Origin of the sequence: Sulfitobacter maritimus, from assembly GCF_013346665.1 — a bacterium.
In the GTDB taxonomy this organism is placed as follows: domain Bacteria; phylum Pseudomonadota; class Alphaproteobacteria; order Rhodobacterales; family Rhodobacteraceae; genus Sulfitobacter; species Sulfitobacter maritimus.
Window position 1 is genome coordinate 1 of the sequence record NZ_JABVBB010000016.1, and the last position, 57671, is coordinate 57671.

The window sequence follows — 57671 nt, forward strand, 5'->3', positions numbered from 1 at the left end:
CCGGGCCCGCCATCGCCAGCGTCAGCCGGATGCGCATGGTACGCAGCATCTCCATCGCCGCCTTGGCCGCCCGTGCCGCCCGGTGAACCGCCATTATAGATCACATCCGGATTGCTCACGCTATCGTTGTCGGTCAGATTGTTTGTCTGATCGAGCGAGAACGCCATATCGTTGCCAGAGCCATTCAGGGCATCGGCCAACAAGCTATCGATGTCGAACTCGCCCAGATCATCGAAATCGACTAGGTCGTTATCTTGGTCATTGTCGTCGTTACTATCTGTGTTTCCGACATTCCGCTGGCTGTTGTCAGTATTGTCGGTATCGCGTCGGTTGCCGTCGTTGTCGTCGTTGCTATCTACGTTTCCGACATTTTGCTGGCTGTTGTCAGTATTGTCGGTATCGCGTCGGTTGCCGTCGTTGCTGTCGTTACTATCTACGTTTCCGACATTCTGCTGGCTGTTGTCGGTGTTGTCAGTATCGCGCCGGTTGCCGTCATTGCTGTCGTTGCTATCTACGTTCCCGACATTTTGTTGGCTATTGTCGGTATTGTCGGTATCGCGCCGGTTGCCATCGTCATCCGACTGGTTCACACGGGACCTGACCGCATTGGCCTGATTGTCACCACTATTGCCCTGATCGGCATCGATTGCGTCATCGTCGCGAACCGCGGTGGCAGCCCCCGCAAGTGCTAGGGCGATGGCATTGTCATCATCAATGAGAGACATTTTTTTACTCCGTTTATGGTCGGAGACGGTGATCACGGCCTCGCAGCGGCTATCTCATCTGCGACAGACCTAGCTCTCCGTTTCCCTGTTCACCGCGGCTAGCTTGCCGGCCCCCTCATGGGGTCGAGCTCCGCAGTAGGAGAAGCATGCGTCACCTCTGTCCAATTTAACGACACGCCAATTAGGGTCTTAACCGCTGTCATATGGGGTTAACCCTAATAGGTGAGGGCTGCTGGGAATTTGGAAAAACGCTAAGACTGCCTACACTTTTGCTTTGGCAAGAATGAAAGATCTCTAGTCTGCGGGGTTTGCGTGCTGTTCCAGCCGCGGCAGCAGAGCCCAAAGTCGCTGATTGATGCGGCCCAGTTCGTCGACCACTTCCGTGATCTTGGCCAGCCGAGCCGCATCGATAGGGCGGGTTCGGCCGAAGCTCAACCGCTTGCGGCTCTGTTCGACCCGCATTGAGCGGGTGGAAATCGGACGCCCTGCAGCGTCGAACTCGTAGGAAGCATGTTGCAGGTCGTTGCGCACCCTGCCGCATTTTTCGAGCGCGGTCAGAATATCATCCATTTCGCGCCGCAGATCCACGTCCGAAACCCGTACGCGGGTTAGCCGCGACACAAGGTCAGAACGCGCGCGCGCTGTGTTCAATGTGCCATACACCAGCGCTGCGGACACATCATCAGTCCGCAAAAGCACCATCATTAGATAGATCAAGACGCTCTCATTGTTCGACCATGACATGCTTAGCGCGCCAATCAGGGTCATGAGATGCTCGCGTTCGACAGCGCCGACCTCCGCCCTCGCGTTCATCTCGGTGAAATTGGGCGGTTGCGGAAGATCCCGTCTGGGCATGCTACGCTCCTGTCAGCGCGAGTTCGTCCTGTATGCTACACTGGTTTTGCCCATTCACAAAATCCGAGATTCGCAAGAAGGGGATCACCTTGCTGATAGGTGCGATGAATACCGCTGCAGCGCGTAGGCGCGCGACGCGCCTTCTCAGGCCGTATGTCGAACGCGCGGCCTGGGCAGGCGGCCCCTTGAGTGAAGCCGATTGGCTGACGTCGCGGTGTATCGGCTTCCTTGTCGGCGCGATCAACAGGATCGTCGCACAGGACAATCTTGAGGAGGAGGGGGTCTTCGCTGTTCAGCTTGGTGTCTGGGAAGATCTGACCTGTGCCGCACCTAGTCTGTTCGCCACACGTCTTTATCTGCTGTCCTCGGAAGGCGACATCGACATCCGCGAAGGTCACATCGCGGGCGCATTTTTTGCGGATGCGCTGTTGTCAGGCGACGAAGAGGTTGCTCGCACAGCGTGGGACGCGTCCCTCGGCGATCTAGGCTCCGCCAGATAGGCGAACTCGACAATTACTGTATGTTTAGCTCGCCGATCCGCTCAAGACCCGCTTGCCAGAATGTTGAAGTAGCAAGCGTAATCTGCTCAAGGCCATCGCCCAATTCCGGCATGTGTTCGGCGGCAAAAATGCCTATCCCGAAGGCGCAGAGAGTCAACAAAGTGACCAGTAGCTTGCCCGGTGCGCGTTTCGACAGTTTCGTGGAACCTTTTGCTCCCGCCCCCAACCGATCTTCGACCCGTTCAAGCATCTGAGCGATACGCGCCACCTCCCCGGTGGTAGATCCTTCAACAATCCGTCCTTCAAGCGTCGCCATGCGGCGGCGCAGGTCTTCGAACGCCTCTGTGAGGATCCGGGCGGGACTGGGCTCCCCCGCTGAGCCCGCCGATGCGGCAGGGTTGCGAGAGACCGGCTCAACAGCCGGGCGTTTGGGCGGAACGGGAGGCGCTTTGGCAGACGTATCGTGAACGACTTGGGCTTGCATGGATGCCTCCTTTAAAATGCCTTAGGCGAAATCGTAAAGATGTGAACAGAGCGTCTTTCGGCCAACAGGCCGCGACTCCACCTCTATGCTCTAAAGTGACCGCAACTGCCCCTGCGCGGCAATTGATACGATCGGGCTACTCCCTATAGGTAGGGGGCAACGACACCCCAAGACGCAGGTCGTAAGGCCGGCATCGGCTACGTGGCCCCCGACACTGTATTGCTGTCATCAAATCCACCGTTCCGGTGGCTATACTGCGGTCTTGTCTGCGAAGCCGAAAAACGAGCTGATCATCTTCAGCCCGAAGTTTCGCATGAGACTGGGCGCTTTACGACAATCCGCACTCCTAAAGCATTGCGCCTTAAACGATGCCCCGGGCGAGAAGGGAGGGGGTAGTCAGGTGTTGCAGCCCTGTGCTTAACATTGCAAACGCACCCCATAACAGCCCGCCCTGCGGCGCATTGCGCTGAATTTTCGAAAGTAAGGTGAAAACGTGAAAGTCCTGAGATCCGGAAAAATCCTTGTCATATGCGCCTTGCTAGCTGGTCTCCCGGCTTGTGGCTTCACGCCGGTTTACGGCACAAATTCTGAAACAGGAGCAATCCTTTCCGACATTGAGGTGGCCGCTCCAAACACCCGTGAAGAATATTTCCTGGTGCGCGACCTCGAAGAACAGCTCGGCCGAAACCTGAGTGCCAAGCATATCCTTAATTACGATATTGAGCTGTCCGAGCAAGGTCTTGAGCTTGCCGGGGCCAGCCGATCTCACGTGTTGGGGCGCGTAAGCTACCAGTTGATCTCCAAGAGCACTGGACAAACCATTGCCTCTGGCGCGGTGGAGTCTTTTACGTCATTTCTCACCAGAGACAATCTGAGCGTAGCTGCTCAACGTGATGCAAGCGAACGGCTGATCAAAATTCTCGCAGACAAGCTCACCACGGATATTTCCCTCAAGCTACTCATGTAACCGGCGGTTGGTCCAAGCCTCTTTTCAGCCGTAAGACGAGCGCGGCAGAGCCGCTGATGCTCAGAAATGGTCTGCCCGTAGAAGGCTAATATGTTCGAAGGAGGATCTAATATGCGCTCTTATCCCTGCTTGCGACGCCCTATTCTCGCCCAGTTTTTTTGATCTAGCCTGATCAATCCGCCCGGACCCGGAGCCGGATTCATGTGCTATAGGAAAGAGACCGATGGGCCCGATCTACACTTTCGACGACGTCATCGACATGTTGCGCCGCCGGTCGCGGGCAATCATCATGGTCATTCTGTTGGGCAGCATTGCATCCGTCATCAGCGCCTTGTCAGCGCCCCACGTCTATCAATCATCCGAAGTCATCCAGATCAAACTGCCAAAAGTCTCTAATGATCTTGCCCCCTCGACGGTTGAAGGCTCTCCAATGCGCCGCCTGCTGTTGATCGAGCAGCAGTTGATGGCGCGAGGAAATATCATTGATGTCATCAAAAAACATGACCTGTATAATGATATGCCAGCTTTGCGCATGAGCGACAAAGTCGAGCTCCTGCGAGGCTCGATCACCATCACAGGGGCTGGGTCCACAGGTGAGGGCTATGAGAATGACGGGATCCTCTCTACCTTATCTTTCACTGCCCGGATGAATGATCCTGCCGATGCGCAGGCCGTGGCGCGAGACTTCGCTGACCGTACCCGCAGCCTGTCGATCGCGCAGCGCCGCGAGCAGACCCTTGGAACCTTAGAGTTTCTTCAACGCCAAGAAGAAAACCTGATCCGCGACATTGCCACCCTTGAGGCCGAGCGTGCCGATTTCCAAGCAGCCAACGATCTGGCGTTGGAAGGTAGTCTTCTGTTTCGTCAAAGTGAAATCGGCAACCTAAATGAAGCGATCCTCACATTGGATCGGGAGATTGTTGCCACCCGCCTGGCCCGCACAAGGGTTTCTCCGAACGCGCGGGAGGCCACCATCGCCCGCAGGCAAGCTGAACTCGATGCAACGCTGGAAAACCTCTCGACCCAGCGAGACCAACTGGTGGAGCGACGCGATGCTCTGAACAGCAGCCTGCAAACTTCTCCTGAAGTTGATCGAGAGCTGGCCCGGTTCGAGCGGCGCTTGGAGCAGTTGCAAAATCAGCTGGTGATCACAACCGGGCGCCGCAGTGCAGCAAACGTGGGGGCTTCGCTGGAAATCGATAAACGCAGTGAAGAATTGATTACACTCGAAGCCGCTGAACTGCCGGAATATCCGATTACATCCAGTCGTACGATCATCGCTGCTATCGGCGGGGTGGGAAGCGTAGCTCTGTCTCTTATCGTCGCTTTCGTTTTGGAAATCCGCCATCCAGTTTTGCGCACCGCTCAACAAATAACCCGTGAAACTGGGATCACACCCTTGATCTCTATTCCCGATATCAGCGCGCCTGAGAAAGCAAACGTTTGGAAACAAGCTTGGGAGAAGCGTTCGAAAGCCGGATTGAAGGGGCGTGCGTCTCGCCGAGCACACAAGAAGGCACGGCCTAGCTGATCTTTTGATTTGCGGCCAGGGCTCGCTTGTTAGCCGCTACCTTTACTCCGATAGATGATGCAAGAAAAGTGAATCGAAACGTTCGACCGAAGCGTGGCGAATAAGGCCCTGATACGCGACGTGCCCACCCGGACCTTAACGGTGCGACGTTTCAACTCCTGCCGCACGCTGCGCTCCATCGGGTTGGAGGTGCGCATGCGGCGTCGGTGGTTTTTTGGCAAGGTGAAGACGGTGAGACCCTCAGGGACATTCTCCTCCAGCCATGCAGCAAGTTTCGGCGCTGTATCGCGATACTCGGTGACCAATTCGGCCAAGCTGGTTTCGGCCTTGACGAGGGGGGCCGCGTTCCAGATCTCGCGGAGTTCGGCACCGATGCGTTTGCGACCGGCAAGGTTCGGCGCGTGATGGATGGCATTTTGGGCGAGGTGAATTGACAATCTCTTCATCAGGCTTCCTTCATGCCAAAAGGACGAAGGGTAGCCGGTTACAGATTGCCTCGCAGCAGCACGTCACAGGGGCGGGCGGATAAAATCGGAACGGATGGACGCATAAACCGGAAACGGTGGGCGGATCACCCCGGAATACGCAGTGTGACGATAAGACCGGACAACCGATCTTGCACGTAGTCGCGCAGGGCGGGTTGAGGGTGAGCTTACTCGCTTTTGGCCGCTTAGCTGCACGATCAGCATGCCATTGTGCATTGATCGCACGCACGATATTCGAAGTCTCCGCCACGGGTTGCCGAATTGCGCCTGATCTCTCGAGAGATCGTGCTGGGCGATCTCCTAAGCTTGCGCGCTATGGCGCGGTCACCTGTGCCCCTCGCGCACTCCAAAGCTATTTCCTCACGTTCTGCGAAGGAAAGGCTACGGTTCTTCGATAAGGGCGCCGATGGCGCAAGATGTGTGGGAGGCATTCCATCAGAGCTCCGAAACCATCAGGTTCCAACAGGGGCAGAGACACCGGCATCAACGGCGGCATCCTCACTGGATAGCCCCTCTGTAAAGGCCCGCCAGAACCGGCATAGATTCTCACGTTGCCAGACTGGCGGCCTTCCTGGAGAGTTTAATTTGTCCCGAGTCGAACGTTCGGACCTTCGTTTGCCTGTTTTTGTCATCTACACCTCCATCAAAGGGGTGTTGCGACGACCGGTTGAAACCGCCCAGTATGTGTCAATCCGCTATACCGAACGTCTGGCTGAAGCCGGGATCGAACCCTCGGTGGGCAGTGTAGGTGACAGCTATGACAACGGGCTGGCAGAGACGATCATCGGCCTCTTCAAAGCGGAGGCCATTCACCGGTTGGGGCCGGCCGTGGAAGACCGCAGAGGCGGTCGAGTGGGAAACTCTGAAATGGGTCGATTGGGGATATGTCACGCCGCATGAAGCAGAGGAGATGTTCTATGCAACCTTAAACTCAAATGAAAAAGCAGCCTAACATGCGAACCAAACGCTCTCCGGTAAACCCGGGGCGGTTCTACTTGCCGCTTTGATCTTATCGTGAAGCCCTTTCATTCTCCTTTGACCTCTTCAAAAACCAGCTCAGGCACAACGACCTCCCAGCTCGCGCGTTTAAGCAGGTGATGAAAACGCTCGCCTGCGTCTTCTTTGCGCCAATGTATAATGGCCGCGATCTCGCCGGTGACAAATTTCGTGCCGACCGGTGGCGCGAATGCTTTGGACATCCGCCCGAGGGGCCGCCCTTGAACATCCTCGATCTGCCAGCGATCTCCGATACTAGAGAGCCTGATTGGCGCGCCGACCTGTGCTTGGGCGATTGCACTATGAACAGCATGCCGATCACCTTGGCGCCCTGCGAATGAGAGGTCGACCATCTTCATTTCAGGCGATTGAAAGAAGCGGCGTGGGCCGGGTACTGACGCCAAGTCAGGCACGACCTGCCGCGTGATCACGGAAGGCGACACAGTGGGAAGATATTCATGATTGTCGTTGCTCATAACGATCAAATTACGCCGCGCACGGGTCATAGCGACATAAAACAAGCGCCTCGGCGCGTCTTGATCTTCGTTTCGTGAGGGTCGCTCCCAGCCGCCATCCATGATCACGACATCATCAAATTCGAGGCCTTTGGCGCGGTGCGCGGTCAACAACTTGAGTCCGCGTTGCTCGCCCCATGAATCCTTCGACCATTCGGCAAACCATTCAATAACATCAGGTGTCGGAAGCGCCTTACCGTCAATTTCACGCGCAAGTTGGCCGAGGCCCTCGCCAATTCGGTCGGTCCAACGACTTAAAGGTATTGCGTTCAGCGTTTCGGTGAGATCCCTTACGCCGGCCCTCGCCACACGCCTTTCGCGCAAACTGTCTATAAACATCCGCATCTCGCGGGTGCGCCACAGACCTGGCAGGTTCTCGTTCGCCATTTCGACGGGAATTCCATGCGCCTCCGCGAAGTCGCGGACCGGGAGAAGTCTGCGCCAATCACGCGAGATGATAGCCGCCCCCTTCCAACTCCAATCTGGAATCAGTTTTGAAAGACGGATCATCTCGCTGATTGCCGCAAGGGCCTGAAAATCGTTCCCAGCCGGACAGCCAAGAATTTGGACCCGCCCCTGCGCCACCGGGTCGAGGCTTTCCATGATACCCCCAGCCGGGTCCTTTTGCCGCGATTGATCGACGGCGATCTTATGCCCTGTTTTCATACGTTCCCGAGACCCGTCGATCACCGCATTTGCTGCGCTGATGATGTTTTTCGAAGATCGATAATTGTCCGTCAGAAAAACCGGCTTGGCCGAATAGTCTTGCTCAAATTGCCGAATGTGGCGCACCGAGGCACCGGCAAACGCATAGATATTCTGGTCGTCATCGCCGACAGCGAAGAGGCTGATCCGTTGATCAGGATCATCAATGCTGCGACCGGCCACTGCCGCGATCAAAGCGTATTCCTCGGGGCCTACGTCTTGATATTCATCGACGAGAATCCAGCGGAACCCCTGGATCAAGGTCTCCCGCAGGGCCTCGGCTTCGACCTTGTCCAACCCATCCCCACGCAAGAGACGTGTCGCGTCGGTCAGAAGCGTCCCAAAATCGGGATCATCCTGCCCGGCCCGTCCGACGAAACTTGCGCCCACCAGCCGCATGGCCAAGGCGTGAATGGTCAAGACTGTCACAAAGCGAGCATCGTCGCCGATCAGTCGACGCAAGCGTTCCCGTATCTCGGAGGCAGCGTGGCGATTGTAAGCAAGTATCAAAATGCCGTTTGGATCTTCACGCTTGATCCGAACCAGATAGGCGACGCGATGGACCAGCACACGTGTCTTACCTGAGCCCGGCCCCGCAAGCACAAGCACATTGGTCTGCTCGCGGTCATCACGCACGATCTGCTCTTGTGTCGAATTTCCCAACTCGCTCACGATCTCGGCATAGGACTGGGGCGTGGCCTGCCGCCTGAACTCCGACATCCGCCCCGGCATCCAGGCTTTCATAAAGTCGGCCTGATCGAGAGAGAAATAGTCATGGGCCAAACGCTGAGCGGTACCAATATCATCCATTCCCTTAGCCGCATACGCCGCCATCACGTGGGTCTGGACGGTTTGTTCGCTGTAATGGTCTTCAAGCGGCGCGAAATGTTGGGTGGTGAAGCCACCCCCCTTCGAATTGATGTGCAGCGTCATGGCCGAACGGAACACCGACAGCCCCTTGCCCAGTGTGACGACTTGCTGCTCGTGCAGCCACAACAGCGCCCGATCCATAAGCTTCGACGGATCATTGACAGACGCGCGCAACAGCGCGTCGCTGTTGATCGCCGCAAGGAAATCACCAAGCGTAGTCTCAACGGCGATATCTTTACCTTTTACGCCCGCCTGAACCTTGTCGATCAGGTATGAAACCAACCTTTCCGCGGCCTGTCGGCGAAGTTGGGCGGTCTGCTCGATCACGGACCACGACCGCTGCATTCGAACCAGAAGGCTGCCCTTGGATACCTTGCGCAACCCGATATTGCCCCTGCCGCCATCCATGTCGCGCCCATCCTGCGCAATCCCACGGAGTAGGCCCTCAACGATGTCGGGCCGAACAGAGGCGTGTCCCTCTTCTCGTAAAGCCTGCGCCACCGAGGCCAGATGGCAAGGCCAAGCCTCGTTGATCTCCGCGTCCGGGGCTTGCTCTCGCAGGATCGCAATCAGGTCGGCTTCTAGGCGGGACGCCGCTTCGAACCGTTTCGGTGACGCATTCTCAATACGAACATGGACGAAGATGGTGATGTTCGTATCATCCTTTGCGATCCCCAGAGCTTCAAGATCTGCCAAAGCCTTGCGCACGCCCGACACCGTGAGGCCACTCACGCCGCACAGCTCGTCCGTGGTGATGCCATCTTCCTGCGGCGCGTTGATGATGTGTTGCACAATGGCCGCCAGATCCGTGCGGCGCCGTTCGGTAAGTTCGGCGGCTGCAAGAATTTCGCGGACCTCCTTCATGCTTTTCACCCGCAGCGACGCGGGGAACACCTGCACCCGGTTTTCTTCGCGGTTCAGAAGGTGCGCTTCTTCCAACCAAGAGACCGCAGTCTTCACACGCGTATCGTCGGTATTGCTGTCCCGCTGGAAATCGCGATCTTTTTCTTCGTGAACAATTTCCCCAGGCGTCGCAACGATCTCACCGCCTTTGCCAGTCCGAGAATCAAGGCGTCGCAGCGCCTTTAGGATCGCGGCGATCTCATGCCGTGCAAGGCGCGACCGCGCACTTAAGCTAAACTGCCGATCAACGTCTTTGGTGTCGAACAAGAGAATGCAATTTGCCGGTTCACGATCCCGACCGGCGCGCCCCGCTTCTTGCAGATAATTTTCTAGCGATCCCGGCACGTCGCCGTGAACCACCAAACGGATGTCCGGCTTATCCACCCCCATGCCAAAAGCATTGGTGGCGGCAATCACGCGCAGATTGCCCACGCGAAAGTTCTCTTGAATTTCTTGTTTGTCCTCAGCGCTCAGGCCTGCATGATATCGCTCAGCTGCAATGCCCTGTTGCTTTAGAAACTCTGCCACACGCTCTGTGGCGCTTCGAGTCGCGCAATAGACCACTGCACCTGAGGCTCCCTCGCGCGGAAGTTTGGACTCGATCGTATCGAGGATATCCGCCATCTTGGTTGCCCGCTGGGTTGGCAGCACCGCGAAGCTCAGATTTGAACGAGAGGCGCCACCGTCTATCAACGTCAATTCAGCGCCCAATCGCTCCTCGAAATGACTGCAAATATCCTCTACCACGTCTGGTTTTGCTGTCGCAGTCAAACAAAGCACAGGAGCCGGTTCGTCGCCGGAGCTTTCCTTAATAAAGCGCGAAACGTAACGATAGTCAGGCCGGAAATCGTGCCCCCATTTAGACACGCAATGCGCCTCGTCCAGCACCCACAGGCCCACCTCGCGCTGCGACAGAACCGACCGAACCGTTGTGCTGCGCAATTGTTCGGGCGAAATGAGCAAGATGGCAGCGTCACCAAGCCGCACCTTATCGAGCGCAGCCTGACGCTCCGGCAACGACAAAAGGCCATTGATGGTGACCGCCGAAGAAATTCCTGCCCGTACCAAACCCTGGACCTGGTCTGCCATCAGGGCCACAAGCGGCGATATGACCACTGTCAAAGCCCCGGTCTTGTCGAACCGAGACAGCGCGGGGATCTGATAACAGATGGATTTGCCCGTGCCCGTCGGCAATATGCCCAACAGATGGTCGCCCTCCATAGCCGTGGCAACGATTTTTTCCTGAAGGGGACGTCCGTTTTCATCAGCTGGTTCAGGACGGAAACTTGCAAAGCCAAACCATCGTTCGAGGGCCCGGGTGGGATCATTATGCTCTGCGCAATAGGCACAGTGCGGATCACGACAATTCGTGTCTCTCAAGTCTCTGACGAGCCGTGCTGCGTCGCGGAATTGCGCCCGCACCCAAGGCGGCATAACAGAATCCCCACCCGCGACCGAAATCCAAGCAAGGGCATATGCCATCGGCCAGCCCAGCCCAGTGTCCGAGAGCCGGTCGAGCACAGCGTCCACCTGCGCACCGCATGCTGCCTCTTGCAACAACATCTGAATAGCTCTGTGCGCTTCCGCCTCAGTAGGGATGGATGCTCCGCGCAGATCGCTGAACAATCGATCGAACCCGCTGCTACCAGGACCCCGACAGCAAAGCCAATGATAGGCTATCATCGTCTCTGGCGACGACGCGTTCAGCGATACGAAGGCCTCAATTTGGTTGCGTAAGACCGCAAACACAAGACGCGCATCGAACTCAGGGTCGTTGACGTGTCCACTTTGAAGCCGCCCATCGTGGTAGTGTTTGACCAGCTTGTGATAAGGGTTGTTCGGGAAAGCCAAGGGGTTAAGCCATAGGGTATCGATCGGGCCTTCCGCGTACTTCGCAAAGCGCGGCGACACCGCCATAAGATGCGGCAGGTCGTGGCGCAGAATATTATGGCCAATGACACGCGCGAAACCCGCGCAGTATAAGTCAAGCTTTTTAAGCGCGGCCTTCAAATCACCTTTCCGATGGACAATCCCCTCTCCTCCACCTTCCGGCACGGCAGCGAAGGCGAATATTCGGGCTCCTTTAGGATCGACCTCCAAGTCAATCGACAAGCAGTGCGACAAGATCTCGAAAGGGTCCTGCGGCGTGTGAATACCGATATCGCCCCCCGCATCAGCCTTTGATGCCTCAGGCCGCTGTGGCCGAGCACGGGCAAAGGCTTTCGATATACCTCGTGAAATTAAATTTTTCATACTCGCAAGTTAGTGCTACTTTTAAGGAGCGGAACCATCGGAAGACATTTGACCAGAGATGTTCACACGATGCTATGTCATAATTCCTAGGTGTGGCCAGTTGCTCTTAACTTCGGACATGGTGTCATGAGAATTTCCAGACCACCGGTTGCACAATCGCTTTCCACTACTCACCTCAAAGAAAACCCTCATCGCTGAAGGTACTTTTAGCTACTGTTTTCCAGCTTTGAACGCCCTATGGAAAAAGGGCTGCTTCGATTTCTCGAAGCAGCCCTACCGATTGTCTACCGGTTTCTTCCATTGCCATTTTCGATGGCTATTTAGGTAAACTCTACCACCATTATTTCAATCCACGTGCCCGAAGGCACGAAAGTTCGTCGTTCAAGCGCATTTTAATCCACGTGCCCGAAGTCACGAATTTGACCTTCACAACCTGTTGCCGCTCCAGTCGATAAGAAACTACGTCTTAGGATCTCACGCTTCAAGAGCCGCCACGATTTTTTTTAGAAAACTGCTCTGAGCCGCTCGAAGATGCGCCCCGACGGTAGGTTAGTCTATCAGCTGGCGACCAGAGGTGTTTGGAACCAAGGCAGAGGCGTCGTTCTGATCATGGCGCACCACTCCCTTGACACCCGATGTGCCAAAAGTGGACTGCATGGCCTTGACGGGGCGCCTACCAAAAAGATGAGCGCCAAGGGAAATCGTCCCCGGTCTGACAATCCTCAGCCCCCCCCCCACCGACCCGCAACAGCACGCCCCTCAGCGTGCAATGCGCATTGCGTCCCGCTCTGTTCCCCTAGCGATCTGATCGCGATACCAGTTGGGCTGCCGCCCCTTACCGGTCCATGTCTGTCTGGTATTTTCCGGGTTGGCAAAAACCGGCTTTGAAGGCTTTCTTGCCGTCTTTTTCTTCTGTTTCGGTTTTGCACCTTCCGCTTCAGATATGTCGTCCAAAGAGAACCCATACTCAGCAACAGCTCGAGCAGCTGCTTTTTTCGCTTCTCGATGATCTCGCGCCGTAGCCGCGGCCAAAGCCTTTTTTACGTCTTTCAAGAGCTTTTCCAGCTCCTTGCGTGACATTGTTTTCAGTTCATCTTTTGCAAACATGTAAGTTTCCCCATTTTCGGTGTGCTGGCGCGATCAGTCAGAGCGCTTGTCAAACATTCTATCCAACCCAGCAACACCGTGTAATGATAAAGGCTTAGAGCGCCCATAACATCTTGTGGTTGTGAATTACCTAAACGCCAAAGAGATGACTAATATCAATATGTAGCTTGGGCGTATCTTAGAGGCGGTATTATTCTGCTCTATAAGGGCCATAGTAGATATATATTGACTTGGAAAATGAGACAGATGACTCTGATATTTACAGCTCACCTTGGTCGAAGGAGTCTTTTTTATGTTCCGCCAGAATGCATGGCTTGCTCGTATTTTCCTAGCCGCTTTGCCAGTCAGCGCTATGGCTGACCCTTTGCCGCCGGGCGCCAGAACCCCCGCGCCTCAGCAAATCATGGCCGCCTATATGGGAAAAACGGCGATATGGACGGAAAATTGCGAAGGGGGCATCTATTTTGGCCCCAATAATCAAGCGCGGGCTTGGTGCGCTCAAAACAACACAAGCTTAGGGGCGGGAAAGTGGAGCGTCGATGCCTATGGACGCATGTGTCACGAACTCACATGGTACTGGCCGAACAACGGGCGAGCGGGCCGCTCCGCCGGCGAAAGCAGCTGTATTCAGCATGTCGTAGACCGCTTTGACCGTGTTTGGCGCAACTATCCTGGGCAAACCGATTGGTGGCCTGTCAAAGGCGATCCGAACTTGGTCCGCGGCTATACGTTCAGAGACGAGATCAGTGCAACGCAGAGAAAGCTCGGCATATGAAGCTCTCTCGTATACTTCGGGTCAAATGCCAACTTGGATAAGATGACCCGGCAAAAAGCTGATGACCCTGCTGGCATCATGCAAGCTTCCATTCCTTCAAAGCGTCCATATCGAAAATTGGGCATGAGGCACGGATTTTCATCCGCCCTTATGCGCGTGGAAAACGCTTGGGGGGGGAAAGACCGCGCATTAGAATGATCTGATTGAAGCTAATATATGAACGGCTACAGCCGAAGCTGTAGCCGTTACTGGGACGGCCAAGGGCTGTAGGATCCAAGGCCGCGTTTCAAAATGTTCGGCGGCAGGGAACTTGTCAATGATTCTCCATCTTCCGCGAATCAACTTGGCTGGCGCCTCTCTCCTTCATCACCAGTCCACTCCAAAGTGAGCCAACGTTTTCCGAGAAGAAACAGTAGCACAATCTTAGATTGCAAATTGGGCCTAAATTGTGCAATTGGGTGACTTGTTCCTGCCTCAATTTATACTGGTAGCTGCATAGATGTTGCGGCTACGCGGGCCATTCGGTCCGGAACCCCCAGTCGCCTACCAGTGATATTTGAGTGATCCATCCAGGCCCGACGGCCCCATTCCAACAGGAGCGGGATCAGCTCCTTAGGCAGGTCGCTCCTCATTGGAAGGCTTCATTCGGTTCTTTGCCTCACGCGCTTCTATGCGGGGGAGCGGAAGATGCGAATGTTCAAATCAAGCCATTGGAAAGAACCAGCCAAGAAGAGCGCAAAGAGGCAGCGTGGATACCATGAGCCTCGCATCAACCGAGGTCTGGCTGACCGCGTTTTTCTGGATCCCAGCCGCAAGAGAAAATCTCGCGTTCTCCTATCCGCCAGCACAGTTGCGATTGGGGTAGTTGCTTGGCTGATGCTCTTTGCCATGACCGTGGGCTCGGATGGGGGGCTGGAAGCCGCTTTGCCCGAACCCATCGGCGCGTTGAAAGGACGCACCACGGCATCAGACCCCCGTGCCTTTTCCTTGCGCCAAACAGATCAGAACCCCAATCTTGCGCCGATCGATCTTCACGCTCAGCAGGAAGCGCAGAAGTACCAGTGCTCTACAACTGGTAAGGAAGAAGGGTCACCTTCAGCGCCCAATCAAACGCAGAAAGTATTTGCAGTTGTACCTGCCGACCTTCCTTGGGCAGCCAAGTCCCTCGACGAAAGCTGTGGTACTCTCCATGTGGTTCTGCCCACATGGTTTCATCTGACAACCACAAAGGGCAGGGTCGAAGTGCGCGGCGTCACTGAAGAAACCCGCGATTCTCTGTGGGAATATGCGGCTCAGAACCCGTCCCTGAAAGTGATGCCCATACTTCAGATCGATCCGGCGACTTCGCGGCTTCTGACCACTGAGGGTGGACCTGAGACGGTCACAACAGCGCTTGGGAATTTTTTCAGCCTACAGCCAGCAGAAAACCCTGTGGAGGGTTTCTGCCTAGATGCAAGGCCGCTTACCTCTCTGCGAGAGAATGTATTCAGCACGCTCAGCCGCCAAGTCACCACAGACTTGAACGAACGAGAGCTGGCATCCTGCGTGAAGCTGCCCAGTAGTGCGTCCGATAGCCTGCTGGTCATTGCCAACCGCTTTTTTGATACCGTGATCGTTAATGGCTATCAGGAGTATTGGCTCGGATCTGCGCCCCAGCCCCTTGCCGACAAACATTGGTTTGATCGCCATATCGCATCGCTTCAAAGACACGTCGCGCCCGGCAAGCTTGTTATTGAGCTTGGCACGCATGCTGTCGATTGGATCTCTGGGCGCCCGCGCCCAGAGATCCAATCCTTCGCCAAGATAATGACTGCGCTTGCTGATCAAGAGAAGCAGCCGGAGTTTGCCGCTGCAGTAGGTAATACGCGCGCGAGCTATGTAGACGGCCAAGGCCGCCAGCACCGGACGTGGATGCTGGAGGCCGCTTCTGCGCATAACCAAATTCTGAACTTGCAGGACCGTGGGGTAACCGCATTTGGTCTTAGCGGGCTAGGCTATGAAGATCCGGGAATATGGGCGGTCATCGACCAAACCACACGAGGGCGCGGCCTTGAGCGCGAGAGCCTCCAAAATATCGTTTTGTCGAACTACGTGGAGCTTCTGGGGGACGGGCCCTTTGTGGCACCGGTCTCGATGCCCCAAGTGGGAAAGCGCCTGATAGAATTCACCGATACCGGCAAGATTTCGGCGGTCTCCTATGAGGCGCTTCCGCGAGCCAGTATCGTTCAACTCTATGGGGGAGGGGCGCCCAACCAAGTTGTTCTGACTTTTGATGATGGGCCGCATCCAAAGCATACACCCGCCGCCCTGGACATTTTGAAAGAGACCCAGACGCCGGGATCTTTCTTCGTTCTGGGCAACAGCGCAGTAGCTGCGCCGGATTTGGTTACGCGCATTCTGACAGAGGGGCATGAACTGGGCTCTCACACTTACTCACACCCGAACATGGGAAAGGTCTCGGCAGCCCGCGCGAAGGTAGAGATCAACTCTACACAGCTGCTGCTCAACGGCATAACAGGCAAAAACATGCGGCTTTACCGTGAGCCTTACATGCGCAGCGGAGGGCCGATAACCTCCAAAGAAGTCGCTTCTCTCATGCCTTTGGAGAAAGCAGGATACATTATCGCGGGCATGGATATCGTCCCCCGCGATTGGATCACGCAAACTGCCGATGAGCTTGCCGATGAGATCATCCGACAGGTGGAGATCAATGCCGGCGGTGTTGTTCTGTTGCATGACGGAGGAGGGGACCAAAGCCAGACCGTGGCGGCCCTACCGCGGGTGATCTCCGAACTCCGCGAACAGGGATATACATTCACCACTTTGGGAGAGCTCTTGGGTGCGCCGCCGGACCTGCTCATGCCCGAAGGGAGTCGCGTAACATCGACCTTCGGCAACATGTCTTTTCTGGCGATCGGAAGCAGTTGGTCTCTTCTAAAAATCGCGTTCTGGTCTGTCTTCGCCATCGGGATTTTCCGCTCGGTGGGTCTTTTGCTGCTGGCCACAAAGCGCAAACGCCATGTTACGTCTCCGACAAAAGACACGCCTTCCGTCACGATTGTCATACCTGCATACAACGAAGGGAAGGTCATCGAAAAATGTATCCGGGAGGCCCTCTACTCCGACTACCCCGACTTCGACATTATCGTTGTAGATGATGGTTCGACCGACAACACTTACGAGAAGGCGATCAGTTTCGCGCATCATCCGCTCGTGACCGTTCTGAGACAGCCCAATCGGGGCAAAGCCGCCGCGCTCAACGCAGCACTCAATGAATCCCAATGCGAGGTTTTGATCTGCATTGACGCGGATTCACAGATCGCACCTGATGCCGTCGGGCTGTTGGCAACCCATTTCGATGACCCTCAAGTGGGCGCTGTGGCCGGACGGGTCGTGGTCGGCAACCGCGGCAATCTCCTCACGCGCCTGCAGGCACTGGAGTATATCACGGCGCAAGCTGTCGAGCGCCGCGCCAAGGAATATCTCAATGCCATCACGGTTGTGCCCGGAGCGATTGGTGCATGGCGCGCCACGGCACTTATGGAAGCTGGCATTTTTTCTACCGAAACGCTGACCGAAGATGCCGATATGACAATGGCAATGCTGCGATCAGATTATCAGGTCATTTATGAAGACCGCGCTGTGGCCCTTACGGAAGCCCCCACACCCCTCAGGGCTTTGATGACCCAACGTCTGCGTTGGTCCCTGGGCATGATGCAGGCGGGTTGGAAACACCTAGGTGCCATAGGAGAACGCCGCAGCTTGGGTCTCGTGGCGCTTCCGGATTTGGCGATCTTCGGCTACCTGATGCCCTTCATCGCACCTCTGGCAGACCTGTTTCTCATACTTCTCCTTGTAGAGTTTTTCATGACCTTTGGAGCCACAGAACAGGATTACGCAGATCTTCTGACCAACCCATTGCTGATTGCATATCTTGCTTTGCCAGCGCTGGAAATTTTGAGCGCCGTTATCGCGTTTCGGTTCGACCCCAAGGAAGACCGAAGCTTGCTGCTTTTGCTCCCCTTGCAACGCGTTTATTATCGTCAGGTTCTCTATATTTGCGTGATCCAAGCCGTCTGGCGGGCGGCAACAGGATCCTTGGCCTCTTGGGGCCGCATGACCCGTGTGGGATACAGATTTGAGCAGGCGAAGCTGACGTGATCGCGCGACGAACATTCCTCAAGTGGGGCACAGCCGCTCCCATCGCTTTGGCTTTCCCAACAACTGGAGTCGCATCCAGTACGACGGTTCAAAATACACTTGTCGTGCTAGATGACCTGTCCCCGGGCACTGATCTCGCCCGAACCGCCATTGTTCTCGACGCACTGATGCGCAAAGGCCTGCCAGTGACCTGTGTGGTCGATCCGACACTTTTGGGGCAGAGCGCGCTGGAGACCGCCAACAGCACGCTATCAGCCGCGCTTCGGGGGCACCTTGAACGCACTCCTGGTCTGATCGAAGTTGTACCGCTTGTCCCAAACCTTGGACGCATGACGCCGTATTTTCAGGCCCGTGCAGCCTATGAGGCGGGGCGCTCGTTGCAGGAGGCTCTAGGTGGTAGCCTAGCAGGGGAACCCTTTGGGGCGGCTAGTCAAACCATTGCCTGCAACCTGGTCGATAGCCCCCTTGCGCCATCGGGCGTGCGGGCGGCGGGCATCCGAAATGTCCTAATGCGCCCTCCCAGGAGCACGGAGGTCAGACCTGAGGCTTGGAAAGACGGCGTGGCCAGAATGGTGGGCGGCCAAAGAGTGCAGCTACAGCAGGCGTCTAACCTCTACAGTCTTTCTCAGCCTCAATCTGTGGAACGCGTATACTATTTGTCTGCACGGGACTTCTCGGCAATTCCCATGGCGGCCCTTGAGGCGGCCGCCACAGCATTCGCATCACAAGCGCTCAGCCAAACGGGAGATCACTGGGTCAGCCCAATCCTTGCCTCCGACATCCAGTTCCGCGACGCCTACGCCTACCGACGAAACGTCGGGCTGCATTTTGTCCTGCCCCAAAATATCCGCGACCCAGACCGCAAAGTCCTAGCGACCTTTCGACAAGAGCTCATGGCTGAAGGAAAGCCCTCGAGCTTTGGCTTTGAGACCTCTTCAAGTCCTGCCGCCGGCTACTGGATCACTTTGCAAGAAACCTCCTCTTCAAGCGACCCTATCGACATCTTCAGACATACGCAGAAAACACCACCCACTCCCCCAAGCTCCGCTCCTGAGGGGGGCTACGGGATTGGCATAAAACTTGGGACCGCTCGTGAAGCCGGATTGACTGCGCAGAACATCCTGAACTTACCAGCAATCCCCATCCAAGATGCCCGCGACCTAAGAACCCCCTTAGGAGCAGCGGCCGGTACAGGGGACTGCGTTCTCGTCATTTCAGCAGATCTTGTGCAAAACCGAGCCCATCGGATTGCGCTGAAAAATGCCCTTGGTGAGATTGAGACGGATGGGATCTCCAATTTTGTGGCGCTTCCGGCCTATGTCAGGCGTATCGTGCCAACCGGCCCTTACATCACCCATCACCGCAGAACCCAGTCCTTCAATCTGCAAGTCACTGAAGCTTCGGGACAGCGAAGTGAGGAAGCACGCGCACAATTGCTGGCGGATGCCAAGGTGGCCTGGTCTTATTTCGAGAAATGGACCAACCCCCAAACTGGTCTTTGCCCTGCCACAGCGAGTTTTGCCCCTGGTCAGCGCAGGCTCCATGAGGCGGTCACGATGTGGGATGTAGGAAGCCACATCTTCGCGTTGATGGCTGCCGTCGACTTGGGCCTGATCACGCCCAAGAAGTTCCAAAGATCTATCAGGCGTATCCTGCCCAATCTGGCGGGGCGCCGCTCCCAAGGCCGACTTTTACCCCAAGGCTGGATCGCCACAGATAAGATCAAATGGGGAAATCGCAACTTTGATGGCTGTGATGCAGGCCGTCTCTTATCCGCTTTGTACAACCTCGAGATCCATCCCCTAGTGAAGGATCGCGCAGCATCGACGGTGGAGAGATGGGACCTACGGGACATCGTAAAAGATGGCATTGTCTACTCCGTCGAAAACGGCCAATTGGAAACCACCTTCCGATCACATTGCGCGCATTATGCCGCTTGGGCGTTTCGAACCTGGGGCATCGAAGTAAAATCACCCTATGAGGTTTTTCAGGGCCGAAGCCCCTCCGATGGTCAGATGGCACTGCTCGAAGTTTGTGGGCATATTGGCCCCCTTGGCGCGGAGCCCCTTCTAACGGAAGCGCTTGAGTTCGGTATGTCGCCGGAGTCGGCTTATCTCGCGGATGTGCTCTTTGCCGCTCAGCTCGACGAGTATAGAGAAACCGGACGGATGATCGCTGTGTCTGAGACACCGATCAACAGTGACCCCTGGTTTGTCTATCAAGGTCTTCAATTCGATGTCGCCGAAAGGGTTTGGGCCACCGACACCGTAGCCGGTTTGGATGCACATCGAACCGAAGAATTTCGAGAAGAGCACCTTTCGATCAGCTCTAAAGCAGCCTATCTGTGGGCATCTTACAGGGACCACCCATTCTGCGACAAGTTGCTATCCTTGGTGCGCGATAAGTCCAAAACGCCTTATGGCTTTGCTTCCAGCATCAATCAAAGAACAGGGGCTGCCAGCAAGACATATAGCGATATCAACACCAATGCCATCATCCTTCAATCCATCGCAGCGATGCTGAAGGCCGAGGCCTGACCCGAACACCGAAACAAAACTGCTGCAAGCTGAACCATCAAAATTCGCATACTGTGTTCCTTCAGCGGCCTGCTGAACAGTGTCCGACTGTCCCGCACGGATCTCGCTTCGCTATGCGAAGGCTCCGCTTAGCCTGCGCCACCCGCGGAGTGACGCCAACTGTTGGGACACTGCTCACAATATTACGCCACACATTAAAGGTTGAGAGCAGGTCGACATCAAGACTATAGCCCGCAAAAGCAAAAATCGTTGGAAGGGCATGACGCCGAGCGCGCCTCTAGGCCATCTCAAGGCCAAACACGACGCCAGCGGGGCAGGCCATCCTGCCGCACCTGTTTGGAAGTTTCTGTCGAGGTCCTTCGGGAAAAAGGCCTAATACTGCTTATGGAGCCCCATCATGGATCGTCGTTTGGACATTCAAGGCCTACGTGGCATTGCCGTAATTGCGGTGATCTTGTTCCACTTCGATATTCCGCCCATCTCAGGTGGCTTCATTGGGGTTGATATTTTCTTTGTGATCAGCGGTTACCTGATGACCGGGATCATTTTAGGTCAAATACAAGACGGTAGATTCGCCTATAGGGATTTCTGCATTCGGCGCATCAAGCGGTTGTTTCCGGCGCTTTTTGCCACAGCTGTCGGAGTGTTCCTTGCCGGGCTTACTCTATTCGCAGCGTTTGATTTTGAGCGGCTTTCAGCGGTGAGCATCCTTGCCCCCTTGGGGCTTTCAAACTTCTATTTTTGGGCTGAAGCAGGATATTTTGACGCGGACGCCATTCGCAAGCCGTTGCTGCACACATGGTCTTTAGCTGTAGAGATCCAGTTTTACCTGATCTGGCCTGTCTTGATGGTGTTGGGGGCGCGCCTTGGCCGTCTGGGTCCCGTTCTTTTGATTGTCGCGGTTGCCATATTGTCGTGCTTTGCAAGTCTTTGGTTCATGGGTGTCTCCCCGGTATCGGCGTTCTTCCTGATGCCGCTGCGCGGGTATGAATTCTGCTTAGGGGGCATGGCCTTTCTGGGGCAACCCTATGTGCCCAGATCAGCTTTGCTCAAGCACAGCTTATACGCGCTAGCCTTGGCGGTGGTGGTGGTCTGCTTTGTTGCCTATAATAAGCTGACGCCTTTCCCTGGCGTTGCTGCCTTGCCCGTTGTGCTGGCAACAGGGGTATTGCTCTGGGTAGGTACCGCGTCTTTTCTGTCTAAGGCCGTTTCCAACCGGGTGCTCTGTGCCTTGGGCGATGTCAGTTATTCTGCATATCTGGTGCATTGGCCGATTGTTGTCTTTGGTTTTTACATTCTTCAACGCCCGCCTGAACCTGCGGAAACGGCAGGATTACTGGCACTGGTCGCTCTTGGGACCGCCGCGCTATTCTTCATCGTAGAACAACCTTTGCGACGCGGTACACATGTCTTTTTGACCGCATGGCGGGCTTCAATTGCGGTGGTTATGGTCGCCTTTGCTCTGCCTTTGCATGCCTGGGGCACCGGTGGGTGGCCCGGACGCGGGCCTGATGCACTCTATTCGTTGAATACACTGGACATGGAAGCTATGGAGAAATTCTTGTGGCCGTATTTCCTAAATTTACAACGCCAACAGGACTATGCGGATGATCCACAGAACATACGGCCTAACGTGTTGATAATCGGAGACTCCCAAGCCGCCGATTACGTAAATGTTCTGGCCGCGCTGGATGCTGAAAAGACCGTTGACCTGATTACACGTTCTGTTTGGACCACTTGCAACATCCCATATCTGGCAGGGGGTATGTTGAAGACCTTCCTGGAGGAGGATAATCCTTATTCAATCAAAGACCCCAATTTGCTAACAAAGTGCCCCGAGATGATGGATCTTGCCACGTCCGGCCCTGCATTTGAGAAGGCGGATGCGATTGTGTTGGCCTTTGCATGGCGTGATGTATCACTAGCGGTGATGTCTGCCTCGTTTCAACAGTTGGCCGCCCGCACCGATGCGCAGATTTACGCGGTCAGCAACAAGACGTTCAAGCGTAGCCCCGTGCAACTCGCAAACCAGTTGGGCACTACCCAAGGCTTGAGTGGTTATGCCTATAAGAATATCCGTTCGTGGACACCGCCAACCAATGCTGTGATCGCTGCAGAACCTGAAGTCGAGATGATTGATATTCTGTCTATGCTTTGCGCTCAAAATGCGTGTCATATGCTGAACGATAAGGGCCGCCCCTTGCTCTGGGACGAGACCCACTTCACACAATGGGGTGTAGAGTTTGTGGCCGACAAAGGCGGGCAGGCCGGATTGATGCCATTTGTGAAGTAAGGGTTCTATTCTTCTCATGTCCCGTGCATATCGGTGACGCCGCCTGTAATCCCCACCTCCACACCCGCCGGAAACGGAATCATCGCCAATCCACCACTACCCGAAACCGGGCAAGCTCTCCGGCATCAAATGTGGTTGGCGAGACGACGCACTGTCCGTTCGGAAGGGCCGCCTCAACCCGACAGTCCGGAAGCAGTCTGGCCTTGATCGGATTAGCCTGCGATGTGAAAGGTTCCTTCGTCACTTGCCGTTACTATACTGCCGCCAAGTAGTCAGTAGTGACCCGGAAACACCATGCCGCCGCGCCATGGCTATCACTTGACGGTGGGCATTAAGCTTTCCTTCACATTGCACAGTTTGCACCATCGGGCCAATGCCGGCGACGACCAGTATCGGCGGCAGAAGTGACTTCGCCTTGAGGGGGGCTTATGTAGTCGGACGGACCATCGAATCGAGGCTGAAGGCAATCGCCGGATGTTGGCGAGACACTCACTCTTTTGGCATTTGAAATTGAGCGCCCTCGAACGGGTCTTTGTCCGAAAGCACCCTCATAACGAGAGCCAGATCATCTTGAAGTGCCATGGATCAACCTACAGGTGCGCACCGCCTTATTTATGCCTCGAAATCACCAAGCTTCCAGCCGCTCTAGCCGTATTCAGGCCATAGACGGAAAGTATCAATAGCTTCAGACGGTCATAACGAAAGGAATAGGCCAATGAAGTTTGCTCTAAAACTAAAGCGGTTTGCCCGCGACGAAGACGGTGCGGTTACAGTTGATTGGGTTGTGCTGACAGCCGCAGTGGTCGGCCTGGCAGTTGCAGTATTTTCCTCCATCGACACCTCTGCTACAGCGTTGAAAGAACAAATCGTATCGGACCTCAATAGTGTGAAAAAAGATACTAAGTAGGTCTTGTACTACTCTCGTAAGGATCAGGGCATGTTTCTCTCATACTAGGACGCAATTCCCTCCAAGGAGCGTCCCGTGCCCTGAAAGGCTACGCTATTCGGTTAGCGTAGCCTTTTTACGTTTAGTACGGGGTGTAGCAGAGCAGATCGCGAGCGGGATGGCCTCATGCTGGCGGCCTAAAGCGTTGTGGGGAGCTATCTGCGTAAGTATTCGGCGTGGTCAGCGGCATGGCACCGGTACATTTCGATGGGTTCTCGCAAGTTTTCGATGCCGAGTAGAGTGAATACAATGTTATTTTCGTTGTCGGGACTTTGAGGCCATCCTTAAATCCATGTGGTCTGGGCGCGATGGGGCCTCCGCTTTGGATCTTGCTCTACCTCCAAGAGGTTCTTCCAGCATCCACGAAGATCCTTGAAAGTTGTCACTCAGCACGCAAGGGATCCAAGATGCTATTGGCAGTAGTTGTCAAAGCGGGAACAATTTTTGTGGCTATCTGGTCTGGCTGCCAATTGAGTCTCGAAACCGAACACTGGACCGCAGCTACTGCGTATCCAGCTTGGTTGCGTATCGGGGCCGCAATACTGATTTCATTTACCATAGCTTGATCATAGGTAATCGAATATCCATCGCGGGCAGCCGAAGCGACGTCTTCAGCGATCCGGGTACGATCCAGGATCGTGGCCGGAGTGGCTGCGCGTAAAGGCCAATCTTGCAGAGCGCTGTCACGAGCATCTTTCTCCCACGTAGCCAACATCGCTCGGCCAGACGCTGTCCCGAGCGCGGGCAGCTTACTTCCAGCAATAGTTGCAGGAAATCTGGACTTCGTCGTCGGCAGGCGAAATACGTAAATAACATGAGCCTGCGTTAGGCGAGCCAGATTGACCGTTTCGCCTAATTCTCTCGACAAATCGATAAGTTTAGGCATTGCCAGAGCGACAAGGGGATCAGACCAGTAATAGGCGTTTGCGAGCTCAAGCCAGGCGAGGGACGGTCTAAAGCGTCGGCTTAACTCATCCTTATACAAAAAGCCCTCAAGGTAGAGTGTGTTTGCCAATCGCTGGACAGAGTTCTTATCGAGACCAGTTTTACGGACAAGTTCACTAAGCGCCAATTCAGTTTCACTCGAATCGAACGCGCGCAAGATCTTGAGGCCCTTAGCGAGAGACCCAACGAAGAGTGAGCTTGGGGGGTTGGGCATGCGCATTCCTAACATTTACGAACCAAGCAGTCGAAAGACTGTTCTTGACAGAAAAGAACAAGCATGGTTGCTTAAAGTTAAATACATTGTATCGAAGTTTAATACGATCGACAAGGCATGAGATTGAGGCTCTGCAAATGGTGTTTGTCCGTTACCGCCAAATGAGCGCACCGCATCTTTGTCGATCTAAAGAGCTAAAACGAAGGAGTACAATAAATGAATAAGCTGTCTTGCTTTCCCTTGACGTTAGCGATGTGCGCCGGCTTCACCCATATGGCCTATGCCGAAAAAGCTACGGACACTCTGAATGTCTCAATTGCTAAGTCTTTGGAAAGCCTAGACAGTTACTACAGCAACTCTCGCGAAGGCATGGTCATGAGCCGCGCGATTTGGGACAATCTGTTGTACCGCGATCCAGTCACAAACGAGTATACAGGAAACCTTGCGACAGACTGGCGGTGGATCGATGAAAAAACACTAGAGATCGACCTCCGTGAGGGCGTTGTGTTCCACAATGGTGAGACATTCGACGCCGACGATGTCGTGTTTACGATCAATTACGTTACGAACCCTGAAAACGGTGTTTTGTCGCAAAGCAACGTGAACTGGATGGAGGGCGCGGAGAAACTTGATCAGTATACTGTACGTATCAATCTAAACAAAACCTTCCCCGCGGCCCTTGAGTATCTTTCCGGCGCAGTCGCCATCTACCCAAATGAGTATTATTCACGAGTTGGCTCTGAGGGGATGAATGCCGAGCCCGTAGGAACCGGGCCATACCGAGTAAAAATGTCGGACCCAGGAAAAAGGTTTGTACTGGAGGCCTTCGAAGAACGCTTTGAAAGTCCAAAAAGAAACGCTCAGATCCAGACAATAGACGTTAGGGTGATACCTGATGTGAACGGCCAGCTTGCCGAGTTGTTTACAGGAAAACTCGATCTTGCGTGGCAGATCCCCACCGATATGGCAGAGCAGATGTCTGGTCGAGATGGGTTCGTGGTGAAAAATGAAAGCACTATGAGAGTAGCCTATCTTCCCATGGATGCAGCTGGGAGAACAGGTGCTGATAACCCGTTTACAAAGCTCAAGGTGCGCCAGGCCGTAAATCACGCCATCGACAGGCAAGCAATTGTGGATAATTTACTTAAGGGCGAATCCAAAGTCATTTGGACAGCCTGCTTCCCGAGCCAGTTCGGCTGCACAGAGGATGTAAAAACCTACCCCTACGACCCAGACAAAGCCAAGGAGCTGCTGGCCGAAGCGGGCTATCCGGACGGTTTTACTACAGACTTCTACGCTTATCGCGACCGTGAATATGCTGAAGCGATAACCAGTTATTTGAATGCTGTGGGTATCAAGACGAATTTCCGAATGCTGCAGTACTCCGCCCTTAGGGATTTGAATAGTTCGGGAGAGGTTCCGATCGGCTCGCTTACGTGGGGTTCGTCATCAATCAATGACGCCTCTGCGATGGTGAGCCATTTCTTCAAGCATGGAGGGCAAGATGATGCACGAGATGGTGCTGTTCTAGCCGCTTTGGAAGTCGCAGACAGTTCAACAGACCCCGCAGAACGCGAAAAGAATTATACAGAAGCGCTCAAGATTATTGCGGAGAAAGCCTACTGGGCTCCGCTATTCTCGTACAATACGAACTATATCATGACAGAAGAAGTTTCATACACACCGACGCCTGACGAAGTCTTGCGCTTCAACGAGGTTAGCTGGAATTAATTCATCTTTGCGCCTTAAGGAGATACCTGTCTCCTTAAGGCATTAATATCACTGCATGACCAAGGTTTTCATGTTTGATCAACGGCCTGATACGCATGCGGCAATCTTATATGATCCCTGATCAAGAAATAAGAAAATAAACCGACTATTGAGGTATCGATGTCTTCTTCCCTTACTATAGATAGTGCAGAGATTCGACTGATTGAGCTACCACTGCTCAATCCGTTCACGATCTCAAGCGGAACAATGTATAATAAAGTTTTTCCGTTACTTACACTACGCAGTGGCCATCTCGAAGGCTACGGTGAAGGGGTCATGGACCTTCTTCCGAATTATTTGGAAGACACTATCCCCGGCGCTTTAGATTTGGCTGAGAAAGCAATTCTTCCGAAAGCTATGGGAAAGAGCTTCGACAATCCAGCAATGTTTGCGGAGATGCTAGAACCCTGGCGCGGGCATTGGATGACAAAAGCCATGTTCGAAACGGCTTTTTGGGATCTTTGGGCGAAATCCCTGCAGCTACCTTTGAGCACACTTCTAGGAGGGCTCAGGCGGTCTGTGCCAGTGGGAGTGTCTCTTGGGATTGATGAAATCAATGCGACTGTTGAAAAGGCGAAAGCGCATGTCGCTCAAGGGTATCAGCGTATCAAACTAAAAATTAAGCCGGGCCATGACTTGGGTCTCGTTCGTGCTGTAAGGAAAGCGCTACCCGATACCCCCCTGACGGTTGACGCAAATACTGCCTATTCTCTCTCCGACATGAACCTGATGTATGCCCTTGATGAACTGAACTTAGACTACATCGAGCAGCCGCTCGCATATGATGATCTGCACGATCATGCCGCCCTACAAGCCAGATTGAGAACCGCTATCTGCCTAGATGAAAGCATCCGATCGGCAAAGGATGCACGGAAGGCCCTCGAAACAGACGCAGCGAGGGTTATCAACATCAAGGTAGGACGTGTTGGAGGCTTCAGTGAGGCCCTACGGATACATGATATTGCCGCTGCGTTTGACGTACCGGTCTGGTGTGGCGGCATGTTAGAGGCGGGTGTGGGCCGCGCCCACAACATTCATTTGGCAAGCCTCCCAAATTTCTCTCTTCCTGGCGATACTTCCAGCTCGAGCCGCTATTTCAAGACGGACATCGTTAACGAGCCGTTAGAAACTGAAAATGGCGTGATGCCCGTGCCGTCAGGCCCTGGAATTGGTGTGACACTCAACCGAGAATTCCTGAGCGCTTCAACCTCTTGGTCTATAGAGCGCTGACTGGAAGCTGCGCACGCAGCGCGGTGATATCTGATAGACCGTTTTTGGTCATGGTTGCTCTCCTCGGACAAAAGTCGCACACCAAACCTTAGCGGAAGAACAACCATGGCCGCCAAGCGACTTGCACGGGCCTCGCTTCGCTATGCGAAGGCTCCGCTCAGCCCGCGCTACCAGCGGGAGTTACACCAACTGTCGGGGCACTGCTCAGACCACAGGTGTATCTGTCCAAACCTAACGCGTTACCGGCCAGCTCCCAAGGCTAACGCGAGCGCGAGGCAAAGGCAGGCCGCCACAGCCAGCACCAGCAAATAAGATCCAAAAAATGCGATCATGATCACACCTATCCTACAGCGCGCTCAAAGGCGCAGAACGTCTATGAGGCGCAATAGGACCAAAATACATCCCCAAGACATGTGGCACCAGATTTATGGCGAGGTCTCGCCCAAAGTGATTAACCGTTTATGCTCTCGTAGCCGGCGCCAAGCCTACCAGAAGGCCGCATTTGCAAGGATTTATCCGAAATTAGTGAACTTGTGCAGCAAGGGAGAACTTTTGCCCTCCTGCGCCTCACTACGCCACCTGAAGGCGAGCGGCGTCAAAGCGCTCCCGCAAAAGGATCGTCCACCACACCAATAAGATTGAAGATGAACTGTCCGCTATTATCTGCAGAAGCAGCATCAAAGTAACGATCAATGCTGTCCTTCGCCGCCTCTACGTTTGAGGTGGCTTGATCGCCAAAGATGTTCAGGATTTCTTGGGCGTCCGACACATCTGACATGCCTTTGATGGCGGAAAAGTAGACACCAAGATCCGCTTTGTGGGAAAGATAGGTAATGTCGCCTCCTTGCGCGCCTCCTATGATACTAAGCACGAAGGTTGCCGGGGACAGGGACCCGTTACTCAGATGAGTGGTCCAAAAGTTAAATCCGGCCTGATCAGGTGTACGGCCCAAGACATTTGCATAGACTGCACTTACAAAACCGGACGTATCGCCTGTATTGGGGTACAGCGCTTTGGCTTCTGCGGATTGGGAAAAGTGGCTCGCGATGGTATGCATATCCATACCTTCCGCCAGTTTATCCGCCCAGAAGTATAGCCCCTCGGCATCGGCAGCACGTCCAAAGTAGGCGACATAGACTTTCGCCAAATCAGAAAACTTGGATGAGCTGAGCCGTGTCAGACTGGAGTAGTCTTCCAAGTCCATAAGGTGATCTGAAAACGCCAGCTGTTCTATGTCGATTAGGGTGTCTCGCCCTTCCGAGCCCTCCCGATCTGTGATGCGCGTCGCACTCTTACTGATCGTAAGAGTATAGCTCCCCCTGGCCCCCAAATAGGCGGCGGTATCAATCCCAGCACGCCCATCGATGGTATCGTTGCTACCACCACCAAACAAGAAATCCGCTTCAGCGCTTCCCCTCAGCGTGTTTCGGCCCGAGAAATCCTGACCTCGGCTGGGAGCAAGATCTCCTGCATATTTCGTCGTATCGATATCTGAATCCCACTCGGCCTTCCCCAATAGACCGCCGGCCGGAAGGTTGGTGAAATCGATCGTCAATGTTGTATAAAGGTCCCCCTGGGCAGGCCGCTCAACGAGATTCACCTCACCAGAGTACGTCGCTGTTACGCGGCCACCCATTTCTTCGAAACCCGGTGCCAGTCTGAATGGAAACCCGACATGTGATGTAGGTGTGTTACCACCAGCTGAGCCTTCACTGGCCAATGAGATGTCAAACACCGAACTGGCCGGGGACAGGTCGATCTCAAGAGATGCCAACCGCTTGCTGGCTGACAATTCATGGACACCAAAACTATAGGATAGCGCCACACTCTTACCGGCCGCCCCACCTCTCGTCCATTGGTCGAGCGCACGCCAGATCAGCTCTTCTGAAGTACCATCCGCGAAAATGGCCGTAACTTCGGCCCCTGCCAAGTCAACGCCACGCGATACGGTATCTTCTCGAATACCAAAAACAGTTTCATGGGCGTCTCGCCGATTTGTCGCGATGTCAATTTTGGTTCGTGGGGGCACCAATTTCTCCAGCCTTAAATGCGTCTAAGCGCTTTTCTCTAAAGACCGCAGTCCGTAAAGCACGCTTTGCAGCTACCTAAAGTCAGAGCTGCCTCTACAGGCACCACCACAATATGCCATTAACAGGACGGAAAGCAGTCGAAAATAGGGCTTTAGCGCTCGAATGACGCAATGACCAACTTTGGCACTCCCCGCCCACCGCGAATAGTGGGATAGATCTCACACCAGACCATGGTGCCTAGTGCATTTTTGAAGGCGGGACATCTTTGGTACTTGCATGATGGATGAAGTACGCGCGAGCCTCATCTATGAGCCCAAAACGCTCGATGTATTTCACAAGAACCTTCTCAAGCAACTCTATCCGTTCTGGATCACTCAACTCTCTACCCCTCACAGCAAAACATTGATGCGGGCATATCCGTCGGCCCGCGTCAGGTTATAAAGCCATATATACTATCATAGGGTTAAAATCTGGGAGGAAGCTCTTTGATCGGGGCGGCACCGTGAGAGTCCGGGCTTTCTTCACTCAAGTAAATTCAAGCCCTCGAAACCTCGTACACCGGTATAGGCGCAGGAATTAGCGCTTCTGTTAAAAGTTACTAGATAGCGCAGTACGTTCAGGGGAATTGCTCCTAGGTTTGTTCAATCCCACCAAGAAATATGTCCCAAATTCTATCGAACACATTCTCAGCTGATGCGCCGTCCACTGCGCACAGCATAGGGGTCCGATTGAGCGCATCATATAAAAGTCGAGTAAAGATAGTTAGATCGACATCTCGGATGAGACCTTGATGTAGCGCTTCATCAAGAAGTATCCTTATGCTATCCATGTCATTCCTCAAGAGTATCGCCGCCTCTGGAATTTGCATGAGAAAATCAAAGCTATAAGAGATTATCTTGCCGGGCCGCATGCTCACCGTTGCGAGGGCATAGCTGCGGGCCTTCGCCTTCAACTTAAGCAAAGGATCATCCAGCCCTGCCATCTCCCGCGCCGCTTTGCGGTTCATTTTGTCGAGCGCCTTTTGAAGGACGGCTACAACAAGGTCGTCCTTGTCCTTGTAATAATAGTAGAGGCTTGCTCTTGTAACGCCTAGTTCAGCGCCAATTTGGTCTAGGGTAGTTGCTGCTATACCCTGTCTTGCAAAGAAAATTTCGGCCAACTCAAGGATGGCTTGCCGACGCAGTTCCTGCCTTCGATCTTTGCGGGACGTCATAAACGACATGACCTTTCATAGTGAACTTGGAAAACTGCAGCAAAGTGGCCTTTAACCACTCTGGTTGCAACCTGTACAAGAATATATCGCGACAGCAACTAAGGTCTTGTCACAGAACAGCGCCCAGGCCTGTTGATTGTCATTGAGAACTGACCCGGTATTTTCACCGAGATTTGACCCACCCTCAGTTATGCGTCGTGGTTTATGACGCGGTCAATGTTTTGGTCTCCTTTCCTGTTTTCTTTGCAGCCTCAGCGCTGGCCTTGAAGCGGTAGCTATCGTTTCCAGTCTCGAGGATGTGGCAGCGGTGGGTAAGCCGATCGGGGTTTGATCTTCGCCCCCGCGCGGGCCACAAATGACAGGCCATAAGGAGCCCTCCAGATGACCCAACCCGTGATCGTGACCCCTGATCTTTATGACCTATACCACACCGACCTACAGGTCTGCGCGCTCCAGTTCCGCCAGTTTGGCAGGCCGCTGAGCTACTTTGGCCCATGCCAGACGCTCTCAACATTCGAGGACCACCGCCCGGTGCTGCGCGCGCTTGAGCAGCCTGGCGCGGGTCGTGTGCTGGTCGTCGATGCAGCCGGGTCGATGCGCGTGGGGGTGATGGGGGACCGATTGGCGGAAATCGCGGCACGCAACGGCTGGCGTGGGGTAGTGATCAACGGGGTGATCCGTGACAGCCGGGGGATTGATGCGCTGGAGATAGGCGTTCATGCGCTCGGCACCACCGCCCGGCGCGGTAATACACCAACCGAAGGGCGGATGGGCGTGCGCGTCAGCTTTGGCGACATTACCATAAAACCCGGCGATTGGGTCTATGCGGACGCGGATTGCGTTATCACCGCCCCGCGCGAACTGTCTCTGCCAGCGTGACTCAGCAAGGGCGCTAAACCTATTCGGCGAACTTTCCCCGAAGATAAGCAAGGTAGGACGTTGGGTCATAAGCCTCGGCTCCGATACCGCCGAGTATCTCCGCCCGGCTGCACGACCGCCCGTGCTGCCAAACTAAATCGCCAAGTGCGGCCTGCACCGGCGCATAGTCGCCCGAAATCACCCCCTCGCGCACGGCGGGTCGCGTCTGATCCAGATGCGCCATGATCTGTGCCGCGGTCGAATTTCCCAGCGTATAGGTCGGGAAAGACCCGATATAGCCGTGCGACCAATGCACGTCCTGCAAGCACCCCATGCCATCGTCCGGCACATCTAGTCCCAGATCGGACTTCATCGCCGCGTTCCATGCCTCGGGCACATCTGCAACGTCCAGCGAGCCGTCCATCAGTGCCATCTCGATCTTCACCCGCAGCATGATATGCAGATCATAAGTCAACTCATCCGCCTCGACCCGGGTAAGACCCGGCGAGACGCGGTTAATCGCGGCGACGAACTCGTCCTCGCTAACGTCGGAGAGTTGTTCGGGGAAGGTGTCACGCAGCCGCCCGTAATGCACCGCCCAGAACGCCGGCGTGCGGCCAATGTGGTTTTCCAACAGGCGCGACTGACTTTCGTGCATGCCAAAACTGGTGCCCGCGACAGCGTATAGCCCAATCATATCCGTCGCATGCGCCCCGCGTGTCAGCGCCGGGGCTGCGCCCATCTCATAAAGCGCGTGGCCCGCTTCGTGGATCGTGCCGAAGATCGACATCGGCAGGTAATTTGGGTTCCAGCGCGAGGTGATCCGCACGTCGTTGCGCGTCATGGAAATCTCAAACGGATGCACTGCCGTATCAAGCCGCCCGCGGGCCATGTCATAGCCAAGTGCTTCGGCAATATAGGCACAGAAGGCTTGCTGGTCCTCTACCGGATAATTGCGGAACAGGAAATCACTGCGCGGGGCAGGGCAGGCCAAGACGGCATCCAAAATAGGGCGAATACCATCGCGCAATTGATCGAAGAAACTGGTGAGTTTTGCCGCCGTTGCCCCCGGTTCAAACACATCGGCCATAGGATCATAGGGATGATCGTCATAGCCAAGCGCCTGCGCCTTCTCGCGCGCCAGATCGACGATACTCTGCAGATGCGGTTGAAACAGCGCGAAATCGCCGGTCCGTCGCGCCTCGGTCCAGGCAGCCCCGGCGGTGATCGACTGTTCGGCCTGTCGACGCAACAGATCAGCGGGGATGCGGCCGTGATGGGCGCGCGCATCCTGCACCGCAAGCGCAGCGCGGCGATCGAGGTCGGATGGCTTCCCATTCAGCATAGCCTCGGCAGCTTCGCCCATGCCGGGGTCCAAAATCATCTCGCGCGCGATTCCCATCAAGGTGGCAATCTGATGGCCGCGGGTTTCGGCTCCGCCTGCGGGCATCATCACCCGCGCATCCCAGTTCAGCAGGTTCACCGAAACCAGCACATCGTTCAACCGTGCCACCCGGGTGTTCAAGGAATGGCTCATGCGGTGGCTCCAGTCTGCGTGCCGGTGCCACCATCCTGTAGGTGGCAGGCGACGCTGCGGTTGTCGGATGGGGTCACAAGGCGCGGCACTTCGGCCTTGCAGCGCGGCCCGGCCAACGGACAGCGCGGATGAAAGGCGCAGCCCTTAGGCGGGTTGATTGGGGAGGGGATCTCGCCCTTGATCGGATGAAAACGCGCGCGCCCCGTGCCGAGCGTCGGGACCGAGCCGAACAGCGCCTCGGTATAGGGGTGCAATGGTTTGGCGTAGAGTTCATCCGCTGGCGCGGTCTCAACCACGCGGCCTAGGTACATGATCGCGACCCGGTCGCAGACATGGCGCACGACCGAGAGGTCATGGCTAATAAACAGCGCCGTCAGATCCAACTCGCGCCGCAGCTTCATAAAGAGATTAAGCACCTGCGCCTGAATGGACACGTCGAGCGAGGCCACGGCCTCGTCCAGCACCAGTAGATCTGGCTGCATTGCCAAGGCCCGCGCAATGGCGACCCGCTGACGTTGCCCACCTGAGAACTGATGTGGCAGACGGTTGGCATAGGCACCCTCAAGCCCCACCTGTTCCAGTAGGCTGCGCACCCGTTCCTGCACTTCACGCGCCGGGATCAGCCCGTGAATACGTGGACCTTCGGCAATGATCTCGCCCACCTTCATGCGCGGATTGAGGCTGGCAAACGGATCTTGGTGGATCATCTGAACGCGCGTCGTCAGTTTTTCAACATTTCCGCGATGATCACGTGCCACCGGCTTACCTTCGAGCGTCACCGTACCCTCAGTTGGCGCATAGATGCCAGAAACGACGCGGCCCATGGAAGATTTTCCACAGCCGGATTCTCCAACGATGCCGAGCACCTCGCCACGCGCCACGCTCAGTGTTACATCATTGACCGCATGCACAGTCTGGGTCGAATTTCGGCCCGTGAGCTTATCGATTCCGCTAACTATCGGCCCCGGCTTTCGGGTGAACCGCTTAGAAACGCCGTCGATTTTCAGGATGGGATCGGTCATGTGGCCTCAAGCGGATGGTGGCACAGAACGGAATGTGCCTCGGTTCCAGTATTATGTGGGAACGACGCGCAAATGTCGGTCGCACGCGGACAGCGCGAACGGAACGGACAGCCCGACGGCAGGTTCACCAGTTGCGGGGTCGAGCCGGGGATCTGCGGCAGGTCTTGACCCGGCTCATGTAAGCCCGGCACCGAATCGATCAGCCCACGCGTATAGGGATGGCGTGGGTTAGCAATGACTTGCTCGGCCGTCCCGCTTTCGACGATGCGGCCTGCGTACATCACTGCGATATCGTCTGCGAGCGATGAGACCACGGCGAGGTCATGGGTCACCCAGACAATGGCGGTGCCGATGTCATCGGCCAAACGTCGCACCTCGGCAAGAATTTGGCCCTGAATCGAGACATCAAGTGCGGTGGTCGGCTCGTCGGCGATGATCACTGCTGGTCGGTGCAACAGTGCGGTCGCAATCGCCACCCGCTGGCGCATGCCGCCTGACAGCTGATGCGGATAGGCCTGCAATCGTTCCCGAGGTGCTGGGATGCCGACGATCTCCAAAGCTTCGCGGGCGCGTTCCCATGCGGCGGCTTTGTTGACCTTATCATGCACCCGCACTGCCATCGCCATCTGATCGCCAACGCGCAGCACGGGGTTCAGGGTCATCATCGGGTCTTGAAACACCATCGATACGGCGCGGCCGCGCATCTTGCGCTGCTCTTCGGTACTCATCTTGCGCATGTCGGCACCCTGTACCATGACTTGCCCGCCGATGATTCTGCCCGGCTCGTCAATCAGTCCCATGATGGAAAAGCCTGTAACGCTCTTACCCGAGCCGCTTTCGCCTACCAGGCCGAGAATCCGCCCTGGCTGGACCGAAAAGCTCACGTCGTTCACGGCTGTCACCGCGCCCTTGCGAGTGCTGAATTGCGTGGTCAGTCCCTTGACCTCTAGTGCGGCACTCATCGGCTGTTCCTCGGATCGAGTACTTTGCGGACTTGATCGCCCACAAGATTGATTGCAACTACGGTCACCATCAGAGCCAATCCGGGATAGATAGACAGCCAGTAGCGGTCCGAATGGATGTATTTGAATCCGTTAGAGATCAACGATCCCAGCGAGGGTTCGGTCAGCGGCAGCCCCACGCCAAGGAAGGACAGCGTTGCCTCCAGCGCGATGGCGCTTGCCACCTGCACCGTAGCCACAACGATCAGCGGGGGCAGCACATTGGGCAGGAGGTGTTTAAACAGCACACGGTGCGTCGGCAAAGGTGTGGAGCGGGCGGCCTCAATATAGTCCTTGCCGCGTTCGACCTTCGCGGCGCCATGAGTGGTGCGGGCGAAATAGGCATATTGGGCGACGACGAGTGCGAGAATGATCTGGCCAATCCCCTGACCCAGCATCGCCACCAGAACCAGCGCCAGCAGAATTGCGGGCATCGAGAGTTGCAGATCAACGATCCGCATTAGCAAAGCTTCGATCCGCCCTCCGAAATAGGCCGCCGTCAGCCCCACAACGATGCCAACCAGCAGCGCACAGGCGCCCGCGGAGAGACCGATCACAAAGCTTGTGCGCAGCCCGTAAAAGATCGCCGAAAGCATATCGCGGCCTGCGTTGTCGGTGCCTAGCAGATGGGTATAGCCCCCCGACCCTTCGGTGCCGGGGCGCAGGAAAGCGTCGAGCCAATCAAGCATCGCCATATCATAGGGATCTTGTGGCGACACCAGCGGCGCGCCGAAAGACAGAAATAGCAGAACAGCGATGACGGTTAAGGCGCCCACAGCCACCCAAGACTCGCGAAAGTCGGACCAAAAGTTGCGCAGCCGCTTGGCGCGGGTTTCCACAGGGGGGGCCGAGGGCACGGCGGCGATATTTTCAGCGATAATCTCGGACATCATGCGCCTCCTTTCAGACGGACGCGCGGGTCCAGACGAGCATAGACGAGATCAACCACAAGGTTGATGAGGACAAAGAGGATCACGACCATGATGAGGTAAGAGACCATCACCGGGCGGTCGAGTTGCAGGATCGAATCAATGATCAGCTTGCCGACACCAGGCCAGTTGAACACGCTTTCAGTTACCACGGCGAAGGCCAGCGTCGAGCCAAGCTCAAGCCCCAGCACCGTCACGATCGGAATCGAGATGTTGCGCAAAATGTGGCTGAAAACGATCTGCCGGTCCGGCAGTCCTTGGGCGCGGGCGAATTTGACGTAGTCGGTGCCCATCGCCTCAACCATTCCAGCGCGTGTGAGGCGGATCATCAGGCCCATCTTGAACAGAGACAGGTTAATCGCGGGCATGATCACATGGCTCCAGCCATCCAGGGTGAAGAGCGAGGAGGACACGCCAAGGAAGGTCGCCTCATCTCCTCGTCCTCCCGATGGCAACCAGCCTAGCTCAACGGCAAAGCCCATAATCAGTAGCATGCCGATCCAGAAGGTCGGGACCGAAAAACCAAGCACCGAAAGCGCCATGACGAGTTTCGCACCAAAGCTGTCGGGGCGATACCCGGCCCAGAGACCAGCAGGAATGCCCACGCCCACGGCGATCAGGACCGAGACGGCGACAAGCTCAAGCGTAGCTGGAAAGCGGGAGAAGACCAGATCGACGACCGGTATGTTATAGACCATCGAAGTGCCCAGATCGCCCGCGAAGACATTGCGCAGGAAGGTCCAGTATTGCACGACCAAGGGCTGATCGAGGCCGTATTGCGCGATCAGCTTTTCGCGGATCGCCTGCGTGGCACCAGGGTCGATCATCACGTCGATCGGATTGCCGATGGCGAAGACCCCGACGAAGACAATGACCGACATGGCAAAAACCACGACAATGGCCTGTGCAATTCGGGTGATAAAGTAGCTGAGCATTCGACCTCGCCCATGAGAGCAAAAAGGGAAGGCGCCCGCCAGCAAAGCTGCGGGCGTCCGGGTTGGTGAGGCCTTATTCGACCGGTTTGATCGCGTAAGTGCGGGTTTCTTGGTCCACCCGTGCGGTCATGTCGATGGTATCGGCATTCGCCGCCCATACAGTCTGCAAGATCACCGTTGGGATCAGCGCGCGGTCATCCATCGCAATGAAAGACGCCTCTTCGTAGAGCTTCTTACGCGCTTCTGGTTCGAGGGTCTGAGAGCCTTCGCCAAACACTTTGTCAAACTCAGGGTTGGAGTAGCCCGAACGGTTGAAGTTACCAAACCCTTTCTCGGCGTCCTTTGTGTGAACCAGCGCACCATAGGTATAGGCTGCCTCACCGGTCAGCGTGCCCCAGGCGGACATGGTCATCGTGTATTCCTCTCGCGCGGCAGCGGGGAAGAACACGGTACCGTTAAGCGCCTGCGCGTTCACGGTCAGACCGAGACGCGACCACATCTGCGCCAGGGCCTCGCAGACCACGGCATCGCCAGGCACGCGATTGTTGGTGCAAGTGAAATCAATCTCGAAACCGTCCGGGTAGCCGGCCTCGGCCAGCAGCTCCTTGGCTTTCTCAATGTCATACTCACGCTTGCCCAGCTCCGGGCTGTAGCCGAAGAAGCCTTCCGGCATCAATTGATTGGCCGGGGTGCCGAGACCTTCAAGCACCACGTTCACCAGCACGTCACGGTTGATCGCTAGATCGAGCGCTTTCCGCACACGCAGGTCTTGCAGCGGGTTGCCCTCAACCTCTTCGCCGTTGACTTTGATCGGCTGAGGTTCTTCGTCCTTCACAGAAGGCGCGATGTTCAGAATGTAAATGGAATCAGAAACGAAAGTATCAATTTCGTCGTCGTTTTTCATCGCGAGATAATCGGACGCGGGGACGTAGTTGATCAGATCAACTTCGCCGGAGCGCAGAGCCGCAACACGCGAAGTATCTTCTGGGATCTCGCGTCGTGTGACTGTTTCCCAAGCGGTTTCTCCGCCCCAGTAATCATCGTTGCGCTTAAGGACTAGATCGCCTTTGGGCTGCCAGGATACGAATGTGTAAGGGCCGGTACCGATGGCCTTCTCGCCGGAGTTGAATTCTTCGTTGCCAGCCTCCATGCCGGTCTCAGAAGGCACAACGAACAATCGAGTAAAGTCATTCGGCAACGAGGGGGCCATGCCTTTGGTCTTTACATGCAATGTATAGTCGTCGACCACTTCAACACTGTCTACATATTTGGTGTAGAGGGTCATTGGCATCGGGCCGGTAACCTCGGGGATACGCTCAATCGAGAACTTCGCATCTTCGGCTGTGAAGTCGGTACCGTCATGAAATTTCACGCCTTCGCGCATCTTGAATTCCCATGTGGTGTCGTCGATCGGCTCCCAGCTCACGGCGAGGCCAGGCTTGAGCTGCAGTTTTTCGTCAACGTCCACAAGCGTATCAAACACATGGCGCAGCGCCTCTGCCTGCGACCCCAGAGTTGACCAATGCGGATCAATGGAATCTGGACCTGCACGCAGCCCGACCACGAGGTCAGCCGCCATAACCGCCGGGGCAGCCGACGCCAGCGCTAAGGCCGCTACGGCTGATTTCAAGGTAAGTTTAGTCATTGGTCATCCTCCATGTGTTATATCTTGCAGTCACACTAGACCGCTATTTTTAGAGCGGTCAACATTTAAATGTAACAATATTGCGGGATACCCCCGCAAAACCTCTTAATATGACGTATATAATTATCTTGTCGAATGAACTGTTTTCGGTCACTGTAACACCATGATGCGAGAGCAAGATATTTTTGAACGGGCGATGGACCGCATTATCCAGGCGATGGACCGCAAGTCTTCAGTCTCGCTTTCGGTGCAATTGCGCGGCGCGCTGGAGTTTGGAATCGCCTCGGGTGAACTGCCCGCCGCCGCGCGGCTACCGTCGGTGCGCACGCTGGCCGCGCGGCTGAAGATCTCGCCCGTCACCGTCAGCAATGTCTATGCGGCACTACAAGCCTCAGGGCTGGTCGAAGGGCGGGTCGGTTCAGGCACCTTCGTCAGCGGAGGCGGTAGCCGCGCGACGGACGGGCGCTTTCGCCAACTTGATCAACAAATTGCCGAGTTGCTCACTCTTGCCAGGGCCTGTGGCGTCAACGCCTCGGAACTGGCGGTGCGCATATCGATGGCAAGCACCGCGCGGCCCCGTCCGATCCGCATTTTGATGGTCGGCAACTTTATCGATGCCACCCGCGCCTATGCGGACGAATTGCACGCCTATTTGCCCGAAGGCGATCAGATCGAAGCCGCTGTGCTGGAAGACATCGCCGCCGCTCCACCCAGCGACGTCGATCTGGTGATCGCGCCAAAAACCCTGCTCGCCAAAGCGCGAGAGATTCTGCCCGATGTGGAAGTCATCGGCCTTACGCTAATCCCAAATGAAGCAACCCGCGTAGCGCTCGCCTCCATTCCGCCCGACGCTATAACGCTGGCCTATTCTTATTTCCCAGGCTTCGTCACAATCATGAAAGCAGGCATTCTGCGGTTCGCGCCGCATGTGACACAGCTGACCATGAAGGTACGCGACGAAGAAGGCCTTTCCGCAGCCATGCGCAACGCAGACGTCGTTATCTATGCCACCGGGGCGGACTATCTGCGCGGTGCGCTGCGCGCGGAGCAAACTGCATTCGAATACCGCCACACCCCCGACATTCACGCCATTCGCACAGAAATCCTGCCTGCCATCGAACGATGCCGGGCCACCACCAAAGATACAAAGGCCGCCACAGAATGAAGATATCTGAAAGCAACTGGTTCGAGATCGAAGATTACCTGAAAACCGATGACCGCTGTGTGCTACCGCTCGGCAGCACCGAACAGCATGCATATCTCAGCCTTTCGGTCGATTCCATCTTATCCGAGAAAGTCGCGGCCGATGCTGCTGAACCGCTCGGCGTGCCGGTCTTTCCAGCGGTTGCATACGGCCTCACACCATATTTCATGGGGTTCCCTGGCTCGGTATCGCTGAAACTCAGCACCTATGCGGCGCTCCTGCGCGACATCCTCGACAGTCTTTATGCGACTGGTTTCCGTCGCGTGCTGATCGTAAACGGACACGGCGGCAACAGCCCGGTGCAGCCGGTTACAATGGAGTGGATGGAAGCTAACGAAGGCGCCCGCTGCCGCTTCCATGACTGGTGGCGCGCACCCGAAACGTGGAGCTGTGTGCAGGAGATCGATCCAATCGCAAGCCACGCTTCCTGGATGGAAAACTTTCCCTGGACCCGCCTACCGGGCCGTGAATTGCCGGATAAGCAAAAGCCTTTTGTTCCCTTCGACAAGCTCCGCGATCGGAATGCCGCGGGTGTGCGCGAGCTGATTGGTGATGGCAACTATGGCGGGGTCTATCAAAAGCCAGAGGCCGATACGGACCGTCTATGGGAGATCGCCGTGCGCGAGACCCGCGCGCAGTTGGAAGGAGATTGGGCATGAGCGACACACCCATTCTGATCTGGGGCGCCGGGGCCATCGGCGGCATTCTCGGCGCCTACTTCGCACGCGCTGGCCATGCTGTTCACATGGTCGATGTTGTCGACAAGCACGTCGAGGCCATGCGCACCACCGGTTTGCGTATCGAAGGTCCGGTGGAGGAGTTCTCTCAGGTCTTGCCAGCCAGCACACCGAGCGAACTGGCCGGACAATACGAGCGCATCTATCTCTGCGTGAAAGCGCATCACACCACCGCCGCGTTGGAAATGCTCGTCCCTCATCTAGCCCCCGGGGGTTACGTCGTCTCGGCACAGAACGGGCTAAATGAAAAAGTCATCGCGGCACGGATCGGCGCAGAAAACACGGTGGGCTGTTTCGTCAACTATGGGGCGGATTGGCTGGAGCCAGGGCGTATCCTCTTCGGCAATCGCGCGGCAGTGGCGGTGGGCGAGCTGGACGGCAGCATGACCGACCGCGTCGCCGAGGTTCACACGCTGTTAAAGTTGGTCGAGCCGGATGCCGTAGCAACCGATAATATTTGGGGCTATCTCTGGGGCAAAATGGGCTATGGCTCTCTGCTCTTCTGCACTGCTCTCACGCCGGACAGCATGTCCGACGCCATGGCCCGTCCTGAACATCGCGCCGCTTATAGGGCGCTCGGGCATGAGGTGATGACCCTCGCAGCACATGAAGGTGTCGCACCGCTGGGGTTCAACGGCTTCGATCCCGAAGCGTTCCTCGCGAATGATATTGCCGCGATCGAAGTGGCGATGGACAGGATGGTCGCGCATAACCGCAAAACGGCCAAAACCCATTCCGGCATCTGGCGCGATCTTGCTGTGCGCAAGCGCAAGACCGAGGTGGATGCGCAAATCGGCGTCATGGTCGATCTGGGCCGGACAGCGGGTATTTCCGTGCCGACCTTGGCTCGGATGGTTGATCTCATTCATGACATTGAGGACGGAAAGCGCGAACAATCCGCCGACCTCGTCAACCTATTGCTGCCCGCATGAAGATTGATCTGACAGGTAAGGTCTTTGTCGTCACCGGTGCTGCTCAGGGCATCGGTGCAGCGATCCTGACTGAGCTGCACGCCGCAGGTGCTACTGTGGCAGCGATGGACATCGACGCAGCCGGGCTCGCCCCGCTCGAGGCAGAAGGCGTCACGCTGCATCAGGGCGATTTGGGCGACCGGGCCCAAACTTTGGCCCTTTGTCGCGAGATCACTGAACACCATGGGCGCGTTGATGGGCTGATCACCTCTGCCGGCGGCGTTCGTGGTCAGGTAGGCCGCCCGCTCGAAGAAATTAGTGAAGCCGATTGGCACGCCATTTTTCAGGCCAACGTCGATGCTGCTATATGGTGCGCCCAAGGATTTGCCCCGGCGATGAAACAAGCGGGCAGTGGGCGGATTGTAACAATCTCTTCCGGCGCGGGTTTGCGGCCTAGCCTTACGGGTATCCAGGCCTATGCAGCTGCCAAACACGCGCTCGTCGGTCTCACCAAACAACTGGCGCTGGAACTGGGGCCGCAGGGGATCACCGTCAATTCCGTCGCTCCCGGCTTCGTTCTGTCGAACCCTTCGACTGAAAAGCAGTGGGACGCCTTTGGAACAGAGCGGCAAAAGCAGATCATTGGCGGCATCCATATGCGCCGATTGGGACGTGCGCAGGATATCGCGGACGCGGTCACATTCCTCTGTTCCGACCGTGCGGGTTGGATCACTGGACAAATTCTATCCGTCGATGGAGGTCACGTATGAGCGAGCCGCATGAATGGGACGAAGCGCATTGGCGCGGGCTGGTCGAACAAGTGCGCGCGGGGCAGAATCTTCTGCCCCAAACCTGGCCCGGCGGCGCGCGCTGTGCCGTGGCGCTGAGCTTTGACAGTGACCATGAAACTAATGAGTTGCGCGACGGCGGCGAAAGCATCGCCCGCCTCGGCTGGGGCGAATATGGCGCCCGTCGAGGCATTCCGCGCATTCGCAAGGTGCTTGACCAGCACGGGGTGAAGGCCAGTTTTTTTGTGCCCGCCGTCTCCGCTCTCCTACACCCCGAAGAGCAGCGTAGCCTCGCCGGCGAGGGACATGAGATCGGCCTGCACGGCTGGATTCACGAACGTAACACACAGGTCTCGGGCGCGGCAGAACGCGACTTGATGCTACGCTCTGCTGACACGCTGGAAAAGATCACCGGCGCCCGCCCTGTCGGCATGCGCACCCCGTCTTGGGATTACAGCCCCAGCACCCTGTCGATCGCCCGCGAGATGGGGCTCTTGTACGACAGTTCACTGTTCTCGGACGATGACCCCTATGAGATCATAGAAAAAGGCGAACCGACCGGGATCGTCGAACTGCCCGTCGAATGGATCCGCGATGATGCCGTCTATTTCATGATGAACCGTTTCGGCGCGCAGCGGCCCTATACGCCGCCTACTGATGTGCTCGACATCTTCCGCCGCGAATTCGACGGGGCCTACGACGAAGGCGCGCTGTTCTTGCTGACCATGCACCCGCATATCACCGGCTACCGCTCGCGCATCTTCATCCTCGACGAGCTGATCGACCACATCAAATCCAAAGGCGACTGCTGGATCGCCACTCATGCCGAAATCGCGGCCTATTGCGCCGAGCAGGCCGGACTGAAAGGACCAAAATGACCTATTCCCTTGCTATCCACGGCGGTGCCGGAACCATTTTGAAAGAGAACATGACGCCCGCGAAAGAGGCCGCCTATCACGCTGGCCTCGCCCGCGCGCTCGAAGCGGGCGAGGGAGTGCTGCGCAACGGGGGCAGTGCCTTGGACGCGGTGATCGCTTCGGTCTGCGCCTTGGAGGATGAGCCCTTGTTCAACGCAGGGCGCGGGGCAGTTTATACCTCTGAGGGCAAACAAGAGATGGACGCTGCCGTGATGGATGGCAAAGACCGTCGTGCGGGTTCCGTCGCTGGCGTATTCGGGCCGAAGAACCCGGTGAAACTGGCCCGCGCAGTGATGGATCAGACCGAGCATGTTACCCTTATCGGCCCCAATGCGCTTGAGGTCGCGCGGCAGGCAGAGCTCGAGTTTGGCGACCGGGACTATTTTTTCACCCAGTCCCGCTGGGACGCGCTTCAGGAGACGCTGGAGATGCGCGCACGTGGCGAGGTGTCTGACGACCCGGCGCGCCGCCATGGCACCGTTGGCGCGGTGGCGCGGGATGAGGACGGCAATATCGCCGCCGCCACCTCGACCGGAGGGATGACCGCCAAGGCGCCAGGCCGCGTGGGCGACACGCCGATGATCGGAGCGGGCACCTTTGCGGATAACGCAACCTGCGCGGTCTCTGGGACGGGGCACGGAGAGATATTCATCCGCTGGAACGCGGCCGGAGAAATCGCAGCGCGGATGCGACACGCGGGCGAAGACCTTGCCACTGCTGCCGATCATGTGGTGATGCAGGATCTCGCCGACAACGACGGTTCAGGTGGGATCATCGCGGTGGATGCGGCAGGTAATATTGCAATGCCGTTCAACTCCCAGGGAATGTATCGCGGGATGGTTTGCAAGGGCTCAAAGCCTAAGACAAGTATTTATGACAGCGTAGAATAATAACCAATCATTTGTGCTGATGATCATTCCCACGCGGCTTTGAAAGTCGCGTGGTATCTTGCCTTGTGGCGGGCGGCACCAAAATGCGGCACCGCCCAAGTTGCTTAATCCTGAATGTCGACGCCGTAGAAAATATGTGTGCCCATCGGATGGATCTTATATCCATCTACTTTCTGTGACATTGGCATGAAGTCTACCGAATGGGCAATATTCAACATGGGAGCCTGCTCTTTTGCAATGATCTGGGCCTCCTTATAAAGCCTTGTACGCTCTGCCTTATCGGAAGTTGTTTTGGCTTTTTGGATCAGCTCGTCGTAGGGCTCAAAGCACCAATTTGCAGCATTCGAGCCACCGACTGCATCGCAACCCAGCAAAACTGACAGAAAGTTATCCGGATCGCCATTATCGCCTATCCACCCAAGAAGAGCTGCGCCGTCCCGGTCTTTTGATTTTGACCGACTAAGATACTCCCCCCATTCGTAGGAAATGATTTCTGCGGTAACGCCAACCTTTTCAAAGTCAGACTGCATCATTTCAGCCATGCGCCGCGCATTCGGGTTATACGCACGCGAAACAGGCATAGCCCAGAGCTTCATTGTCAAATCTTCGACACCAGCAGCTTTCAAAAGCGCTTTGGCGGCTTCCGGATCATAAGGCTCGTCTGTAACGGCATCATTATAGGACCAGATCGTCGGCGGAAGCGGATTTTTCGCGATTTGGCCGGACCTTTGATAGACAACATCGACAATCGCGGCTTTGTCTACTGCCATGTTGAGCGCCTTGCGTACCCGCGGGTCGTCGAAGGGCTTCATCAATGTATTATAAGCGAGATATCCGACATTTAGGCCTTCCTGCGTCAGAACCTTTATCTCAGGATCATCCTGCATAGCCTGAATATCAGCAGGATTGGGATAAGGCATAATTTGACACTCACCTGCTTTCAATCGCTGATAGCGTACGGAAGCGTCGGGCGTGATGGCGAAGATCAGCGTGTCTAGCGGAGAGGCGCCTTCCCAATAATCTGGGTTGGCCTCGTACCGAATGACCGCATCTTTCTGATAGTTCACAAAAACAAACGGTCCCGTCCCGATCGGCGCCTGGTTCAGTTTCTCCGGCGTGCCGGCCGCGAGCATCTGGTCAGCATATTCTTTAGACTGGATCGACGCAAAATCCATTGCAAGGTTCGACATCATCGGTGCCTCGGGGCGATTGAGAACCAGCTTAACGGTATAATCGTCCACCTTAATGATATCGGCGATCCGTTCGCTCATCCCCATGGCTTCGAAGTAGCTCCAGTTGCTCTCAGCTACGCTATGATAGGGATGATCTGCTAGACGCTGACGGTTGAAACTGAAGAGAATATCATCCGCATTGAAATCACGGGTTGGCGTGAAGCTCGAATTGGAATGAAATTTCACTCCTTTGCGCAGGTGAAACGTATATTCCAGCTTGTCGTCAGACACTTCCCAGCTTTCCGCGAGGCCGGGCACAACATTAGTAGTGCCTGTTTCAAATTCCACAATACGGTTGAAAATGGTCCGAGATGAAGCATCGAAGGTCGTGATCGAGGTATATAGCGCCGGGTCGAACCCTTCAGGGGAAGCGTCCGAACAGAATACCAGCGATTTAGCGGCCAGCGGGGACGTCGCAAATGCGGCTATAAACGCGGCTGAGCTGAGATATCTTTTTAGTGGCATTGGGTCTCTCCTATTTTGTGAGGTGTAGAGCGCGGCGCTAACTCAGTGCGCATCGCTAGCATCGAGAAGGTTTGACAAGAGAATGCGCCCTATTTGGGGGAAGAGTTCGTTACCATATTCAGCCATCAGGGGACCCTGGGTCATCATAGATAGGATGATGGGCTTTGCATCTGGCACAGCAACGCGGATCAGATCATGCCGGAAATACGAAGTGCGCGGATCACCGGTCCAGCCCGTATGGCCTGCTTTGCTCCAAATTTTCGCGTCACTGGGCATCCCACCCCCCAAGAAATCTGCAACCTGGAATAATGGATTGTCAGCGTCTAAGCTTGTTCGATCCCGCAGTAATATCTGTTTTGCTTTTTTAGCGCTTGCTCGGCTTAAGGGAAGATTGCCCGCGAAAAGGTCAAAAAATAGTCGGGCCCCGACCAGCGGAGTTAGTCTGTTCAGGTTCTCTCCATTCGCGCCAGCCAACTGCGCTTCGCGTCCATAACGTGTGTCACCGCTCAGCTTCATTGCGATATTGCATCCATCCCATTCTGGCCAGCCTAACGCAGCGAAATAGCGGTTGAGGCCCTGTCGTTTCCTCCTATAAGCCTCTAATTCTGCTTGGCCTAACACCGTGTCACCAGTGGTACCCGTCAGAAAATCGATAACGTAGTTTGTGGCGGTATTAGAGGACCAGCGGATCATATCGATGATTGCTTGATCTAAATCGTCGGGGGCGCAAATCGTCCCCTCTTCTAGGCGGTGCAACGCATGCACAAGATGAAAAGCCTTTACCACGCTACACGGATAGCACTGCCAGCTCCCATTCAGTACATATCCTGCTGGTCGCTTTGTATCTTCGCGCAGAGCGACGAGCCCGAAGGTTTCTTTCGTCAGCCCGAATGCGCCGGGATGATCCAAAATTTGAGCAACAGCCTTGTCACAGGTGCCGCTCCATAAAGGGTCGAAAGTATAGAACATTTTGGCACCCATAGCGAGCATTCGATAAACCAGATCTTGGCTTGAACATCATATTAGACAGCGTAACCCTGTAAGGATAATAATAAATAGAGGGCTTCTTATTAATGGGCTGATATATGGAATTGCGCGAAATTCAACTTTTAGGAACGCTGATGCGCGTCGGTACAACGACCGAAACCGCGCACCTATTGCGTATCTCGCAGCCAGGTGTAAGCGCCCAACTTAAACGCCTCGAAGAAAGAGTAGGCGTCGTTTTGTTTCACCGAAACGGTAAACGGCTTACACCCACCAAAGAGGCTGAAGAAATTTACGCCCTCTCCAAGCCCATATTTGACGCTCATGCGAAAATACGCGGACGTCTACCAGCCCTACGAAACCAGCGAACGAAACCTCCTGTGTTATCTGTCACACCAGCTTTGGTAGACGGGTTTCTAGGGCCCATCTTAAGGCGCGCCGGCTACCGCGACTGGAGGAAATCGCTTAAACTGCTGATACATGCGCCGGAAGAAGATTTGCGAAATCAAGTTGCGGATATCGGCTTGCAGATGGCAGTCCCGCCAAAGGCAGAATTTAAAGCCCACATAGTAGGCAAGACCTCTCTCGTTGCAGTGATGCGGACCGATCACCCCCTCGCACGAGCGCGCGAACTTATGTGTAAGGAAATCGCGAAATTTTCTCTGGTCTGCTATGATCCCGACTGGTCTCCAATGGGAGCGCACATCCGCAGCGCTTTTCGCGTTTGCAATGTTGACTACGAACCTGCCTGCACCACGCCCTTCTGTGCTGACGTTTGTTCTTTGGTGCGTGATTGTGGTGGCATCGGCATCGTTGACGAGATGACCGCGCGGGGAGCCGCCGATCAAACCCTACATTGGCTTCCAATACGCGACATCACTGAAATCTATATCGTGGCATTCTATCGCCGTAATGAGGCATTTTCAGCCGGAGTGTATGACCTATTATCAGCGATCTTAGAAGAGCCGGGGCTTTGTTGAACCAAAGTATGATTGACCTCAAAACAGCGCAAGCAAAGCGGTAAAGCAGACGCCCATTCTGTAGAGGAGAACGACCTATGGAATACTATGGCGGTTTGGACGTGCCGCTGAAAGAGATTTCGATCTGCGTTGTAGACAGGGACGGCGAGACCGTAGCGCGCGGCCGGCTGGTTTCGTTCTGCCAGCGACCTGCATTGATGCCCGTAAGGCGCACATAAGATTGTCGGCATGGCTCAACAAGTCGGACCCTGCCAACACCGAAGGTCTGTTGTTGATTGGCAACCCGGAACACCGTGTGTTTGTCAGAATAGAACGCCACCGGACGAGCGTGTTGCCCCAAGTAAAGCTCCAGTGCTTCAAAGTAGCTGAATGTGCTCTCGGAATCGACAAACCGCAGCTGTATCGATGTGCTGATGGCATCGTCGATGAAAACGAACAGGGTGCAGGAAGGCCCGCGATCTGTTCGGGCGATCAGCCAGCTTTCAGGCGTCCTTCAATGGCAGCCTTGAGTTCAGGGAGAACGATCATTGTTCGATGGATGGCGCGGCGCTTCTCGTACATGCCTTGAGCGTTTAAGGCGTAGTAGCCGTTCAACTTGGGCAGTTCGTCGTCCGTGTACCGGTTCCGCTTGATGTCTTTGTAGATCGTGGAAGGGTCGCGATCCAAGCGATCCGCGATCGGCATTTCGGCTTCAAGCCATTTTGCAAGCTTGCGACGTTCGACCAGCTTCAGGTGACAGTAGTGGATTCCCATTCTTCATACTCCATGCAACGCTCTGTATTCGTACAGAATTTGCACTTCGTTCGTGAATTCACCCGTAGAATTTCAAGACCCGTTGCGACGCGTTCCTCTATCTCATTTTCATCAGTTCTTCTCTGAAGGCTTCCGTTGGCGTGCGCCAGCCCAGGCACTTTCTTGGCGTGCCGTTCAAGCGATCGCAAATCGATTTCATGTCTCGATTTGAGAGCGCGGCCACGGGTGCATCGCGTGGTAGATACCGCCGTGCGCGCTTATTCAGATTCTCGACTGCACCCTTTTGCCACGGAGCCTGCGGATCGCAGAACCACGCCTCGGTTCCGATACCGGGCTTCAGCTTGCGCCAGTCGCGGAATTCGATCCCTCGATCAAAGGTGATCGATTTTCGCGCCGACTGGGGCAGGGGTTCCATCACACTCATCAGCTTGTTCATCAGGTGCGTCGTACTGCGGTCGTTGTTGCGGAACAGAACGGCAAAGCGCGTTTTGCGTTCCACCAGAGAAGCAACATTGGTTTTACCCTGCGCTCTCTCAAAAATCATGAGGTCGCCTTCCCATTCACCAAATGTTTCGCGGGTTTTAACATAGTCAGGCCGCTGGTGAATCGACCGATCTGGTGGGAAAGCAAGGCCTCGAGGCGTTCGCCTGCGTCTTGGTTGCCGCTTCTTACGGCGATGCGGTAGATACCGCGCCAATTCTTCGGACTGGCCATCGGGTCCGTAAATGTAGGCATAGATTGTCTCGTGGCTGACACGAAGTTCCTGGCCGTCCAACTGAAGTCGACCCGCGATCTGTTCCGGAGACCAGCCAACTTTGAGCTGTTTGATCACGGCATCTCGCAATTCAATAAACCGTACCAGCTTGCGTCGACACGCGCGCCGGTCGACGGCGGACCTCTGTGCAGTCACACCGTAGTAACCGCTAAGATTGGGGAGCTCATTATCAATGTATCTGTTTCGCTTGATCTCGCGAAACACGGTCGAACGATGTCTCCCAATCTCAGCTGCAATCTTGTCCACTGACATCTTCGCGTTCAACATGTCTTCAATCGCGCGTCTTTCACGCAATCCTAACTCTGTGTGGGCCATGTCCGTTCTCCTTGCTTTCCAGCAAGATAGGGGATTTGTCGCAACCCAGTTTAGAATGTGCCCCGGCTAAAAGTCCTACACCGGTAATGTGAATTATGTGATAAATTCCACCCAAACCGCAATATCGCAGCACTCAACCCGGCTCCGGTGCAGGCTGTGCCTGCACCGACACATGCACAAGAAGCGCGCAACTAACCAAGCACCTCATAATGGGTCTCCTGTTCGTCCCCCTCCCCCCGCACAGAAGGATACCAAAACCGCTCTGCCGAGCCACAAGCCCGCTTCAGGTCGCGCGCACTCAATCCCTCACGCCGACACGTCCCGTCCCAGACCTCGTCAGCCACCCAAGCATCACGGGCCTGCCGCGTCTTGAAACGCAAAATCTCGCCCGGAAAACGATCGATGGCGCCGTCGCGTTCGAAAACGACATTGATCCCCCAATCGCAATACCGTGCATAATAGTGACGCTTCTTCTTGGACCGCTCTTCGCTCATAGGTGTCTCCTAAGCTGCCGGTGATCGCCCAGCTCATTTACGTTGTGCTCACAGACTATGCGGCAATCCGCGCGTTACAACCCTGGTCGAAAAGTTATCCACATGGCTAGCCGCAGACGAAATCGGCACTCTTTGCTCAGTAGTTCCGACGACAATATCTGAGGCCAAACCGCGTCAGACCGTAAGGGAGCGCCATTCTCCCATCACCTCGGATCGGCCACACATACAGGTCCGCTCATTCGAGGCGAGCAAAAAGCCACCGGACACCCTAAGACATAGCTCCCCCTCTCGACGTATTTCGCGGTGGTCGCAGCATTTCGGACCAGTTGCCAAGCTGAAACGACCGACGAAGGAACACCGCAGATGATGAAGCGGAGTAAGCGGTGGCCTGGGGTCACGTTGTAGGGTGTAATCAGGACTGGGAGAACTTGGCGTTCATCGCGGCAGCACCATGTAACCTGATCTTTTTCAGCCGGCTTGAGCGCCACAACAACGCAGGCATGAACTCGCAGTGAACCCGGCACGATGGTTTTGCCGGCCATAAACGTTGGCGCCCTCTGACGCTACCTCCATTCAAACCTTGTGCGGGCTATGAGCTGCTGGCGACTCACGCGGGCGCAACCTATTGCGGTGACAAAAATAATCTCGCCTAAGACGCGCTGATCCCGTCCCGAAGCTTATTAAGTGACTCTGGAAAGTAGAGCTCCAGACCCGCCATCTGCGCATCACTCAGCTAGACAAGATCACGTATATCACCGATCCGTTTTCAGAGGGTGAATCAGGTGGCTTCGCTCCAATCAATTGGTCCTGACCTTGGCCGCGTGAGGCCGGGTATGACTAGCACCTGACGACAGAAATCTACCGGTTTCGTCAGCTCCGATTCTTGAAGCCAATGCGGTTTTAGCCATAATTTTTAAGGCTTTCAGACTCCCGAGCAGAATATAACCGATTTCGGGGAGCTAATGCGCGGCCTCGAGATCATCTGCTAACGCTCCTAAATCATTTGAAAAATCATTATATTGCCTCAAGCCATTTAATCGCGTCACGCATTTCTTCTGGCGTTGTGGATAAAACGTGTTACACAGAGAGAAACCCGGATAACACGGATTTACGAGGCAGGACAAATGAATACGAGTGGATCAGCGTCCCTAGGCAGGCATGCGGGGCTTATCTCAAGCCAGCTTATACAGCATCGGGAGCGCTTACTCGAGCCGAACAAAGTAAAGGTCTTGCGCCCGTTTTCATTCAAAGAGGCTTGTCACTACATCGGCGTAAACGAAAATTCTCTGCGCCATACCCTGCGTACCAACCCGGATCTGCCCCAAGGAACGCTCCTGCGGGGAACGCGACGTTATTTCGAGGCGCCCGAGATTCATGCCATCAGGGACTTCCTAATTAAGAATGATCGGCTCGAGAGCAAAAATATTACTCGACGTAAAAATGGCGAACGTTCTCAGGTAGTTAGCATTGTTAATCTTAAGGGAGGCGCGGGAAAAACGTCCACCGCCGCCAGCGTCGCAAGTGCGCTGGCTTTGCGTGGCTATAGGGTGGCGGTCATTGACCTCGACGCTCAGGCCAGCACGACGCAATTCTGCGGGATCATACCAGAGCGCGAGCCGGACATGCTTACACTCTATGACGCGGTCCGCTACCCTGATGCTTCTGATACCGAAGGAACCCAGCGGGTCGATATTCGCGAGGTGATCCGGGAAACGCACATCCCCAATCTCAGCCTGATCCCCTCCAATATGCATATCATGGAGTTCGAGCATGAGACCGCAGTGAACGATCAGAAGAAATTTCCGTTCTTCGTCCGCGTAGAAGAGGCGCTCGCGCCTATCCGCGATGACTTTGACGTGTTCTTGGTCGACTGCCCGCCACAGATGAGCTTTGCGGTTATCGCCTCTCTTTTTGCCAGCTCCGGGCTTCTTGTTCCCGTCACGGCCTCCTTCATCGATGTCATGAGCCTCGGTACATTCCTCGGGATGGCAGGTGAGATGATGTCGGTTTTGGAAGGGCGTCAGGGTGCTCGACCCTACGACTGGATCAAATACCTGATCACGAGATACAACCCCACCGACCAGCCGCAGATTCAGGTCGCTAGCTATCTGAGGTCGATCCTCGAAGATGCAGTTATGGCCAGCGAGTTCTATTTGTCGGCAGCGATCGCGGACGCGGCGAATAGCGCGGAGACTATTGCAGAAGTCGATCCGTCTAGCTTCAATCGCCAGACCTATCAGCGTGCTTGGGATTCCGTGACAAGGGTTGTTGCGGAGTTTGAAGGTCTTATCCATCAATCGTGGGGGAGAGATACCAATGGCGCGTAAAGGAATTTTCTCAGCAAGTCTTGAGCGGACTTTGTCCGGTGGAGAGGATAAGCATGAAGCCCCCTCCCCTGCCCCAAGTTCTCCCGCTGCAGCGCCTAAGTCTGGCAGCCCGACAGTTCGACGCTTCCGCGAAACATATGACGACCTGCGGAACCAGACAATTCAAGAAATCGATGTCGATCTCATCGGTCAGAGTAAGTATCAGGACCGCTTTGATGTCTCTGCGGAGATCGACACGCTTGTCGAATCCATTCGCGAGTCTGGTCAACAAGTCCCCGTATTGCTCAGGGCTGCGGCGTCTGGTTCCGGCTTCGAGTACGAGCCGGTCTATGGTCGGCGTCGGATCGCGGCCTGTCGGATTCTCGGCATTCCGGTCAAAGCCTATATCGGCGAGCTGGACGATAACGCTTTGGTCGTGGCCCAAGGTCTGGAAAACGCAGAACGTCTGGAGAATAGCTACATCGAGAAATCTGCCTTCATCACTCAACTCCTCGATAGCGGCATGAAGACCGGGATGATTGAACGCGCCCTGAACATTCCAAAAGGTGAAGTAAGTCGAATGGCAAAGGTCATTCGAGAGATCCCAAGCGAGCTTATCGATGCAATCGGCCCGGCTCATGGGATCGGTCGGAGGCCATGGGGTGAGCTGGCAAAGATCACCGCAGATGTTGAGATCTGCCAGGTCAAGAGAGCGGTAGAAGCCTTGCCTGAGGAGCTCGATAGCCCCGGCCGGTTCAACACGGTCCTTCAGGGTTTAAAGCGCGGCTCTGAGCTGGCGCCAAGCAAGCCTAAGAAGCTCTCGGTTGCAAAAGGTCAAGTTGAGCTGTCGCCCAGTACCCGGGGGATCAGCATCAAGGTAAAGGATAAGTCCGACGCCGCCTTTATTAAGTGGCTCCAGCATGAAGCGGAAAAATTGTATTGGCAATGGAAATCAGGGAATGAATGACGTAACCCATTGTTTTTTATCGCTACCTCGAGGCGCGGGGCAAAAGNAGATGTACCGCGGTACATCTTTTGCCCCGCGCCCTATAACGCGCCTCTAGGAGCGCGAAATACGAACCCAATTAAAGCCGCAACAAGATAAGAAAGGAGGCAGACGCAGCGCAAAAAGAAACCCCCCGAAACCGTAGTCTCGAAGGGCCCCAAGTGATTTAAGCACCTCTTGGATACCCTGCGAGAGAACCGATTGCAACATCGTTTTCGGTGAATGGTATCTCTTTGCCGTCTGAAAATTTATGAAACAGGCAAAAACCACGGCATTTCAGGCCGGGGAACGGAGGAGCTATGCCCCTACCCTTTCCGGAACTGTGCCTTCAGTCACACGCCGCGATCTTCTGGTAGCCGTAAAGAACAGTAGCCAGAGCTATGGCCTGACCCCAAGCTCAATCCTCGTTCTGGAAACGCTTTTGAGCTTCCTCCCATGTCGGGACCGAAAAACGGGCATTGAAACGCCTCTTAGCCCGGACGCTTTGTTGGTGGTCTACCCATCGAACAAATCAATCTGCGAGCGTGCTAACCGCATGAGTGATCGGGTGCTCCGCCGTCACATCGCCAAGCTCTGCGAAATCGGCTTCATCACACGTAAGGACAGTGCCACCGGGAAGCGTTTCCCTCTCCGGGTTGGCGGGGTTGTTCGTGATGCCTTTGGCTTCGATCTCTCCCCCCTCCTTCGTATCTACCCCGAGCTGGTGGCCGAAGCGGCAAGGCTAGATATTGAGGCCGAAGAGCTTCGCTCAATGCGTTCCGAGGCGCTGGCAATTCGCGCCAGCCTTCTTCGCGCTCCTGAGCAGTTGACCGAGGTACAAATCCACTACCTCGCTGAGGTCAAAAAGATCCTTCGCAGGAGCTCGTTGCAATCCGCGGAGGTCGCTGCTCACATTCGTGAGATGCGTGCTTTGAAGTCAGACGCTCAAACTCTCCTCTCCGCGTCGGAAGATACAATTCAGACATCTCAGCGGCACCACTACGCCCCCTACCCTGCCCCGGCTACCGCTGACCAGCCACAGCGCACCGAGACCAAAGAGATCGCCCTGCAGGAAGCTGTGCACGGTACAAACTGTGCCGGAGACGACCGGAACCCTGAGATTGATGCACCCCGGTCGGCACATTTCTCGAGCCAGAAAGTCAAAACTCAGCGCGTAACCCGCCCCCAGGGTCGCCTTACGGATACGCGGAAAGAGTCCGGCGGAAACGGTCAGAATGTCCGCCAAGTAGATTCCTTAAAAATAGATCCTACTAAGAATGCGCCCGAGGAATATACACGGCTTGTTGAAGCATGGCAGTGTTGTCCCAATATCGCGAGCCTCTACCCAGATGCTATCCAATCACCCTCTCATTTGCGGGAAGCGGTTTTTCTATTTGGATCTTTTTTGAGTTTGAATAGTGAAGCCTTGGCGAAAGGTGTCGCCTCAATCGGATGGCCGAACATGCTCAGAGCTTTGGAATACTTGGCCGAGAATGCGATTCGTATCAAATCACCCGCAGCTTATTTCAGCTCGATGATCGCTGGGTTCATCGAAGGCGCGCCTGTTGCGGGCACTCGATGAGCCAGAGTGGCTTTCCCTAAATCAGGGTTTGCCGCGGTACAGATGGCTCAGAAATTTATATTTAGTCTTGCTTTCCAAGGCTCCTGGCCAGACGCGCGCGCGACGCTTTTCCGGCCGAATGTAGATAGGAACACGGTTTTCTGGCTACCCCGGATCAAGGGTCTTCGCTAGAACCTGTACCGCGGTACAGGTAGCTCCAAGTTGTGAGGTCACAGTGGGCTTCATCGCCCCAAACCTAACTGAACTCTGCCACCGCTATCTAGTCAGGCGTGACCGAAGGTATAAATGCATTGATCAGGCCCGAGCTCAATTCCCGTGTAGCAATCTGTACCGTGGTACAAGCTCCAATGGGTTCATAACCGGAATTATCAATCACTCGTTACAATGAATGAGCCAACATTTTCCGACTCGCCGCCCTCGCTTGATTAGGCTCCTGCGAGCGCGCGCGTGCTTGATCGCAATCAGGAGCAGGTCATCAATCAGGCTTCGTGCGGCATGAGGATGAGCCCCGGGGAGACGGCGACGTCCATCGCGCTGGACAGGCCTCAGGCACACAGGGATCACAGGCTTGGACCGTTAGATAGTCACTTGCAGTGATAGGGACATCGATACTTGGGCAAATGCTATCAGGGGTGCGGCCTCAAACCGTCACAGGTTTAACTGTGATCCGAAACACGTTTGTTTTCTACCCTTTCGCCGTTAGCGATCGCTCACCATAACTGCCCCGCGAACTTCTACCGTGACCCGACCCGTTGAGGCGTCAGTCTGGCCCCGGCGTGGGGCTTTGTCCCTCGGGTTTTAGTCCTTTCGTTATGACCTTCCTTGCATTGCCATCCCACGCTTCATCTGGTGGTTCTGTGGTGATCCGTAGTACCGCGGTTTTATCTTCTTGCCGGATGACAATTGCTTCGCCTGCGCCGGTTCTTTGGAGCGTGACGGTACAGGGAGAATCGGTAACTTTTCTCAAGAGTGTTCGGAGATGGATTAGCCAGTCTGCACGTGACCATCTGGCGGCATCCCGAGAAGGTCTGCGAGATTTTGGAGCTGCGCCTGCATTTGGGACTGTTCCTCGATCATTTCGACGAGACCTTCGAGTGTTTGGATGTGCAAGCGCTGCAGATCCTGCAACGTGGGGTGCGTAGGGCTGCGCTGCGCGATATCGCGCATGGCCAGGGCCGCGGTGTTCAGGTTCTTGTCGATCCTCGTAAGCTGCTCCACGAACTGGTCGAGCCTGTCCGTTATCGGGGGCGCGGCCTCGCGCGCCAGAAGCGCTTCCAGCAGATCGATCAGTTGGATCAGCCGAGCTTCGGTGGTTTGTGTCATAGATGGTCTCCAGAATTTGGGCCGTTCGGTAGAACCCCGTGAGGTCGAGGCGGCGGAAGGCGCGGTGCAAGAGGGCCGCGTTGAGCGCGGCGGTTAGCTTCTGACCAAGACCTGCCAGAAGAGAGATCAACTGGGTCTTGAGGCCGCCCATGGGGTGGGGGCGTGCGAGGGTTTCTTGGGGCTTAGCGGGCGGCAAGCCAGACATGGGATAAATCAACCCTAAGTTGTTTTTTGCCCGACGTTCCAACGCGTTCTGCAGGCGCTGAGGCGCGCGCTTGATCGCGATCCAGCGGGCAAGCTGGGCGTCGTAAGGATCGATGGCATCTTCCGCGCCGTCGCCGAGAGCGGCGCCCTTGAGCGTGATGCGTGGGCCTGGCTCTTGCAGGGGTCCACAGGTAATGCTCGTGGTGCTTTCGCTGGTGACCCCCCAGCGGTAGGGGGCGAGACCTTGGTGGACCTTTTGCCGGAGTGCGTCGCGGTCCGTCGTGTCCTGTTGCAGGGCTCGGCGCGCGAGAGCCCATGCGCGGAACCTGGGGTCCATGGGATCGACGCCGAGCTTCGCCCCTTTGGCTGCGCGGCGCATCATTTCTGCGACCTCTTTGGCCATCCAGGAGGGTGGGGTGATGGCACGCCGTCTCTTTGGATCGCGCGGGTCAAACCAACCATAATGATCATTGATGAGATCGGTATAGGCGTCCCAATCCGCACGACTTGAGATCATGGGGGGACGAGGGTTCCAACTGCGCAATGGCGCGCCGGGAAATCCCACCGCGCGGGGCATCAGAATGTTGACCTCGAGCCTGCCGAGATGAGTATGGGTTCCGACCAAGATCGGTGGGCGGGCATCTTCGGGAATGCCGGCGCAGGCGAGTTCCAGAAACAGCCGAACCGTGCCGTCGATGGCCTGACGCAGAGTGGGCTCGCGGTTGTTGAAACGCGCCACGTCGAGCTCATCTTCGGCCCAGCTGAGGGTGGCGCAGCGGTACCGACATCGAAAGGGCAGGCTGTCGATCATCAACCCCACGAGGGCGGGATCTCCGAGTAGCACTTCGGGGGCAGGGTGCCGTCGTGTCACGCAGGTCTGCCGTTGTGC

Annotated in this window: 40 protein-coding genes and 6 pseudogenes; 22 read left to right on the forward strand and 24 right to left on the reverse strand. The window is 55.6% G+C overall.

Going from position 1 to position 57671, the window contains the following annotated elements:
• Both HTT03_RS00110 and HTT03_RS00115 read right to left on the reverse strand, forming a co-directional pair.
• Positions 1-725 (reverse strand): annotated as a pseudogene (locus HTT03_RS00110) (hypothetical protein); the annotation flags it as partial.
• Positions 726-1019: 294 nt separating this feature from the next.
• A complete protein-coding gene (locus HTT03_RS00115) occupies positions 1020-1580 on the reverse strand; it encodes a hypothetical protein (protein ID WP_174857897.1) in 561 nt (186 codons plus the stop codon).
• 185 nt (positions 1581-1765) lie between these two features.
• On the opposite strand from HTT03_RS00115, the gene HTT03_RS00120 reads away from it, so the two are divergent.
• On the forward strand, positions 1766-2080 hold the full coding sequence (locus HTT03_RS00120; protein ID WP_174857898.1) for a hypothetical protein: 315 nt from the start codon (positions 1766-1768) through the stop codon (positions 2078-2080).
• Between the two features lie 13 nt (positions 2081-2093).
• On the opposite strand, the gene HTT03_RS00125 is transcribed toward HTT03_RS00120, so the two are convergent.
• Positions 2094-2564 (reverse strand): hypothetical protein, encoded by a 471-nt coding sequence (locus tag HTT03_RS00125; RefSeq protein ID WP_174857899.1) that lies wholly within the window; start codon positions 2562-2564, stop codon positions 2094-2096.
• A 493-nt stretch (positions 2565-3057) separates the two neighbouring features.
• Between HTT03_RS00125 and HTT03_RS00130 the strand changes: the two genes are divergently transcribed.
• A complete protein-coding gene (locus HTT03_RS00130; protein ID WP_174857900.1) occupies positions 3058-3531 on the forward strand; it encodes an LPS assembly lipoprotein LptE in 474 nt (157 codons plus the stop codon).
• A 223-nt stretch (positions 3532-3754) separates the two neighbouring features.
• Complete coding sequence (locus tag HTT03_RS00135) at positions 3755-5062, forward strand: GumC domain-containing protein (protein WP_174857901.1); 1308 nt, start codon at positions 3755-3757, stop codon at positions 5060-5062.
• 29 nt (positions 5063-5091) lie between these two features.
• Here HTT03_RS00135 and HTT03_RS00140 read toward each other — a convergent pair whose 3' ends face one another.
• On the reverse strand, positions 5092-5508 hold the full coding sequence (locus tag HTT03_RS00140) for a transposase (protein ID WP_217482684.1): 417 nt from the start codon (positions 5506-5508) through the stop codon (positions 5092-5094).
• Between the two features lie 149 nt (positions 5509-5657).
• A pseudogene (locus HTT03_RS18920) lies at positions 5658-6179 on the reverse strand (transposase); the annotation flags it as partial.
• A gap of 43 nt (positions 6180-6222) precedes the next feature.
• On the opposite strand from HTT03_RS18920, the pseudogene HTT03_RS00150 reads away from it, so the two are divergent.
• A pseudogene (locus HTT03_RS00150) lies at positions 6223-6499 on the forward strand (IS3 family transposase); the annotation flags it as partial.
• A gap of 73 nt (positions 6500-6572) precedes the next feature.
• On the opposite strand, the gene HTT03_RS00155 reads toward HTT03_RS00150, so the two are convergent.
• A complete protein-coding gene (locus HTT03_RS00155) occupies positions 6573-11789 on the reverse strand; it encodes a RecQ family ATP-dependent DNA helicase (protein WP_246253304.1) in 5217 nt (1738 codons plus the stop codon).
• Between the two features lie 759 nt (positions 11790-12548).
• On the reverse strand, positions 12549-12896 hold the full coding sequence (locus HTT03_RS00160; protein ID WP_174857903.1) for an H-NS histone family protein: 348 nt from the start codon (positions 12894-12896) through the stop codon (positions 12549-12551).
• A 292-nt stretch (positions 12897-13188) separates the two neighbouring features.
• Here HTT03_RS00160 and HTT03_RS00165 point away from each other — a divergent pair, with 292 nt between their 5' ends.
• The 5 genes from HTT03_RS00165 to HTT03_RS00185 all read left to right on the forward strand — a co-directional run bounded on the left by HTT03_RS00165 (position 13189) and on the right by HTT03_RS00185 (position 23569).
• A complete protein-coding gene (locus tag HTT03_RS00165; protein ID WP_174857904.1) occupies positions 13189-13671 on the forward strand; it encodes a DUF995 domain-containing protein in 483 nt (160 codons plus the stop codon).
• Positions 13672-14559: 888 nt separating this feature from the next.
• On the forward strand, positions 14560-17832 hold the full coding sequence (locus HTT03_RS00170) for a trifunctional glycoside hydrolase family 18/polysaccharide deacetylase/glycosyltransferase family 2 protein (RefSeq protein WP_174857905.1): 3273 nt from the start codon (positions 14560-14562) through the stop codon (positions 17830-17832).
• Between the two features lie 569 nt (positions 17833-18401).
• Positions 18402-20369, forward strand: coding sequence for a DUF3131 domain-containing protein (locus HTT03_RS00175; protein ID WP_246253307.1), 1968 nt, complete (start codon positions 18402-18404; stop codon positions 20367-20369).
• Between the two features lie 397 nt (positions 20370-20766).
• Positions 20767-22662 carry an acyltransferase family protein gene (locus HTT03_RS00180; protein ID WP_174857907.1) on the forward strand — a complete coding sequence of 632 codons (1896 nt, stop codon included), beginning with the start codon at positions 20767-20769 and terminating at the stop codon, positions 22660-22662.
• Between the two features lie 715 nt (positions 22663-23377).
• Complete coding sequence (locus HTT03_RS00185) at positions 23378-23569, forward strand: hypothetical protein (protein WP_174857908.1); 192 nt, start codon at positions 23378-23380, stop codon at positions 23567-23569.
• Positions 23570-23990: 421 nt separating this feature from the next.
• On the opposite strand, the gene HTT03_RS00190 is transcribed toward HTT03_RS00185, so the two are convergent.
• Positions 23991-24782 (reverse strand): IclR family transcriptional regulator, encoded by a 792-nt coding sequence (locus tag HTT03_RS00190; RefSeq protein WP_343035580.1) that lies wholly within the window; start codon positions 24780-24782, stop codon positions 23991-23993.
• A gap of 201 nt (positions 24783-24983) precedes the next feature.
• Between HTT03_RS00190 and HTT03_RS00195 the strand changes: the two genes are divergently transcribed.
• Together HTT03_RS00195 and menC are read left to right on the forward strand one after the other, a co-directional pair.
• Positions 24984-26498: an ABC transporter substrate-binding protein gene (locus tag HTT03_RS00195; protein WP_174857910.1), complete on the forward strand. Its 1515-nt coding sequence runs from the start codon at positions 24984-24986 to the stop codon at positions 26496-26498.
• A 159-nt stretch (positions 26499-26657) separates the two neighbouring features.
• A complete protein-coding gene (gene menC / locus HTT03_RS00200; RefSeq protein ID WP_174857911.1) occupies positions 26658-27767 on the forward strand; it encodes an o-succinylbenzoate synthase in 1110 nt (369 codons plus the stop codon).
• Positions 27768-28362: 595 nt separating this feature from the next.
• Here menC and HTT03_RS00205 read toward each other — a convergent pair.
• From HTT03_RS00205 to HTT03_RS18530, 3 genes and pseudogenes are all read right to left on the reverse strand, one after another.
• Entirely contained in the window at positions 28363-29796 is a 1434-nt protein-coding gene (locus HTT03_RS00205) for a DUF4214 domain-containing protein (protein ID WP_174857912.1), read from the reverse strand.
• 632 nt (positions 29797-30428) lie between these two features.
• Positions 30429-31019, reverse strand: coding sequence for a TetR/AcrR family transcriptional regulator (locus tag HTT03_RS00210; protein ID WP_174857913.1), 591 nt, complete (start codon positions 31017-31019; stop codon positions 30429-30431).
• Positions 31020-31212: 193 nt separating this feature from the next.
• Positions 31213-31332 (reverse strand): annotated as a pseudogene (locus HTT03_RS18530) (ATP-binding protein); the annotation flags it as partial.
• A 59-nt stretch (positions 31333-31391) separates the two neighbouring features.
• Here HTT03_RS18530 and rraA point away from each other — a divergent pair.
• A complete protein-coding gene (gene rraA, locus HTT03_RS00215; RefSeq protein ID WP_217482685.1) occupies positions 31392-31889 on the forward strand; it encodes a ribonuclease E activity regulator RraA in 498 nt (165 codons plus the stop codon).
• A 19-nt stretch (positions 31890-31908) separates the two neighbouring features.
• Here the strand turns inward: rraA and HTT03_RS00220 are convergent, their stop codons facing one another.
• The 6 genes from HTT03_RS00220 to HTT03_RS00245 all read right to left on the reverse strand — a co-directional run bounded on the left by HTT03_RS00220 (position 31909) and on the right by HTT03_RS00245 (position 38937).
• Positions 31909-33405 carry a carboxypeptidase M32 gene (locus tag HTT03_RS00220; RefSeq protein ID WP_174857914.1) on the reverse strand — a complete coding sequence of 499 codons (1497 nt, stop codon included), beginning with the start codon at positions 33403-33405 and terminating at the stop codon, positions 31909-31911.
• Positions 33402-34427 (reverse strand): ABC transporter ATP-binding protein, encoded by a 1026-nt coding sequence (locus tag HTT03_RS00225; protein ID WP_174857915.1) that lies wholly within the window; start codon positions 34425-34427, stop codon positions 33402-33404. The genes HTT03_RS00220 and HTT03_RS00225 overlap by 4 nt, the downstream gene beginning before the upstream one ends.
• Positions 34424-35389, reverse strand: coding sequence for an ABC transporter ATP-binding protein (locus HTT03_RS00230; RefSeq protein ID WP_174857916.1), 966 nt, complete (start codon positions 35387-35389; stop codon positions 34424-34426). Before HTT03_RS00230 ends, HTT03_RS00225 begins: the two co-directional genes overlap by 4 nt.
• Positions 35386-36318 carry an ABC transporter permease gene (locus HTT03_RS00235; RefSeq protein ID WP_174857917.1) on the reverse strand — a complete coding sequence of 311 codons (933 nt, stop codon included), beginning with the start codon at positions 36316-36318 and terminating at the stop codon, positions 35386-35388. The genes HTT03_RS00230 and HTT03_RS00235 overlap by 4 nt, the downstream gene beginning before the upstream one ends.
• Positions 36318-37292, reverse strand: coding sequence for an ABC transporter permease (locus tag HTT03_RS00240; protein WP_174857918.1), 975 nt, complete (start codon positions 37290-37292; stop codon positions 36318-36320). Before HTT03_RS00240 ends, HTT03_RS00235 begins: the two co-directional genes overlap by 1 nt.
• Positions 37293-37365: 73 nt before the next feature.
• Positions 37366-38937 carry an ABC transporter substrate-binding protein gene (locus tag HTT03_RS00245; RefSeq protein ID WP_174857919.1) on the reverse strand — a complete coding sequence of 524 codons (1572 nt, stop codon included), beginning with the start codon at positions 38935-38937 and terminating at the stop codon, positions 37366-37368.
• Between the two features lie 163 nt (positions 38938-39100).
• Here HTT03_RS00245 and HTT03_RS00250 point away from each other — a divergent pair, with 163 nt between their 5' ends.
• From HTT03_RS00250 to HTT03_RS00275, 6 genes are read left to right on the forward strand one after another with little or no spacing between them, the layout of a single operon-like run.
• Positions 39101-40102: a GntR family transcriptional regulator gene (locus HTT03_RS00250; RefSeq protein ID WP_246253306.1), complete on the forward strand. Its 1002-nt coding sequence runs from the start codon at positions 39101-39103 to the stop codon at positions 40100-40102.
• A complete protein-coding gene (locus HTT03_RS00255) occupies positions 40099-40800 on the forward strand; it encodes a creatininase family protein (protein ID WP_174857920.1) in 702 nt (233 codons plus the stop codon). The genes HTT03_RS00250 and HTT03_RS00255 overlap by 4 nt, the downstream gene beginning before the upstream one ends.
• Positions 40797-41810: a ketopantoate reductase family protein gene (locus HTT03_RS00260; RefSeq protein ID WP_174857921.1), complete on the forward strand. Its 1014-nt coding sequence runs from the start codon at positions 40797-40799 to the stop codon at positions 41808-41810. Before HTT03_RS00255 ends, HTT03_RS00260 begins: the two co-directional genes overlap by 4 nt.
• Positions 41807-42559 (forward strand): SDR family NAD(P)-dependent oxidoreductase, encoded by a 753-nt coding sequence (locus HTT03_RS00265; protein WP_174857922.1) that lies wholly within the window; start codon positions 41807-41809, stop codon positions 42557-42559. The genes HTT03_RS00260 and HTT03_RS00265 overlap by 4 nt, the downstream gene beginning before the upstream one ends.
• Positions 42556-43455, forward strand: coding sequence for a polysaccharide deacetylase family protein (locus HTT03_RS00270; protein WP_174857923.1), 900 nt, complete (start codon positions 42556-42558; stop codon positions 43453-43455). The genes HTT03_RS00265 and HTT03_RS00270 overlap by 4 nt, the downstream gene beginning before the upstream one ends.
• Positions 43452-44384, forward strand: a complete 933-nt coding sequence (locus tag HTT03_RS00275) for an isoaspartyl peptidase/L-asparaginase family protein (protein WP_174857924.1) — start codon at positions 43452-43454, stop codon at positions 44382-44384. Before HTT03_RS00270 ends, HTT03_RS00275 begins: the two co-directional genes overlap by 4 nt.
• A 104-nt stretch (positions 44385-44488) precedes the next feature.
• On the opposite strand, the gene HTT03_RS00280 is transcribed toward HTT03_RS00275, so the two are convergent.
• Together HTT03_RS00280 and HTT03_RS00285 are read right to left on the reverse strand one after the other, a co-directional pair.
• The gene (locus tag HTT03_RS00280) at positions 44489-46081 is read right to left on the reverse strand and encodes an ABC transporter substrate-binding protein (protein ID WP_174857925.1); all 1593 of its coding nucleotides are present in this window, start codon (positions 46079-46081) and stop codon (positions 44489-44491) included.
• Between the two features lie 42 nt (positions 46082-46123).
• The gene (locus HTT03_RS00285) at positions 46124-47050 is read right to left on the reverse strand and encodes a serine hydrolase (protein ID WP_174857926.1); all 927 of its coding nucleotides are present in this window, start codon (positions 47048-47050) and stop codon (positions 46124-46126) included.
• A gap of 116 nt (positions 47051-47166) precedes the next feature.
• On the opposite strand from HTT03_RS00285, the gene HTT03_RS00290 reads away from it, so the two are divergent.
• Positions 47167-48045 carry a LysR family transcriptional regulator gene (locus HTT03_RS00290; protein WP_174857927.1) on the forward strand — a complete coding sequence of 293 codons (879 nt, stop codon included), beginning with the start codon at positions 47167-47169 and terminating at the stop codon, positions 48043-48045.
• 273 nt (positions 48046-48318) lie between these two features.
• On the opposite strand, the pseudogene HTT03_RS18600 reads toward HTT03_RS00290, so the two are convergent.
• The 4 genes and pseudogenes from HTT03_RS18600 to HTT03_RS00305 all read right to left on the reverse strand — a co-directional run.
• Positions 48319-48505, reverse strand: a pseudogene (locus tag HTT03_RS18600) (ISNCY family transposase); the annotation flags it as partial.
• A 14-nt stretch (positions 48506-48519) separates the two neighbouring features.
• Positions 48520-48798, reverse strand: a pseudogene (locus HTT03_RS00295) (helix-turn-helix domain-containing protein); the annotation flags it as partial.
• A gap of 97 nt (positions 48799-48895) precedes the next feature.
• Positions 48896-49888 (reverse strand): IS30 family transposase, encoded by a 993-nt coding sequence (locus HTT03_RS00300; RefSeq protein WP_174857928.1) that lies wholly within the window; start codon positions 49886-49888, stop codon positions 48896-48898.
• A 191-nt stretch (positions 49889-50079) separates the two neighbouring features.
• Complete coding sequence (locus tag HTT03_RS00305; RefSeq protein WP_174857929.1) at positions 50080-50382, reverse strand: hypothetical protein; 303 nt, start codon at positions 50380-50382, stop codon at positions 50080-50082.
• 1124 nt (positions 50383-51506) lie between these two features.
• On the opposite strand from HTT03_RS00305, the gene repA reads away from it, so the two are divergent.
• The 3 genes from repA (at position 51507) to repC (ending at position 55255) form a co-directional block, all read left to right on the forward strand.
• Positions 51507-52709 carry a plasmid partitioning protein RepA gene (gene repA, locus HTT03_RS00310; RefSeq protein ID WP_174857930.1) on the forward strand — a complete coding sequence of 401 codons (1203 nt, stop codon included), beginning with the start codon at positions 51507-51509 and terminating at the stop codon, positions 52707-52709.
• Positions 52699-53655 carry a plasmid partitioning protein RepB gene (repB, locus tag HTT03_RS00315; protein ID WP_174857931.1) on the forward strand — a complete coding sequence of 319 codons (957 nt, stop codon included), beginning with the start codon at positions 52699-52701 and terminating at the stop codon, positions 53653-53655. The genes repA and repB overlap by 11 nt, the downstream gene beginning before the upstream one ends.
• Positions 53656-53944: 289 nt before the next feature.
• Positions 53945-55255 (forward strand): plasmid replication protein RepC, encoded by a 1311-nt coding sequence (repC, locus tag HTT03_RS00320; protein WP_174857932.1) that lies wholly within the window; start codon positions 53945-53947, stop codon positions 55253-55255.
• Between the two features lie 984 nt (positions 55256-56239).
• On the opposite strand, the gene HTT03_RS00325 is transcribed toward repC, so the two are convergent.
• Positions 56240-56578: a hypothetical protein gene (locus HTT03_RS00325; protein WP_174857933.1), complete on the reverse strand. Its 339-nt coding sequence runs from the start codon at positions 56576-56578 to the stop codon at positions 56240-56242.
• Between the last annotated feature and the right edge of the window lie 1093 nt (positions 56579-57671).

Bases quoted from the DNA above. Each gene is read 5' to 3' on its own strand.
- HTT03_RS00175 (WP_246253307.1), top strand. From the start codon at position 18,402: ATGGTGGGCGGCCAAAGAGTGCAGCTACAGCAGGCGTCTAACCTCTAC.
- HTT03_RS00225 (WP_174857915.1), bottom strand. From the start codon at position 34,427: ATGACCGATCCCATCCTGAAAATCGACGGCGTTTCTAAGCGGTTCACC.
- HTT03_RS00190 (WP_343035580.1), bottom strand. From the start codon at position 24,782: ATGTTAGGAATGCGCATGCCCAACCCCCCAAGCTCACTCTTCGTTGGG.
- HTT03_RS00245 (WP_174857919.1), bottom strand. From the start codon at position 38,937: ATGACTAAACTTACCTTGAAATCAGCCGTAGCGGCCTTAGCGCTGGCG.
- HTT03_RS00280 (WP_174857925.1), bottom strand. From the start codon at position 46,081: ATGCCACTAAAAAGATATCTCAGCTCAGCCGCGTTTATAGCCGCATTT.
- HTT03_RS00255 (WP_174857920.1), top strand. From the start codon at position 40,099: ATGAAGATATCTGAAAGCAACTGGTTCGAGATCGAAGATTACCTGAAA.
- rraA (WP_217482685.1), top strand. From the start codon at position 31,392: ATGACCCAACCCGTGATCGTGACCCCTGATCTTTATGACCTATACCAC.
- HTT03_RS00185 (WP_174857908.1), top strand. From the start codon at position 23,378: ATGAAGTTTGCTCTAAAACTAAAGCGGTTTGCCCGCGACGAAGACGGT.
- HTT03_RS00240 (WP_174857918.1), bottom strand. From the start codon at position 37,292: ATGCTCAGCTACTTTATCACCCGAATTGCACAGGCCATTGTCGTGGTT.
- HTT03_RS00285 (WP_174857926.1), bottom strand. From the start codon at position 47,050: ATGTTCTATACTTTCGACCCTTTATGGAGCGGCACCTGTGACAAGGCT.
- menC (WP_174857911.1), top strand. From the start codon at position 26,658: ATGTCTTCTTCCCTTACTATAGATAGTGCAGAGATTCGACTGATTGAG.
- HTT03_RS00305 (WP_174857929.1), bottom strand. From the start codon at position 50,382: ATGAGCGAAGAGCGGTCCAAGAAGAAGCGTCACTATTATGCACGGTAT.
- HTT03_RS00160 (WP_174857903.1), bottom strand. From the start codon at position 12,896: ATGTTTGCAAAAGATGAACTGAAAACAATGTCACGCAAGGAGCTGGAA.
- HTT03_RS00265 (WP_174857922.1), top strand. From the start codon at position 41,807: ATGAAGATTGATCTGACAGGTAAGGTCTTTGTCGTCACCGGTGCTGCT.
- HTT03_RS00250 (WP_246253306.1), top strand. From the start codon at position 39,101: ATGATGCGAGAGCAAGATATTTTTGAACGGGCGATGGACCGCATTATC.
- HTT03_RS00260 (WP_174857921.1), top strand. From the start codon at position 40,797: ATGAGCGACACACCCATTCTGATCTGGGGCGCCGGGGCCATCGGCGGC.
- HTT03_RS00165 (WP_174857904.1), top strand. From the start codon at position 13,189: ATGTTCCGCCAGAATGCATGGCTTGCTCGTATTTTCCTAGCCGCTTTG.
- HTT03_RS00135 (WP_174857901.1), top strand. From the start codon at position 3,755: ATGGGCCCGATCTACACTTTCGACGACGTCATCGACATGTTGCGCCGC.
- HTT03_RS00140 (WP_217482684.1), bottom strand. From the start codon at position 5,508: ATGAAGAGATTGTCAATTCACCTCGCCCAAAATGCCATCCATCACGCG.
- HTT03_RS00155 (WP_246253304.1), bottom strand. From the start codon at position 11,789: ATGAAAAATTTAATTTCACGAGGTATATCGAAAGCCTTTGCCCGTGCT.
- HTT03_RS00170 (WP_174857905.1), top strand. From the start codon at position 14,560: ATGACCGTGGGCTCGGATGGGGGGCTGGAAGCCGCTTTGCCCGAACCC.
- repC (WP_174857932.1), top strand. From the start codon at position 53,945: ATGAAACAGGCAAAAACCACGGCATTTCAGGCCGGGGAACGGAGGAGC.
- HTT03_RS00125 (WP_174857899.1), bottom strand. From the start codon at position 2,564: ATGCAAGCCCAAGTCGTTCACGATACGTCTGCCAAAGCGCCTCCCGTT.
- HTT03_RS00270 (WP_174857923.1), top strand. From the start codon at position 42,556: ATGAGCGAGCCGCATGAATGGGACGAAGCGCATTGGCGCGGGCTGGTC.
- HTT03_RS00195 (WP_174857910.1), top strand. From the start codon at position 24,984: ATGAATAAGCTGTCTTGCTTTCCCTTGACGTTAGCGATGTGCGCCGGC.
- HTT03_RS00210 (WP_174857913.1), bottom strand. From the start codon at position 31,019: ATGTCGTTTATGACGTCCCGCAAAGATCGAAGGCAGGAACTGCGTCGG.
- HTT03_RS00235 (WP_174857917.1), bottom strand. From the start codon at position 36,318: ATGTCCGAGATTATCGCTGAAAATATCGCCGCCGTGCCCTCGGCCCCC.
- HTT03_RS00275 (WP_174857924.1), top strand. From the start codon at position 43,452: ATGACCTATTCCCTTGCTATCCACGGCGGTGCCGGAACCATTTTGAAA.
- HTT03_RS00230 (WP_174857916.1), bottom strand. From the start codon at position 35,389: ATGAGTGCCGCACTAGAGGTCAAGGGACTGACCACGCAATTCAGCACT.
- repA (WP_174857930.1), top strand. From the start codon at position 51,507: ATGAATACGAGTGGATCAGCGTCCCTAGGCAGGCATGCGGGGCTTATC.
- HTT03_RS00220 (WP_174857914.1), bottom strand. From the start codon at position 33,405: ATGAGCCATTCCTTGAACACCCGGGTGGCACGGTTGAACGATGTGCTG.
- HTT03_RS00180 (WP_174857907.1), top strand. From the start codon at position 20,767: ATGGATCGTCGTTTGGACATTCAAGGCCTACGTGGCATTGCCGTAATT.
- HTT03_RS00115 (WP_174857897.1), bottom strand. From the start codon at position 1,580: ATGCCCAGACGGGATCTTCCGCAACCGCCCAATTTCACCGAGATGAAC.
- HTT03_RS00325 (WP_174857933.1), bottom strand. From the start codon at position 56,578: ATGACACAAACCACCGAAGCTCGGCTGATCCAACTGATCGATCTGCTG.
- repB (WP_174857931.1), top strand. From the start codon at position 52,699: ATGGCGCGTAAAGGAATTTTCTCAGCAAGTCTTGAGCGGACTTTGTCC.
- HTT03_RS00290 (WP_174857927.1), top strand. From the start codon at position 47,167: ATGGAATTGCGCGAAATTCAACTTTTAGGAACGCTGATGCGCGTCGGT.
- HTT03_RS00300 (WP_174857928.1), bottom strand. From the start codon at position 49,888: ATGGCCCACACAGAGTTAGGATTGCGTGAAAGACGCGCGATTGAAGAC.